Source organism: Oharaeibacter diazotrophicus (genome assembly GCF_004362745.1).
Taxonomy (GTDB): Bacteria; Pseudomonadota; Alphaproteobacteria; order Rhizobiales; family Pleomorphomonadaceae; genus Oharaeibacter; species Oharaeibacter diazotrophicus.
The window spans coordinates 563,603-619,869 of record NZ_SNXY01000007.1 but is presented as its reverse complement, the minus strand read 5'-3'; the positions used below and the strand labels follow the sequence as shown (position 1 = coordinate 619,869).

Sequence of the window (56,267 nt, the reverse complement as noted above, 5' to 3'; positions counted from 1 at the left end):
CCACCATCATGTTCGTCTGGGCCTGCAACCAGTATGTCTGGCCGCTGATCGTGGTCACCGACCAGCAGACGATGGCGACGGCGACGATGCAGTTGCAGAAGCTGGTGCCGAGCCCGCTGTTCGGCCAGCCGCCGGTCTGGAACGTCGCCATGGCGGCGACGCTGATCGTCATGATCCCCCCGCTCGTGGTCACGATCCTGCTGCAGCGCTGGTTCGTCCGCGGCCTCGTCTCCAGCGAAAAGTGAGGGCCGCCATGGCCGAGATCCGTCTTTCCGCGGTCCGCAAGTCCTACGGCCGGGTCGAGGTGGTGCGCGGCGTCGACCTCGACGTCGCCGCCGGCGAATTCCTGGTGATCCTCGGCCCCTCCGGCTGCGGCAAGTCCACGCTGCTCAGGATGATCGCGGGCCTCGAGACGATCACCGCGGGCGAGATCGCCATCGCGGGCGACGTGGTCAACCGCAAGGAGCCGCGCGAGCGCGGCTGCGCCATGGTGTTCCAGAACTACGCGCTCTATCCGCACATGACGGTGGCCGACAACATCGGCTACGCCCTGAAGGTCGCCGGCGTGAAACGGGCGGAGCGGCAGGCGCGCGTCGCCGCCGTCGCCGACGCGCTCGGGCTCGGCGAGTTCCTGGCCCGCAAGCCCGGCCAGCTCTCCGGCGGCCAACGCCAGCGCGTCGCCATGGGCCGGGCGATGATCCGCCAGCCGCGCGTCTTCCTCTACGACGAGCCGCTGTCGAACCTCGACGCCCGGCTCCGGGTGGCGATGCGCATGGAGATCCGCCGGCTGCACCAGCGGCTCGGCACCACCTCGCTGTTCGTCACCCACGACCAGGTCGAGGCGATGACGCTGGCCGACCGCATCGTGGTGATGAACAAGGGCGTCGTCGAGCAGGTCGGCACGCCGACCGAGGTCTACGGCCGGCCGGCCTCGACCTACGTCGCCGCCTTCGTCGGCTCGCCCGGCCTCAATCTCCTGCACGGCGTCGCCGATCCCGCCGCCGGCGTGATCCGGCTCGACGGCGGCCCGGTGCTGGCCTACCGGCGCGAGCGCTGGCCGGACGTCGCCGCCGGCCCGGTGACCGCGGGTTTCCGCGCCGAGGACGCGGCCCCCGCCGACGGCGTCGGCGTTCCCTTCGCGGTCGACTTCGTCGAGGAACTCGGCGCCGGCCGCCACGCCCACGGCCACATCGCCGGCCAGCCGGCGATCGTCCACGTCGGCCCCGGCCGGCCGGTGGCGCCGCGCACGCAGATGGCGCTGACGATCCCGGCCGACGCCGTCCAACTGTTCGCCGCCGAGGACGGGCGGCGGCTGCGCGAGGTGGCACCGGTGGCGGTGCCCGAGTTGGCGTGAGCGACCGTCTCGCAAGGCCCCGACTCGTCGGGACCTTGCGAGGTTTCGGCCTCGCGGCCGGCGGCGGGCCCTCGCTCGGCCTCACGCGTCGGACGGTGACCAGGCGCCGAGGGCGCGCAGCATTGGCGTCTTCTTGTGGACGTGGCCGGCCATGCGCACCAGCAGGTGGTCGAGCACGTCGACGGCGGTGCCGACGTGCGGGCCCTTGTTGAGCATGACGCACTCGGCGCGCGCGCCCATCGCCGCGTCGGTCATCTCGCCGCGCGACGGCAGCCCGTCCCGGACCAGGGATTCCAGCACCTGGGTCGCCCAGATCACCGGCACCGAGGCCGCCTCGCACAGCCACAGGATCTCCTCCTGCATCTCGGCGAGACGCTCGAAGCCGATCTCGGCGGCGAGGTCGCCGCGGGCGATCATGACGGCGAACGGCCGGCGCCCGGCGACGCGCGCCATCAGCGCCGGCAGGTTGGCGACCGCCTCCGGCCGCTCGATCTTGGCGACCAGCCCGAGCGACGGCGGCACCAGTCCGGTGTCGGCGAGTACGGTCTCGAGCAGGTCGATGTCCTCGGGGCGGCTGACGAAGCTGTAGCCGATCATGTCGGCGGTGCGGACCACCGCGGCGAGGTCCTGGATGTCCTTGGCGGTCAGCGGGGAGAGGCCGAGCGCGGTGTCGGGCAGGTTGAGGCCCTTCTCCGGCTTGAGCTTGACGCCGCCGGCCCGGACGCGGGTGACGCGCAGGAGCGCGCTCGCGCCGTCGGCGGCCTCGACCCGGGCCTCCATCTTGCCGTCGTTGTAGAGCACGCGGTCGCCGACGCCGATCCGCGTCACGATCTCCGGCAGCGAGACGCTGGCGGCGGCGACGGCGTCGCCGACGATCTCGGGCGTGCCGCCCGCGACGAGGCTGAACGTGTCGCCGACGACGATCCGCCGCGCCTTGTCGGCGGCGACGACCGCCTCGGTGCGGATCTTCGGGCCGGCGATGTCCATCAGCACCCGGATCGGGCGGCCGACGATCTCGCCGGCGGTGCGCACCGCGCGCGCCATCGCCTCCCAGGCGACGATGCCGTCGTGGGCGCAGTTGATGCGGGCGATGTCCATGCCGCGGCGGGCGAGATCGAGCACCAGACCGGGGTCGCCGGCCGCCTCGGACGGCAGCGTCACCATGATGCGGGTGTCGCGCCCGGCCGGGCGCGGCCCGAGCGCGGCGTCGGCGTTCGCGGCGAGGAGGCGCTCGCCGGCGAAGAAGGCGTCGTCGCCGGGCGCCTCGACCGGGGCCGGTCGTCCGGCGAGGGCCGCCAGCGCGACGGCGACGGCGTCGAGCGTCGGCAGCACGCGGCTCTCGGCGCGGCCGAGCGAGGACAGGCCGCGCGCCATCAGCGCCCGCTGCAGCGGGCGGATGTCGTGGCGGCGCAGCGCGAGATAGTCGGCGAGATTGGCGATGCCGGGCCCGATCGGACCGTGGGCGGCGGCGAAGGCCGCGCGCCGCGCCTCGCCGTCGGCGACGACGGCGTCCCGCAGGGCGGCGAGATCGGCGGCCAGCCCCGTACGGTCGTCGCCCGTCGGCACCACGGCGTGGGCGTACGATACGGTGTCGGTCATGGCGCCGAGATCCCTCGCCCCGTGGTCGCGTCCATCCGTGCGGATCGGCCGGGCGGCACCGTCCGAACGGTCGGCGCACTTGAACCCCGCGTCGATGACGGTGGATTGACGGCCGGAACGGCCGGGATGTCGAGCCCCGGGAAAACCCGGTCGAGGCCGGGTTTTCCCGGATCACCGGGTTCGCACTCGCGGCAGGTGTCGTTCAGACCCGCTCGAGCGCGACGGCAATGCCCTGGCCGACGCCGATGCACATGGTCGACAGCGAGCGCCGGCGGCCGCCGAGCGACAGCTCCAGCGCCGCGGTGCCGGTGATGCGCGCACCCGACATGCCGAGCGGGTGGCCGAGGGCGATCGCGCCGCCGTTCGGGTTCACGCGGGGGTCGTCGTCGGCGACGCCGAGCATGCGCAGCGTGGCGACGCCCTGGGCCGCGAAGGCCTCGTTGAGCTCGATCACGTCGAAGTCGGCGATCGCGAGCCCGAGGCGAGCCATGAGCTTCCGGCTCGCCGGCGCCGGGCCGATCCCCATCACCCGCGGCGGAACGCCGGCAGTGGCACCGCCGAGCACACGAGCGATCGGCGTCAGGCCGTGGCGGCGGGCAGCCTCGGCGGAGGCGACGATCAGGGCGGCGGCGCCGTCGTTGACGCCGGACGAATTGCCGGCCGTGACCGAGCCGTTCGGGAACAGCGGCTTCAGGGCGGCGAGCGCCTCCGCCGTGGTGGCGCGCGGGTGCTCGTCGCGGTCGACGACCACCGGATCGCCCTTCCGGCGCGGGATCGTCACCGGCACGATCTCGCGGGCGAGCCGGCCGTTCGCCTGGGCGGCGGCGGCCCGCGCCTGCGAGGCGAGCGCCATGGCGTCCTGCGCTTCACGGGAGATGCCGTGGTCGTCGGCGACGTTCTGGCCGGTCTGCGGCATCGAATCGGTGCCGTAGGCGGCGTGCATCGCCGGGTTGACGAAGCGCCAGCCGATCGTGGTGTCGAAGATCTCGGCCTGCCGCGAGAAGGCCGTGTCGGCCTTCGGCATCACGAAGGGCGCGCGCGACATGCTCTCGACGCCGCCGGCGACCATCAGGTCGGCCTCGCCGGCGGCGACGGCGCGGGCGGCGGCGAGCACCGCGTCCATGCCCGAGCCGCAGAGCCGGTTGATCGTGGTGCCGGTGACGCCGACCGGCAGGCCGGCGAGCAGCACCGCCATGCGGGCGACGTTGCGGTTGTCCTCGCCGGCCTGGTTGGCGCAGCCGAGCACGACGTCGTCGACCGCCTCCCAGTCGACGCCGGGATTGCGGGCGACGAGGGCGCGGAGCGGGACGGCCGCGAGGTCGTCGGGCCGGACGGCGGCGAGCGCACCGCCGTAGCGGCCGATCGGGGTGCGGACGTAGTCGCAGATGAAGGCGTCGGTCATGGCGTCAGAGCTCCGGCACGACGAGGTCCGCGACGGGACCGGGAACGTGGAGGTCGGCGCCGGTGAGCGCCTGGAGGTCGGAAAGGCCGAGCGCCGGCAGCTTCTCGCGCAGCACGAAGCGGCCGCCCTCGACGTCGATCACCGCGAGGCTGGTGTAGATCCGGGTGACGCAGCCGACGCCGGTCAGCGGCAGGCTGCAGCGCTTCACCAGCTTCGGCTTGCCGTCCTTGGTGACGTGCTCGGTGATGACGGCGACGCGCTTCGCCCCATGGACGAGGTCCATGGCGCCGCCGACCGCCGGCACGCCCTTGGGGCCGGTCGACCAGTTGGCGAGGTCGCCGGTCTCCGCGACCTCGTAGGCGCCAAGGATGGCGACGTCGAGATGGCCGCCGCGCACCATGGCGAAGCTGTCGGCGTGGTGGAAGAAGGCCGTGCCGGGCTTCAGCGTCACCGCCTTCTTGCCGGCATTGATGAGGTCCCAGTCCTCCTCGCCCGGCGGCGGCGCCTCGCCGAAGCCGAGGATGCCGTTCTCGGTGTGGAAGATCGCCTGCCGGCCCGGCGGCTGGAACCGCGCCACCATCTCCGGGAAGCCGATGCCGAGGTTGACGTAGGCGCCGTCGGCGATGTCCTGGGCGGCGCGCCAGGCGATCTGGGTCGCGTTCAGCTTTGCCGTCATGCCGCTTTCTCCGGGTAGACCGCGCCGGCGCGGTTGAGATCCTCTTCCTGGGCCGGGTTCGGCACCGCGACGACGCCGGCGACGAAGATGCCGGGCGTCACCACCGCCTCCGGGTCGATGCCGCCCGGCGCGACGATGCGCGTGACCTGGACGTAGGCGCGCGCCGCCGCCATGCACATCAGCGGATTGAAGTTCCGCGCCGCCATCCGGTAGGTCAGGTTGCCGAGGGTGTCGCCGACGTCGGCCTTGACCAGCGCGATGTCGGCTTTCAGCCAGCGCTCCTGCACGTAGCAGCGGCCGTCGAACTCGGCGACCGGCTTGCCCTTTGCGAGGTCGGTGCCGAAGGACGTCGGGGTGTAGAAGGCCGGGATGCCCGCGCCGCCGGCGCGGATGCGCTCGGCGAGCGTGCCCTGCGGCACCAACTCGAGTTCGATCTTGCCGGCGAGATAGAGCTCGGTGAACACCACCGGATCGGCCGAGCGCGGGAACGAGCAGATCAGCTTGCGCACCATGCCCTGCTCGATCAGGGCGGCGAGGCCGACGTGGCCGTTGCCGGCGTTGTTGTTGATCACCGTCAGGTTCTTCGGGGCGCCGGTGGCGCGGAAGCGGTCGATCAGCGCGTGGATCAGCTCGATCGGCGCGCCGGACCCGCCGAAGCCGCCGATCATCACGGTCATGCCGTCTTCGATCCCCGCCACCGCGGCGGCGAGGTCCGGAAGGGTCTTGTCCATGGGATGTCTCCAGCCGGATCCCGCCCGGCCGGACGACAAATAGCGAGCGGCGGACGGTTCCGTCCAGACCATGTGTGCGGTATGGTGCTTTTGTTCTCATATCGCACGGACCACCGCCATGACCATCGAGAAGCGCGACACCATGGGCGGCCTCGCCAAGGGGCTGGCGGTGATCGAGACCTTCGCCGCCGACCGACCGCGACAGTCGATCGCCGAGGTCGCGGCGGCGGCGGGCCTCGACCGCGCGACGGCGCGGCGCTGCCTGCTGACGCTGGCGCAGCTCGGCTACGCCGACTGGGACGGCAAGTACTTCACGCTGACGCCGCGGGTGCTCCGGCTCGGCACCGCTTGCCTCGCCACCATGCCGCTGCCGCAGATCGTGCAGCCGCTGCTCGACGAGCTCTCCGACCGGATCGGCGAGAGCAGTTCGGTCTCGATCCTCGACGGGCCGGAGATCGTCTACGTCGCCCGCGCGGCGCAGCGGCGGGTGATGACGATCGCGCTGATGCCGGGCTCGCGGCTGCCGGCCTACTGCACCTCGATGGGGCGGGCGATGCTGGCCGCCCTCCCCGAGGACGCCGCCCGCCGTCTGCTCGAGGCCGCGCCGCGGCCGTCGCGTACGCCCCGTACCCTGACCGACGTCGACGCCATCCTCGCGGCGATCGCGGAGGTGCGCCGGCTCGGCTACGCGGTGAACGACCAGGAGGTCGAGATCGGCCTGCGCTCGATCGCGGTGCCGCTGGTCGACGCCCGCGGCCGGGTGGTGGCGGCGATGAACATCGGCCTCGCCGTCGCGGCCGGGACGGACGACCTCGCAGCGCGCTACCTGCCCGAACTCCTGCGCGCCCGCGACGCGCTGCGCCGCCTGCTGCCGTGAGCGCGGCTCAGCGCCCCCACACCACCGCGTTCTCGTGGCGCTTGATGATGTGCTTCAGGTCCTCGAAGGCGGTGGCGACATAGGCGGCGAAGCGTTCGGCCGCCGGCGAGCGCGGCCCGACCGTGCGGCGCAGGATGCCGAGCGAGCGGTTCGGCTGCGGGATCTCGTAGGGCAGCACCGTGACGCGGTTCTCCTTGCGCTGGGCGAACACCACCGAGAAGGGCAGCACGGCGAGCGCGTCGGTCTCGGCGAGATAGTTGATGACGCTCATCAGGGAGCCGCCGGAGTAGCGGATGTTGAGGTCGGACATGCCGATGCTCATCAGGATCATCTGCAGGTCCGACATCAGCGGCGAGCCCGGCAGCGGCGCGACCCAGGGGAAGTTCGTCAATTCGTGCGCCTGGAGCCGACGCTTGCGCAGCAGCGGGTGGTCCGGACGGCAGGCGACGACATTGCGGCCGGGCAGGATCTCGGTGAACTCGAAGCCGGGGCCGAGGTCGAGCACGCCGATCGGCACGATGCCGAGGTCGATCTGCTTGGCCTCGAGGGCGCCGACCATCTCCGGCAGGTTCAGGTAGCTCTGCTGGACGGTGACCTCCGGCTCGAGCGTCTGGAACTCGCCGATCATGCGGCTGATCATCGCGTCCATGAAGAAGGGCACGCCGCCGACGCGGACGAGGCCGCTGGTGCCGCGCACGAAGCCCTGCACCGCGTCCGACGCCTTGCGCGAGGCGGCGATGATGACGCGGCCCTGCGCCGCCAGCTGCGCGCCGAGCGGCGTCGGCTGCAACGGCCGGCGGCCCTTGAGGAACAACGGTTCGCCGACGCGGGCCTCCAGCATGGCGAGCGACCGGCTGACGGCGGGTTGGGTCAGCCCCAACATCGCCGCGCCCTCGGAAACGCCGCCGGCGTCGAGCACCGCGGCCAGCTGCATGAGGTGTCGCTCGTTCAGCTTCATAGCAGAGTGCTATATTATCGGACGGACAAATCATCAAGGGCCGTTCCGGGACGTGCTATCCCGTTAAAAAACAGGGGAAGGGAGGCCCCTCGCATGGACGGCCACGACACTGGCTCGCGCCGGACCGACGGTTCGGCGGAGGGGGCGGAGCTTACCCTGGAGTTCGCGCGGCGGCTGTCCGAGGCCGGCCCGTCGCGGCTCGGCGAGGCGGCGCAGGCGACCGTCGAGCGGCTGCACGCGCTGGTGACGGCGCTGCGGCCGACCAGCGACGAGTTCCGCATCGCGATCGACTTCCTGACCGAGGTCGGCCACTACGCCGACGCCCGGCGCCAGGAATGGGTGCTGCTCGCCGACGTGCTCGGCGTGTCCTCGCTGGTCGAGGACCTCAACACCAGGCGCCCGGCCGGCGCGACGCCCAACACGGTGGCCGGACCCTTCTACCGCTCCGACGTGCCGGAGACGGCGCAGGGTGCCAGCATCTCCCGTGACGGCAAGGGCGAACCGCTCGCCGTCACCGGCCGGATCGTCGACCTCGACGGCCAGGGAGTCGCCGGTGCGACGGTCGAGGTCTGGCACGCCAACGCCGACGGCCGCTACGAGAACCAGGAGCCGGACCGCCAGCCCGAGTTCAACCTGCGCGGCCGTTTCCGCACCGACCTCCAGGGCCGGTTCCGCTTCGCCACCATCAAGCCGCGCGGCTACGCGCTGCCGTCCGACGGCCCGGTCGGACGGCTGGTGACGACGCTCGGCCTCCGGCTGGAGCGGCCCGCCCACATCCATTTCCGCGTCTCGGCCGACGGCTTCGAGACGCTGACCACCCACGTCTACGACGAGGCGGATCCCGCCATCGGCCGGGACGCCATCTTCGGGGTCAAACCCGAACTGATGGGTCGTTACCGCGTGCTGCCGCCGGACGGAGGACCGCGCCGGCACGCGCTCGATCTCACGCTCGTGCTCTGTCCGCCGCCGGCGGAGAGGGCCAGGATCCAAGGGAGGCTTTGAACCATGGCCATGGTCAGCGGCTACCACCACCTGACGATGTCGACCGACGGTGCGCAGGAGGACTTCGACTTCTATACGAAGACGCTCGGTCTGCACTCGGTGAAGCGGACCGTCCTCTTCGACGGCGTCATTCCGGTCTACCATCTCTACTACGGCTCGCCGAACGGCGACGCCTCGACGATCATCACGACCTTCCCGTTCCGCAAGCCCGGCGTCTACGGCCGGCGCGGCACCAACCAGTCGCGCTCGATCATGCAGTCGATCCCGAAGGGCGCCGCGTCCTTCTGGGAGGACCGGTTGAACGGCCTCGGCGTCGACGCGACCAAGACCACGCGCTTCGGCGCCGACCGGGTGATCTTCGCCCACCCCTGTGGCATCCAGCACGAGCTGGTCGAGAGCGACGGCGACGGCCGCGAGCCGATCGTCAACGCGAGCCAGGGCATCGGCCGCGAACACGGCATCAAGGGCATCTACGGCGGCGCCGTCGCGGTCACCGACCGCACCGCCATGGACGACTTCCTCACCATCGCGCTGCCGCTCGAGAAGGAGGCCGACACCGACGAGGGCCTCGTCTACCGCGTGCCGGACGCGAACGGCGTCGTCCAGCGCGTCGAGGTGCTGGTCGACCGCGACAGCCCGCAGGGCACCTGGACGCTCGCCGGCGGCACCATCCACCACCTCGCCCTCAACACCGGCGACGAGGAGAGCCAGATGAAGCTGCGCGCCCACATCGAGGGCCTCGGCTTCACCGACATCTCCGAGCAGAAGGACCGCAACTACTTCAAGTCCTGCTACGTCCGCTCGCCGGGCGGGGCGCTGTTCGAACTCGCCTGGACGACGCCGGAGGGTTGGGCCAAGGACGAGCCGCCGGGCCAGATCGGCAAGACGCTGGTGTTCCCGCCGTGGTTCAAGGACCGCGAGGCGGAGCTGCGCGCCGGCCTCGAGGAGGCGTCGTTCCAATGACGTCCGGCGGCGGCCCGCTCCGCCTCGGCCCGCGCGGCCCGGAGGCGAAGGCGCTCTGCGTCTTCGTCCACGGCCGCGGCCAGAGCCCCGAGGAGATGCAGTCCCACGTGCTGGCGCGGCTCGACGCGCCGTCCGTGGCCTTCGTGCTGCCGCGCGCCCCGACCGGCGCGTGGTACGCCGCGCGGGCCGTCGATCCCCTGACCGCGGTGGCGCGGGCCGAACTCGCCGACGCGATCGACCACCTCGCCGCCGCGGTGGCCGCGGCGCGCTCGGCCTATGCCGGGCTGCCGCTGCTGCTCGCCGGCTTCTCGCAGGGCGCCTGCCTCGCGATCGAATACGTCTGCCGCGGCCTGCCGCCGCCGGACGCGCTCGCCGCCTTCACCGGCTGCCGCGTCGGTGTCCGGGACGACGACCGACCGGAGCGCGCCGCCGCCGGCCTGCCGATCTACCTCACCGGCGCCGACGCCGACCCCTGGATCCCGGTCGACGCCTTCGCCGACGCCGCGGCGTCGCTGGGGCGGACCGGCGCGCGCCTCAGGGCCGATCTCTTCCCCGGCCGCGCCCACGCCGTCTCGGACCCCGAGGTGGCGATGCTGGACGCGATCCTCGCCGACCTTTCCGCCGGACGGGCGCCGACCATGGGAGCCGCACGATGATGGAGAGCTTCGTCTTCCCGGGCCTTGCCACCCGCGTCGTGTTCGGCAGCGGCACCATCGCCCGCGTCGGCGACGAGGTCCGCCGGCTCGGCCACGGGCGGGCGCTGGTGCTGTCGACGCCGCATCAGCACGGCGAGGCCGAGGCGCTCGCCGCCTCGCTCGGCGATCTCGCAGCGGGCGTCTTCGCCGGCGCGGCGATGCACACCCCCGTCGAGGTGACGGAACGGGCGGTCGCGGCCTACCGCGAGAGCGGCGCGACCGCCGTCGTCTCCCTAGGCGGCGGCTCGACCACCGGGCTCGGCAAGGCGATCGCGCTGCGCACCGGCGCCGACCAGGTGGTGGTGCCGACCACCTACGCCGGTTCGGAGATGACCGACATCCTCGGCGAAACGAAGGACGGCGAGAAGACCACGAAGCGTTCGCCGGAGATCCGGCCCGAGACCGTCGTCTACGACGTCGACCTCACGCTCACCCTGCCTGTCGGCCTCACAGTGACGTCGGCGATGAACGCCCTCGCCCACGCCATGGAGGCGTTCTACGCGCCGGATCGCAGCCCGGTGATCACGCTGATGGCCCGCGACGCGCTCGTCGCGTTCCGCGACGGCATCCCGGCGCTGATCGCCGACCCGCGCGACAAGGCGGCGCGGGCCCGCGCGCTCTACGGCGCGTGGTGCTGCTCGACCGCCCTCGGCTACGTGCAGATGGCGCTGCACCACAAGCTCGCCCACGTGTTCGGCGGCTCCTTCGACACGCCGCACGCCGAGACCCACACGGTGCTTCTGCCCTACACCACCGCCTACAACGAGGCGGTCGCGGGCGCGGAACTTCGGCCCATCGCCGACGCCTTCGGCGCCGACACCGCCGCCGGCGCGCTCTGGGACTTCGCGACGGCGGTCGGCGCGCCGATCGGCCTTTCGGCGATCGGGATCGCCGAGGCCGACCTCGACCGCGCCGCCGAGATCGCCGTGAAGAACGCCTACGCCAACCCGCGGCCGATCGACCGGGCGTCGATCCGCGCGCTGCTCCAGGCCGCCTTCGAGGGGCGGCGGCCGGAGGTCTGAGACGAAGGGGGATCGGCGGGGCACGGCGTTGGAGGACGCCGTCCGCTCGGGATCCGAAAACGAGGAGGGGAGGAAAGCCATGTTCACCAGACGGTCGTTCCTGAAGACCACCGCCGCGTCCGGCCTCGCGCTGTCGGCTCCGGGGCTCGCCATGCCGGCGATCGCGCAGGGCGCGAAGATCAAACTCGGCTACGTCTCGCCGCAGACCGGCCCGCTCGCGGGCTTCGCCGAGAGCGACGCATACACCATCGCGGCCTTCCTCGCCTCGGACGCGGGGAAGAACTTCGAGGTGATCGTCAAGGACAGCCAGTCCAACCCGAACCGCGCCGCCGAGGTCGCCAAGGAGCTGATCGTCGAGGACGAGATCGACCTGATGCTGGTCGGCTCGACGCCGGAGAACACCAACCCGGTCGCCACCACCTGCGAGGCCGAGGGCGTGCCGGTGGTCTCGACGACGGCGCCCTGGCAGCCCTGGTTCATCGGCCAGCAGGGCAACCCGGGCGACCCCGGCTCGTGGAAGGGCTTCGACTTCGCCTTCCACTATTTCTGGGGCCTCGAGGACATCATCGCCGTCTACACCGGCATGTGGAAGCAGCTCGGCACCAACGGCACCGTGGCCGGCCTCTTCCCCAACGACGCCGACGGCAACGCCTGGGGCGACCCGCAGAACGGCTTGAAGCCCGGCCTCGCCGCCGCCGGCTTCTCGCTGACCGACCCCGGCCGCTACCAGAACCTCTCCGACGACTTCTCGGCCCAGATCAACGCCTTCAAGGCGGCCGGCGCGGAGATCGTCACCGGCGTGGTCATCCCGCCCGACTTCACCACCTTCTGGAATCAGGCCCGCCAGCAGGGCTTCCGGCCGAAGGCGGCGACGGTCGCCAAGGCGATCCTGTTCCCGCAGTCGGTGGAGACGCTGGGCGAGGCCGGCCACAACCTCTCGTCCGAGGTGTGGTGGTCGGCGTCCCATCCGTTCAAGTCGACCGTGACCGGCCAGTCCTCGGCCGAACTCGCCGCCGACTTCACCGCCAAGAGCGGCCGCCCCTGGACCCAGCCGATCGGCTTCTCCCACTCGCTGTTCGAGGTCGCCGCCAACGTCATGGGCCGCGTCTCCGACCCGACCGACACCGAGGCGGTGGCCGCGGCGATCGCGGCGACGGACATGGACACCGTCGTCGGCAAGGTCGCCTGGAACGGTGCCGGCGTGCCGCCCTTCGCGGCGAAGAACGTCTGCAAGACACCGCTGGTCGGCGGCCAGTGGCGGCGCAAGGAGAGCGGCGGCTTCGATCTCGTGATCGTCGAGAACGGCACGGCGCCGCAGATCCCGACCGCCGGAAAGATGGAAGCCCTCGCCTGACGCCCGCGGCCGGCCCGCCCCGCCACCCCGATCGCCGCCCGGAAGGTTCCGCGATGATCCTCAGGCTCGACGACGTCTCCAAGTCCTTCGGCGCCCTCAAGGTGACCGACGGCGTCAGCGTGGAGGTTCCGCGCGGCGAGGCGCTGGGCGTGATCGGCCCGAACGGGGCGGGCAAGTCGACGCTGTTCAACCTGATCACCGGCAACATGCTGGCGAACGGGGGCCGCATCGAGTTCCTCGGCCGCGACGTCACCCGCGTCGCGGCCATGGAGCGGGTGCGCATGGGCGTCGGCCGCAGCTTCCAGATCCCGCAGCCGTTCGAGGGGCTGACGGTGTTCGAGAACCTCCTGACCGCCGCCGCCTTCGGCCGGGGCGTCGGCGAGGCCGACGTCGTCGAAGACTGCGCCCGCATCCTCGAGGAGACCGAACTGCTCGGGAAGGCGAACGTCGTCGCCGGCACGCTCGGTCTGCTCGACCGCAAGCGGCTCGAGCTCGCCCGCGCCATGGCGACCGATCCGAAGCTGTTGCTGCTCGACGAGATCGCCGGCGGCCTCACCGACGGCGAGTGCAAGGCCCTGGTCGCCACGATCCGGCGGATCCACGCCCGCGGCACCACCATCATCTGGATCGAGCACGTGCTGCATGCCCTGACCTCGGTGGTGGAGCGGCTCATGGTCCTCAATTTCGGCAAGGTGATCGGCCTCGGCGCCCCCGACGCGATCATGGCCTCGCGCGAGGTGCGCGAGATCTACCTGGGGCTCGAGGTCTGATGCTGCTCGAAACCCGCGCCCTCACCGCCGACTACGGCCAGTTCCGCGCCCTGTTCGGCGTCGACGTCACGGTCGCCGCCGGCGAGTGCGTCGCCGTCATCGGCGCCAACGGCGCCGGCAAGTCGACGCTGATGCGTTCGATCGCCGGCGTGCTCGCCAACGCGCCGGGCATGGTCCTGCACCGCGGCGAGCCGATCGGCGCGCTGTCCTCGGCGGCCGTGATGAAGCGCGGCATCGCGATGGTGCCCGAGGGCCGGCGCCTGTTCCCCTCGCTCACCGTCGAGGAGAACCTCCTGATCGGCGGCGAGGCGCGCAAGGTCGCCGGCCCCTGGTCGCTCGCGAGCGTCTACGCGCTGTTCCCCGTGCTGAAGGAGCGCCGCCACCACCCCGGCACCGCCCTCTCCGGCGGCCAGCAGCAGATGGTCGCGATCGGCCGGGCGCTGATGTCGAACCCCGAACTGCTGCTCTGCGACGAGATCAGCCTCGGCCTCGCGCCGGTGGTGATCCGCGACGTCTACGCGGCGCTGCCGAAGATCCGCGCCGCCGGTGCCGCGGTCGTCGTCGTCGAGCAGGACATCGGCAAGGCGCTCTCGGTCGCCGACCGGGTCTACTGCATGATGGAGGGCCGCGTGACCCTGTCGGCACGGGCGTCCGAAGTGACGCGCGAAGCGGTGCACGCCGCCTATTTCGGAGCGGCGGCATGATGCGGGCGCCCTCCCTCATCCTCACCGTCCGGACCCCGGAGGTGCGGCCGTGATCTGGCTCGACACCCTCGTCCAAGGGATCCTACTCGGCGGGCTCTACGCCCTGTTCGCCGCCGGGCTCAGCCTCGTGTTCGGCATCATGCGGCTGGTCAACCTCGCCCACGGCGACCTGATCGTCTTCGCCGCCTACCTGGTGCTGACCGGCGTGACGCTGCTCGGCCTGTCGCCGCTCACCGCGGCGCTGGTGGCGGCGCCGGTGATGTTCGCGCTCGGCTGGCTGCTGCAGTCGCTGGTGCTGAACCGGGTGCTCGGGCGGGACATCCTGCCGCCGCTGCTCGTCACCTTCGGCCTCTCGGTCGCGCTCCAGAACGGCCTGCTCGAGGGATTCTCGGCCGACAGCCGGCGCATTCCGGCCGGTGCGCTCGAGGGCGCGTCGCTGAACCTCGGCGTCGTCACCGTCGGGCTGATGCCGCTCGTCACCTTCGCCGCCGCGGTGCTGGTCATCCTGGCGCTCAGCGCCCTGTTCTTCCGCACCGCGCTCGGCCGTGCCTTCCGCGCCACCTCCGACGACGCGGTCACAGCCGGCCTGATGGGCATCGAGCCGAAGCGCGTCTTCGCCATGGCGACCGGCCTCGCCATGGTGGTGGTGACGATCGCCGCGCTGTTCCTCGGCATGCGCGCCAACTTCGACCCGTCGATCGGGCCGGCCCGGCTGGTCTACGCCTTCGAGGCGGTGATCATCGGCGGGCTCGGCAGCCTGTGGGGCACGCTCGCCGGCGGCATCGTCATCGGACTCGCCCAGACGATCGGCGCGACCGTGAACCCGGAGTGGCAGATCCTCGCCGGCCACCTCGCCTTTCTCGCCGTCCTCCTCCTCAAGCCGCGGGGCCTGTTCCCCCGCGCCGTCGACTGAAGGGCGCGCGATGTACCGGCTCACCACATCCACGCGCGCGGGACGGATCACCGGGGCGGCGGCCGTCGTGCTGGCGCTCGCGCTGGTCGCGCTGCCCGCGGTCGCCCCGCGCGCCTTGATCCAGGACCTCTTCACGATCCTGACGCTGCTGACCCTGGCGCAGCTGTGGAACCTCCTCGCCGGCTACGGCGGCCTCGTCTCGGTGGGCCAGCAGGCCTTCGTCGGCATCGGCGCCTACGCGCTCTTCGCCGGCGTGATCCTCCTCGGCTGGAACCCGGTGGCGGCGATCCTGCTCGGCGGTCTCGCCGCGCTGGTGCTCGCTGTGCCGACCGCCTTCTTCGCCTTCCGCCTGCAGGGCGCCTATTTCGCCATCGGCACCTGGGTGATCGCGGAGGTGACGCGCCTCCTCGTCGCCCAGTGGAAGACGCTCGGCGGCGGCACCGGCACCTCGCTGCCGCGCGAGGCGACGTCGGCGATCCTCGGCACCGACCTCGTGCGCGCCCTCTTCGGCGTGCGCGAGGCGGCCGCGCGCGACATCGTCGCCTACTGGCTGGCGCTCGCCCTCGCGGTCGCGGTGATCGCCGGGATCTACTGGCTGCTGCGCAACCGTCTCGGTCTCGCGCTCGCCGCCGTGCGCGACAACCCGGAGGCCGCCGGCGCGGTCGGCGTCGACGTCCGCCGCCTGAAGTGGGCGGTTTTCCTGATCGCCTCGGCCGCGACCGGGCTCGTCGGCGCGCTGGTCTTCATGCAGACGGCCCGGATCTCGCCCAACGCCGCCTTCGCGGTCACCGACTGGACCGCCTACGTCATCTTCATCGTGGTGATCGGCGGCATCGGCACCGTGGAGGGGCCGATCCTCGGGGTGATCGTCTTCTACGTCCTGCGCTCGGCGCTGGCCGACTACGGCACCTGGTACCTGATGACGCTCGGCGTCGTCGCCATCGCCGTCATGCTGTTCGCACCGAAGGGGCTGTGGGGGTCGATCTCGGCCCGCGGCAACCTTCACCTGTTCCCGATCCGCCGCAGGCTGGTCGGGCCGAAGATCGAGGGAGGCATCTGATGGGGGACATCCAGACCGACGTGCTGATCATCGGCACCGGACCGGCGGGCTCGGCGACGGCCGCGCTGTTGTCGAGCTACGGCGTCGCCAACATGGTGGTGAACCGCTACCGCTGGCTCGCCAACACGCCGCGCGCGCACATCACCAACCAGCGCGCCATGGAAGTGCTGCGCGACCTCGGGCCCGAGGTCGAGGCCGAGGCGATGATGCACGCCTCGCCGCAGGAGATCATGGGCGAGAACGTCTTCTGCGAGAGCCTCGCCGGCGAGGAGATCGGCCGCATGAAAAGCTGGGGCACGCACCCGCTCTCCAAGGCCGAGCACCTGATGTCCTCCCCCTGCTTCATGAACGACCTGCCGCAGACCTTCATGGAGCCGATCCTGTTCAAGACCGCCTGCGCCCGCGGCACGCAGGCGCGGATGAGCACGGAGTACCTCTCCCACGTCCAGGACGACGACGGCGTCACCACAACCTGTCGCGACCGGCTGTCGGGGAAGGAATTCACGGTCCGCTCCAAGTATCTCGTCGGCGCCGACGGCGGCAACTCGCTGGTCGCCGAGCATCTCGGACTCCCGTACGAGGGCCGCATGGGCGTCGGCGGCTCGATGAACATCCTGTTCCGGGCCGACCTCTCCAAATACGTCGCCCACCGTCCGAGCGTGCTCTACTGGGTGATGCAGCCCGGCGCCGACGTCGGCGGCATCGGCATGGGCCTCGTGCGCATGGTCCGGCCGTGGAACGAGTGGCTGATCGTCTGGGGCTATGACATCAACCAGCCGCCGCCGGACGTGACGCCCGAATTCGCCACCGGCGTCGCCCGCCAGTTGATCGGCGACCCCGACCTCGAGATCGAGTTGCTCGGCGCCAACACCTGGACCGTCAACAACTGCTTCGCGACCAATCTGCAGAAGGGCCGCGTCTTCGTGATGGGCGACGCCGCGCACCGGCATCCGCCCTCCAACGGCCTCGGCTCCAACACGTCGATCCAGGACGGCTTCAACCTCGCCTGGAAGCTCGCCATGGTGGTCAAGGGCGAAGCCGGTCCGGGCCTGCTCGACAGCTACACCGCCGAGCGCGCGCCGATCGCGCGCCAGATCGTGACCCGCGCCAACCAGTCGATCGGCGAGTTCGGGCCGATCTTCGAGGCGCTCGGCATGGACGGCGGGGTCGACCACGACAAGATCCGGCGCAACATGGACGCCCGCGCCGACGCGACGCCGGCGGCGGAGGCCCAGCGCGAGGCGCTGCGGCAGGCGATCGCCTTCAAGAAATACGAGTTCGACGCCCACGGCGTCGAGATGAACCAGCGCTACCGTTCGTCGGCCGCCGTCACCGACGGCGAGCCGGAGCCGGCCTTCCCGGCCGATCGGGAACTGCACTACGCGCCGACCACGTGGCCGGGCGCGCGGCTGCCGCACGTCTGGGTGTTCGACCGGGCGGGTCGCAAGGTCTCGACGCTCGACCTCTGCGGCCGCGGCGCGTTCACGCTGCTCACCGGCGTCGGCGGCGAAGCCTGGGTGGCGGCGGCGGAAGCGGTCGGCGCGGAACTGGGGCTCACCATCCGCACCCACGTGATCGGCCCGCGCCGCCCGCTCGAGGACCATCTCGGCGACTGGGCCCGCGCAAGCGAGGTCCGCGACGGCGGTTGCGTGCTGGTGCGCCCCGACCACCACGTGGCGTGGCGCTCGAAGGCGCTCGCGGCCGCGCCGGCGGCGGAGCTCCGCCGCGTCCTCGTCTCCATCCTCGCGCGCTGAGGGACCACCGATGACCGCGACCCACGAATACGGCTACTTCACCGAGGAGAACTCCGCCGAGGTCGTCACCGCCCGCAACGCGAAGGCCGGGGACGCCCGATTGCGGCAGGTGATGGACGTGATCACCCGCAAGCTGCACGAGGCGGTCAAGGAGATCGAGCCGACCGAAGAGGAGTGGTTCGAGGCGATCCTGTTCCTCACCCGGACCGGCCAGATCTGCAACGAGTGGCGGCAGGAGTACATCCTGCTGTCCGACGTGCTCGGCGTGTCGATGCTGGTCGACGCCATCAACAACCGCAAGCCGTCGGGCGCCTCGGAATCGACCGTGCTCGGCCCGTTCCACGTCGCCGACGCGCCGGAACTGCCGATGGGCGCCGACATCTGCCTCGATGCGAAGGGCGAGCCGATGTTCGTGCACGGCCGCATCCTCGACACCGAGGGCAATCCGGTCGCGGGCGCCAAGATCGACGTCTGGCAGGCCAACGACGAGGGCTTCTACGACGTCCAGCAGAAGGGCATCCAGCCCGACTTCAACCTGCGCGGCGTGTTCCGCACCGGCGCCGACGGCCGCTACTGGTTCCGCGGCGTGAAGCCCAAATACTACCCGATCCCGGACGACGGCCCGGTCGGCAAGCTGCTCGGCGCCCTCGGCCGCCATCCCTACCGGCCGGCGCACCTGCACTACATCGTCGAGGCCGAGGGCTTCGACAAGCTGACGACGCACATCTTCGACCCGGACGATCCCTACATCGATTCCGACGCGGTGTTCGGCGTGAAGAAGAGCCTGCTCGCCGAGTTCAAGCCGGTGTCGGATTCCGAGGCGGCCGCCCGCGCCGGCGTTTCGGCCCCCTTCTACGACGTGGAGTTCGACTTCGTGCTGTCGCGCGGCAAGGCGCGCTGACGGCGGGCCGGTCCCGCGCGGGGAGGCGCGGGGGCGGCGGGACCAGCGGAACGGCGAAGGAGGAAAGCCATGGCCGCATTGCAGACGATGTTCGACGTCCGCGGCCTCTCGGTGATCGTCACCGGGGGCGCCAGCGGGATCGGCAAGGCCTACGCCGAAGTGATGGCGGAGCACGGGGCGCGGGTCGCGATCCTCGACCTCGACCCGGTCGGCCTCGAGAAGACCGTGGCGGCGATCCGCGCCGCCGGCGGCGACGTCTCGGGCGAGGTGGTGGACGTCGGCGACCGGCCGGGCATGGCCGCCGCCTTCGACCGCGTCGCCGAGCGCTACGGCAAGATCGACGTGGTGTTCGCCAACGCCGGCATCGACCCCGGCCCCGGCTTCAACACGCCGGACGGCACGCGCAACCCGGACGGCGCCATCGAGAACATCCCCGACGAGCAGTGGGATCGCGGCATCGAGATCAACCTGACCTCGGTCTACACGACGGTTAAGCTCGCGGTGAAGCACATGAAGCCGCGCGGCTTCGGGCGGATCGTCGTGACGTCCTCGATCGCCGCGCTGATCAACGAGGCGATCGTCGGCACGTCCTACATGCCGGCCAAGGCCGCGGTGAACCACTTCGTCCGCCACATGGCGATGGAGCTCGGCGCCTTCGGCATCCACGTCAACGCCATCCTGCCGGGGCCGTTCATCACCAACATCGCGGGCGGGCGCCTGCGCAACAAGGCCGACCGTGAGGCCTTCGAGCGGCAGTCGCTGATCGGGCGCATCGGCGACCCCGAGGAGATCAAGGGCCTCGCGCTCTACCTCGCCTCGCCGGCCGCGTCCTACGTCACCGGCTCGCTGATCGTGATCGACGGAGGCGCCCTGCTGCGGATCACCTGAGACTTGCACGAGGGAGAGGGTGCCGTCCGCGGAGGAGAACGGACGCGCCCGGGCAAACCAGAGGAGGAGACGACCATGACCTACTACAACAGGCTGGTGCGGGCGAAGCTGCCGAGCCGCCGTTCGGTGCTGAAGGGGATCGGCGCCGGTGTCGCCGTGTCGGCGATCGGCATGCCGACTTATCTGCGCGCGCAGACCGCCGGCACCATCAAGATCGGCTACCTGACGCCCGCCACCGGCCCGCTCGCCCTGTTCGGCGAGACCGACGCCTACACCGTCGCCAAAATCCGCGACGTGCTCGGCGGCAAGCTCACCGCCAACAACGGCAACGTCTACGACCTCGAGATCATCGAGCGCGACAGCCAGTCGAACCCGAACAAGGCGGCGGAGATCACCGGCAACCTCATCCTCAACGAGGAGGTCCACCTGATGGCGCCGGCCTCGACCACCGACACCATCCTGCCGGCGGCCGAGCAGTCCGAGCTCTACGAGACGCCCTGCATCTCCTCCGGCGCGCCCTGGCAGGCGGTGGTGTTCCCGCGCGGCGGCGGCAAGCAGACCTTCGACTGGACCTACCACTTCTTCTGGGGCCTCGACGAGGCGCTGAACACCTTCGTCGGACTGTGGAAGGGTCTCGAGACCAACAAGAAGGTCGGGATGCTGTTCCCCCAGAACATCGACGGCGAGACCTGGGGCAACGACGAATACGGCCTGCCGGTGCCGACCCGCGCCGCCGGCTACGAGGTCGTCGTACCCGGCTACTTCCAGCCGCGCACCAACGACTTCTCGGCCCAGATCGCCGAGTTCAAGAGCAAGGGCTGCGAGATCGTCGGCGGCATCACCTATCCCGACGACCTCAAGACCTTCGTCACCCAGTGCAACCAGCAGGGCTTCAAGCCCAAGGCGGTCACCGTCGCCGCCGCGCTGCTGTTCCCGGGCGGCGTCGAGGCGATGGGCCCGCTCGGCGCCGGCATGTCGTCGGAGGTGTGGTGGACGCCGGCCTTCCCGTTCAAGTCCTCGCTCACCGGTCAGGTCAGCCGCGACCTCGCCGACCAGTGGGAGAAGGACCAGAACCGGCAGTGGACCCAGCCGCTCGGCTATTCCCACGCCCTCCTGGAAGTCGCCATCGACATCCTGAAGCGCTCGTCCGACCCGCTCGACCGCGCCGCCAACCGCGACGCCATGGCCGCCACCGATCTCCAGACCGTGGTCGGCAAGATCAAGTTCGACGGCGCCGCCCACAAGAACATCTGCAAGACCCCGATCTTCGGCGGCCAGTGGGTCAAGGGCGAGAAGTGGCCCTACGACCTGAAGATCGTCGACAACACGGTCAACCAGCTGTTCGAACCCGAGCAGAAGATCGCGCCGATCTCCTGGTGATGGCCGAACCCCTGGGAGGTCCGCCATGAACGATGCCATCCTCCTCGCCGGCCGCGGCGTGTCGAAGTCCTTCGGCTCGCTGCGCGTCCTGCACGAGGTCGACTTCGACGTGCGCCGCGGCGAGGTGCTGGGCGTGCTCGGCCCCAACGGGGCCGGCAAGACGACGCTGTTCAACATGATCAGCGGCGACCTGCGCACGTCGGGCGGCGAGATCCGCCTCGACGGCGTCGCGCTCGGCACCGAACCGCCGTTCCGGCGCTGCCGGATGGGCATCGGGCGGACCTACCAGATCCCACGCCCCTACGCGGGCATGACCACCTTCGAGAACCTGCTGGTCGCCGCCACCTTCGGCGGCGGCCGCTCGGAGGCGGCGAGCTACGCCTTCTGCGCCGACGTCCTGCGCGAGTGCGAGCTCTCGGCCAAGGCCAACGTATCGGCCGGCGCGCTGACGCTGCTCGACCGCAAGCGGCTCGAACTCGCCCGCGCGCTCGCCTCCGACCCCAAGCTGCTGCTCCTCGACGAGATCGCCGGGGGGCTCACCGACGAGGAGTCCGGGGCGCTGGTGGCGCTCGTCCGGCGCATCCGCGACCGCGGCGTCACCATCGTCTGGATCGAGCACGTGCTGCACGCCCTGCTCGCGGTCGCCGACCGGCTGATGGTGCTGAACTTCGGCGAGAAGATCGCCGAGGGCCTGCCGGCCGACGTGATCGCCCTGCCCGAGGTCAAGCGCGTCTACATGGGAATCGAGGCATGACGGCGGTCCTTTCCACCCACGGCCTCGTCGCCCGCTACGGCGACTTCCAGGCACTCTACGGCGTCGATACAGAGCTCCACGCCGGGGAGTCCGTCGCCCTGATCGGGGCCAACGGCGCCGGCAAGTCGACGTTCCTGCGCGCGATCATGGGGCTGCTGCCGGTCGGCCGCGACATGGTCCGCCTCGACGGCGCGCCGGTCGGCGGCACCCGGCCCAACGAGATGGTCGGCAAGGGTGTCGCCATCGTGCCGGAGGGGCGGCGGCTCTTCACCGGTATGTCGGTGGAGGACAACCTGCGCGTTGCCATCGACCGGGCCGGCCGCGCCGGCGCCCGCGGCGGCTGGACGCTCGCCCGCCTGCACCGGCTGTTCCCGATCCTCGCGGAGAAGACGAAGGTGCCGGTGCAGAGCCTCTCCGGCGGCCAGCAGCAGATGGTGGCGATCGGCCGGGCGCTGCTCTGCCAGCCCCGCGTCCTGCTCTGCGACGAGATCAGCCTCGGCCTCGCGCCCAAGGTGATCCGCGAGATCTACGCCGCGCTGCCGGAGATCCGCGCCGAGGGCACCGCGATGATCGTGGTCGAGCAGGACGTCGGCCTCGCCCAATCCGCGTCCGACCGCCTCTACTGCATGCTGGAGGGGCGCGTGACGCTCACCGGCCGATCCGCCGAGATCACCCGCGAGGCGATCGGCGAAGCCTACTTCGGAGTGCGCCATGCAATGGCTTGACGCCCTCGTCCAGGGCATCCTTCTCGGCGGCATGTACGCCCAATATGCGCTCGGCATGGCGCTGATGTTCGGCGTGATGCGCATCGTCAACATCAGCCACGGCGACCTCGTCATCCTGTTGTCGCTGATCGGCATCTCGCTCGCCGGCGCTTACGGTCTCGGCCCGCTGCCGGTGCTGGTGGCGCTGGTGCCGCTGGCGGTGGCGATGGGTTGGGTGCTGCAGAAGCTCGTGCTCAATCGCGTGGTCGGCAACGACCCGCTGCCCTCGCTGATCGCCACCTTCGGCCTCTCGATCGCGCTGCAGAACCTGATGCTGCAGATCTGGTCGGCCAACAGCCGGTCGCTGCCGGGCGAAGGGCTCGAGAGCCGGTCGATCGAGATCGGCGGCATCTACATCGGCCTGCTGCCGGTGATCGTGCTGGCGGTGGCGACCGGCCTCACCTTCGGGCTCGATCGCCTCCTGAAGCGCACCCGCTTCGGCCGGGCGCTGCGCGCCGCCTCCGCCGACGTCGAGGCCGCCGCCATGACCGGCATCGACCCGAAGGCGGTCTACGCGCTCGCCACCGCAACCGCGGTCGGCATCCTCGGCTTCGCCGCGGTGTTCCAGGCGCTGCGCTCGACCGTGGCGCCGGCCGACGGCCCGGCCCAGCTGATCTACGCCTTCGAGGCGGTGATCATCGGCGGCATGGGCTCGGTCTGGGGTGCCTTCGCCGGTTCGATGGTGCTCGGCATCTCCCAGGCGATCGGCTTCCGCATCGACCCCGGCTTCGGTGTCCTCGCCGGCCACGTCGTCTTCCTCCTCGTGCTGGCGACCCGCCCGCAGGGTCTGTTCGGAAGGGCCTGAGCCATGACCGCCGTCCCCTTCGCCGACACCGCCGCGCCCGAGGTCATGGTCCGCCGCCAGACCCCCTCCGGCCGGATCGCCACGGCGGTCGCCGTCGCGGCGCTGGTCGCGCTCGTCGCGATGCCGTGGTGGGCCTCGACCGGCACCATCCGCATGGTGCTGGAGCTCTGCTGCTACGTCGCGGTGGCGCAGATGTGGAACCTGCTCGCCGGCTACGCCGGCCTCGTCTCGGTCGGCCAGCAGGCCTTCATGGGCGCCGCCGGCTACGCGCTGTTCGTGCTCGCCCAGACCTTCGGCATGAACCCGTTCCTGGCGATCTTCGTCGGCCTCTTGGTACCCGCGATCCTGGCGGTGCCGACCTATCTGCTGCTGCACCGGCTCGACGGACCCTATTTCTCGATCGGCACCTGGGTGGTCGCCGAGGTGTTCCGCCTCGTCTCGACCAACCTGCCGCTGGTGAATTCCGGGGCCGGCATGTCGCTGCGCGTGATGAAGGACTACTCGGCCTTCGAGCGCAACGTCGCCATGGCGCTGCTCTGCGCCGTCATGCTGCTGGTCACCGTCGGTGGCAGCTACTGGCTGTTGCGCTCGCGCTACGGCCTCGCCCTCGTCGCCATGCGCGACAACATGGTGGCCGCGGCGAGCCAGGGCGTCGACGTCGGCCGACTGCGCTTCCTGGTCTACGTCGCCGCCGCGGTCGGCTGCGGCCTCGTCGGCGCGGTCTACTTCATGGCGCAGCTGCGGATCACCCCGGGCTCGGCCTTCGACCCGATGTGGGCCAACGTCGCGATCTTCATCGTGATGATCGGCGGCATCGGCTCGATCGAGGGCGTGCTGATCGGCGCCCTGATCTTCTTCGTCGCCGACCGCTGGTTCGGCGAATACGGCGCCGCCTATTTCGTCGTCCTCGGCCTGATGACCCTCGCCGTCGCGCTGTTCGCGCCGAAGGGCATCTGGGGCCTGATCTCCCGCCGCTTCGACGCGCCGTGGTTCCCGATCGGCCGCCGCCTCGTCATCCCAGAACGCCGAAACGGAGACCAAGTCCCATGAGAGCGGCCATCTTCGACACCGTCGGGCGCCCCTTGCGGATCGGCGACGTGCCGGAACCGCGCCCCGGCGCGGACGAGGTGGTGCTGCGCGTTTCGGCCTGCGGCATCTGCGGCAGCGACCTGCACATCACCGAGGATCCCGCACCCTTCGGCATCGGCGCGGGCTTCGTGCTCGGCCACGAGTTCGCCGGCGAGATCGTCGAGACCGGCACGGACGTCGGCGACCTCGCCGTCGGCGATCGCGTCGCCGTGGTGCCGATGCGCGGCTGCGGCCGCTGCGCGGCGTGCCGGCGTGGCGATCCCGGCCGCTGCCCCGAGATGACGCTGATCGGCGGCGGCTATGCGGAACACGTCGCCGTCGCCGCCCGCCAGTGCGTGCGCCTGCCGGACGGCGTCGACACCGCCGACGGCGCGCTCGCCGAGCCGCTCGCCGTGGCGCTCCACTGCATCGTCCGCTCCGGTATGAAGCCCGGCGACCGCGTCGCGATCCTCGGCGCCGGGCCGATCGGCCTGCTGGTCGCCTTCTGGGCGCGCCGGATGGGCGCGGCGGCGGTCGTCGTCGCCGACCTCCACGATCACCAGTGCGACCGCGCGCTGGCGCTCGGCGCCACCGCCTTCGCGATCTCCGACGGACGGCTCGCCGAACGGCTCGCGGACGCCTGCGGCGGCGCCCCGGACATCGTGTTCGAGTGCGTCGGCAAGCGCGGCCTGATCGCGGCGGCGGTCGGCGCGGTGCGGCTGCAGGGCACCGTGGTCGGCGTCGGCCTCTGCATCGGCGGCGACGAGTGGGATCCCTTCGTCGCGCTGTCGAAGGAGGTGAACCTGCTGTTCTCCGTGTTCTTCCACCAGGGCAACGAATTCGCCGTGGCGCTCGACGCGCTCGCCGCCACGCCGTTCCGGCCGCAGGCGCTCGTCACCGACACCATCGGCCTCGGCCAGGTGCCGCAGGTCTTCGAGGGCCTCAGGCGCCGCACCACCCAGTGCAAGGTTCTGATCCGACCCGATCTCGATCGAGGAGACGCGACGACATGACTGCATCCTTCGAAACGCTCGAATACGACGTCGGCGGCGTCCGCACCGTCGTCAAGGCGATCGGCCGGGGCCGGCCGGTGCTCTACCTGCACGGCGCGGCGACGATAGAGGGCTTCGACTTCGCCGAAGGCCTCGCCGACCGCTTCCGCGTGCTCTGCCCGAGCCATCCCGGCTTCGGCTTCTCCGGCCCCGCCCCGCACGTCGCCGGCATGGCCGACATGGTGCTGCACTACCTGAACCTCGTCGACATCCTCGCTTTGCCCGAGAAGCCCCACCTGATGGGCTTCTCCATGGGCGGCTGGATGGCGAGCGAACTCGCCGGCCTCGCCGGCGAACGCTTCGGCAAGGTGGTGCTGGTGGCCCCGGCCGGCCTGAACGATCCGGCGCATCCGGCCGCGGCCCTCGGTTCGATCCAGCCGCAGGATTTCCCCGGCTATCTCACCCACGACGTCTCCGTCGCGCTGCGCTACTTCCCCGACGGTACCGACCCGGCCTTCGCCGAGGCTTTCGGCGCCGACCGCGCCCGCGAGGGAGAGACGCTCGGCCGCGTGCTCGCGCCCTTCGGCATGGGGCACCCGAACCTCCGGCGCTTCCTCGCCCGCATCGCCAATCCTGCGCTCGTCGTCTGGGGCACCGAGGACCGGCTGCTGCCGGCCTCCCAGGCGCCGCTCTGGGTCGAGGCCCTGCCAAACGCCCGGCTGCTCCGCGTGGAGGACGCGGGTCACCTGGTCCTGCAGGAGAAGCCGGACGTGCTCCGGCCGATCGGCGACTTCCTCGCCGACTGACACCGAACCGGCCGAACGGCCGAACCCGCGGGAGGTCCCGACGAGGCGGGACCCTCCGGAACTGGAAAGACACCCGATAGGAGGAGGAGAGCCATGAACAAGCCGCTCAGGCACGGATACTGGGGGTCCGGCGTCGACCATCGCGATCTCCTGGCGAAGATCGCCGAGATCGGGCCGACGCTCGAGGCCAACGCCCCCGCCGACGAGGACCGCGGCGAACTCACGCCCGACAGCTTCGCCGCGCTGAAGCAGCTCAGGATGTCGCACGCCCTCGCCACCGAGGCGCTCGGCGGCATGCAGCTGCCGCCGACCCAGGTGCTGGAACTCCTCGAGGCGATCACCTGGTGGTCGGGCTCGGCCGGCTGGGTCTCGATGGTGCACTGCTGCATCGGCGCGATGTCGGCCGCCTTCCTGCCGGACAGCGCGGTCGAGCGGCTGTTCGCGCCGGGCACCGACAACCGCTTCTCCGGCCAGGGCGCCCCGCTCGGCATGCTGAAGAAGGTCGACGGCGGCTACCGCCTGACCGGCCGGTGGAGCTACGGCAGCGGCTTCAGCCACGCCACCTATTCCCACAGCGCCGCCTTCGTCGACGACGGCACCGGCAAGCCGGCCAAGGACGACGCCGGCAACGTCGTCGTCATGTGCGCCCACGCGCCGATCGAGGAACACGTCCAGCTCGGCAACTGGGACGTGCTCGGCCTCGGCGGCACCGGCAGCATCGACTATGCCGCCGACGACGTCTTCGTGCCCGACGATCTCGTCTTTCCGATCCTGACCGCCCCGCCGCAGCGGCTGAAGGAGCTGTTCAGTCTCGGCGTCGTCGGTCTCGCCGCGATCGGCCACACCGGCTGGGCGCTCGGCCAGGGCCGGCGCATGCTCGACGAGATCGCCAAGTTCGCCCGCTCCAAGTCGGGCCGCGCCGGCATGCTCGGCGAGAGCGAGAAGTTCTGGCACGACTACGGCCGCGCCGAGGCCCGCTACCGCGCCGCCCGCGCCTTCGTGTTCGAGGTCTGGCGCGACATCGAGGCGACAGTGGAGACCGGCACGGCCGTCACCACCCGTCAGATCAGCCTCGTTCACCTCGCCAAGTCGGAGATCCACGAGGCCGGCGTCGAGGTCTGCAACTTCGCCTACCGCGCCGGCGGCGGAGCGTCGCTGCGCGCCGGCGTGATCCAGCGCACCTTCCGCGAGATGATGGTGGCGGCCAACCACTTCACCATCGCCCCGTCGGTCGTCACCCAAGCCGGCCGCAACATCGGCGGCTCGTGGACCGACCGCGTCTGGCAGTTCTACGACCTCGTCGAGAAGAAGTGAGTCCGTGCCCCGCGGCGCGTCGGCCTCCACGTCGCCGCGCCGCGGGTAGAGCCTGCGCCGCGCCCCCGATCGGGCGGTCGCGCCGCCCGATCGCTCCCCCTCCGATTCGCTTCCCCTGCCGCGCCGCCAACCCGGAGAGTACCCGCGGATGACCGTTCCGAACCCCATGACCGACGCCTTCCGCGAGGCCTTCCGCCGCCACCCCGCGGGCGTCGCGGTGATCACGGCCGATCCCGGCGAACGCCCGGTGGCAATGACCGTCTCGTCGCTGATCTCGGTCGCCGCGGCACCGCCGGTGGTCGCCTTCTCGCTCTCCACCCGCTCCGGCTCGTCGGAGCCGCTGCTGCGGGCCGAGACGATGGTGATCCACCTGCTGCGCTTTTCCGACATCGACCTCGCGCAGCTCTGCGCCACCCCCGGCGCGGAGCGCTTCGGCACCGCCGCGCCCTGGGAGCGCCTGCCGACCGGCGAGCCGCGCTACACCGCCGTCGCCACCTGGTTCCGTGCCCGCCGCCTCGGCACGCTGCCGATCGACGGCGCGACGCTGGTCGCGGCCGAACTCCTCGACGGCGAGGTCCGCCCCGGCGACGACCCGCCCGAGGCCCATTCGCTCGTCTACCTCGACCGCCGCTGGCACCGCCTCCACAAGGAACTCGAAGGCGCGATCTCGCTGTTCGACCACTCGCATTTCGTTTGACGCCCGCCCGCTTGGAATGCGCGCGCCGGTAGAATAGGCTGCCCTTCGGGATCGTCGATCGCACCTGGGGGCTCGGGCATGGCGGACGCGGGGAGCGGGTGGCGCCGGCGGCGCCGATCCTTCGGCGCGGACGCGCCCAGACGCCGGTCGCGGCGGAAGGGCCCGTGGGTGCACGGGGTGGCGTCGCGCCCGCCTGCGGAGATCGGCGTCGCCTTCTACCGGGCGACGCTGTTCTGGCCGCTGGCCCTCGACCTTCCACCCGGCACCGACGCGACGTTCTGGAACTCGCACCGGACAGCGCGCGCTCTCGACATCGGCGCCGAGATCGAAGGCGAGATGGCCAAGTTGCTGGCCGGCGGCAAGTGGGAGCACGTCCCCGACACGCTCGACCACGTACCGCCGCCCTGCCCGACCGACCCGGAGGCCGTGCGGGCGCACGAGAAGGCGTCCTACGAGGAGTACACCTTCTTCCACGACACGGTGCAGCACTTCCTGTTCAACAAGCAGGGCTTCACGCTGCGTGCGACGCGGCGCGGCGAGGGCGAGCCCGTGTTGGAGGCGGTCTACGCCGAGGGACGCGAGGCGACGGGGCGGGTCGAGCCGTTCTATCTGTTGCGCCGCACCGATATCGCGACGGCGACCTTCGAACTCGCCGACGAGTACGATGTGACGTCCACGGACGAGACCGGCCACGTGCGCAAGAAGACGGTCGAGAAGATCCGCGTCTTCGCGGCGAAGGTCGACCGGCTGAACCTCTACGTCTTCCGCTCCGGCCTCGCGATCCTGGCGCTCGAGCTGTCCGGCGACGGCAAGGAGCCGTTGACGGAGCGCGACGAGGCAGGGTTCGCCGCGGCGCGCGCCCTCACGCTCGCGGACGCGATGGATCTCGGCGATCGCCTGCGCCGTGCCCACGCGCCCTACATCGACATCCGGGAGAACCATCCCGATCGCGTGCCGTTGGCCATAGCGCCGCGGGAGGTGACCTACGTCGACGGCAACGGCGAGACGCTGCTGCGCTGGCGACCCGACACCGACCTCCGCGACCCCGACGGCAGCCGAGCACCGACAGGCGCGCGGGTGCCGCTGCGTCGCAAGCTGCGCGAGATGCCCGACGGCGAGCGCAAGGTACCGCCGTTCCGGCACTGGTCGTTCCTGCTCGGCGACGAGTCTTTCCGGCGCGGCGATGGCGGACGGCTGGCCTGGAAGATCGCGCCGGCGCGCGCACAGGGACTGACGTGGCGGCATTTCAGCGACGACAGGTTGCCGCTGCTCGCCACCATCGAGCTGGCCGATCCCGCGGACCATCATCTCGAACGCGGATTGAGACCGCCCTGTATAAAGGAGCCCCCTTGGCCATAATGCTCGTCCGGGTTCCGCTCGAACGCGGCTTGAGACTCTTCGCGGGTCAGGATCAGTGGGCATTCTAATGCTCGTCCGGGTTCCGCTCGAACGCGGATTGAGACGCTTCGAGGACCATCTCGCCCACTTCGGTGATATGCTCGTCCGGGTTCCGCTCGAACGCGGATTGAGACTTGTTGCCGGCCGCCAGGATGTAGGTGGCCATATACTCGTCCGGGTTCCGCTCGAACGCGGATTGAGACGTCGAGGCTCTGCGCCGCGATGCCACTCTGGGGATGCTCGTCCGGGTTCCGCTCGAACGCGGATTGAGACTATCCGAACCTCTCCATGAGACTCTTGACCAGAATGCTCGTCCGGGTTCCGCTTGAACGCAGATTGAGACACGGGCATTCGTCAGATCGAAATGCATGATGTATGCTCGTCCGTGTTCCGCTCGAACGCGGATTGAGACGGCACCGGCGGCACATAGCCGGGCAGGGCCTCATGCTCGTCCGTGTGCTGCTCGAACGCGGATTGAGACGCCACGCCTTGGCGATACCGGGGAAGTCGACATGCTCGTCCGTATTCCGATCGAACGCGGATTGAGACCCCGTGGCGAGCGGAGCAGCCGTCTGCGCCACATTCCATGCTCGACCCAACTCCACGCGAACCTGAGAGACCGACCCTCGCCCCTTCGGCTCGTCGGCACTTCGCAAGACCTTTGCCGATGGAGTGCTTTCGAGGGATTCCGACGGCCGCGCCCCGGTCGGCTCGATCGGGCTCGGCTCTCCCGAGTTCCGCCGTAGGCGGAGAATCGGGCCGGCAGGCGCCGCGGCCGCCCCGTGCCGCGCACGGCCGCCGGAACGGGGCCGTCGGGTGGACGGCCTGCCCGCGTCGCGTCCGCGCCCGGCCGCCGCGGCGACATCACGGGCTCGGGACCGGCGTGACCGCGGACCACGGCTAGGCGGCGCACACAACTCCTGCTAACATCACGGACAATCGACACGCGAGCATATCGACCCATGGCTCAGCCGGCCCGACGCGCTCGGGCCGGGCGGGGGGGGGGGGTCGGACCTGGAACCGGACACGCCATCGATGGACGCGGACGACGTCGGCTCCGCTTTCGCGGCCCTGACCTCGGACGGCGCGGACGCGGCCGGACCGGCCCGGATGCCCTATCCCTGGCAGATCCGGCTCTACGAGCGGTTCCTCGCGGGCCGCCTCCCCGATCGCCTGGACATACCGACCGGTCTCGGCAAGTCGTCGGTGATGGCGCTCTGGCTCATCGCCCGCGCCCGCGGCGCGCCGGTGCCGCGCCGGCTCGTCTACGTGGTCGACCGGCGCGCGATCGTCGATCAGGCGACCGAGCTGGCGACGCGCATCGCCCTGGCGCTCGGGTCCGAATCGACGATCGCCGCCGGCTTGCGCGCCGGCCTCGGGCTCGGCCCCGGCGCGACCCTCGCCGTCTCGACCCTGCGCGGCCGCTTCGCCGACAACAGGCTCTGGCTGGAGGATCCCACCCGGCCCGCGATCGTCGTCGGCACGGTCGACATGATCGGCTCGCGGCTGCTGTTCCAGGGCTACGGCGTCGGACAGCGGGCGCGGTCGGTGCACGCGGGGCTGATCGCGCAGGACACGCTCGTCGTGCTCGACGAGGCCCATCTCTCCCCGGCCTTCGCCCGCCTGCTCGCCGCGGCGGCGGATCTCGGACCGGTCGCCGGCGCCACCCTGCCGCCTCGGCTGACGGTGATGGCGCTGTCCGCGACCGCCGCGACGACGGGAGGGGCTCCCTTCGCGCTCGACGCGACCGACCGGGCCGACGACCGTGTCCGCCGGCGCCTCGCCGCTCCGAAGCCGATCACGCTTCTCGCGGACGACGGTCTCGGCGCACTCGACGCGGAACTGGCCTCGCGCGCGTGGGACGCGGCGGACGAAGGACGCGCCGCCGTCCGCGTCGTCGTCTACTGCGATCGTCGCGACGCCGCCCGCAAGGTGCACGCGGCGCTCGAGAAACGGATCGCCGCGCTGAAGAAGGCGGGCGGGGCGGCGGATCTCGTGCTGATGACCGGCGAGCGGCGCGTGAAGGAACGCGAGGCGTTGGCGGACCATCCGGCGATGCGCCGGTTCCGCGACGGCATCCGGACGGACGGCGCCGCCGGCCCGGCCTTCCTGGTCGCGACCTCGGCCGGCGAGGTCGGTGTCGACCTCGATGCCGACGCCATGGTCTCCGACCTCGTCGCCCACGAGCGGATGATCCAGCGCCTCGGCCGGGTCAACCGGCGTGGCGAGGCGGCGTCGGCGCCGGTCGTCGTGGTCGCGCCGCCGGGCGAGGCGAAGAGCCCGGACGACGTGGAGACGAGGCGCCGCCGCCTCGCCGCCCTCCTGGCGCTGCCCGCGCTGCCCGACGGCACGCTCGACGGCAGCATCGAGGGCGTCCGACTGCTCGCCGAGCGCGCCGAGGCCGATCCGGCCGTCGCGGCGGTCATCGCGGCGGCGACCACGCCGGACCCGCTCGCGCCGCCGTTGACCACGGCGCTCCTGGAGGCGTGGTCGCTCACCGGCTTGAAACGGCACACCGGCCGGCCGGACGCGATCGATCCCTGGCTGCGCGGCTGGGTCGACGACGAACCGCAGATGCGCGTCGCCTGGAGGCGCCATCTGCCGTGGCCGGCGGAGAGCGCGGACGCCGACGCGGCGCTGCTCGATCGGGCGACGGACTTCTTCGAGGCCGCCCCGATCCATCCGTCCGAGACGCTCGAGGCGCCGGTCCTTCGGGTGGTGCAGACCCTCCAGAAGCGCCTCGTCGGCGGTTTCCAACGGCCGCGGACGGCCGGGGACGCCGACGCCGCACCGACGGGGCGAGGGCTCCGTCCCGGGGTCCTGTTCGTGCTCGCCGACGACGGCGAGGCGGTCGACGGCCGGCGGGCCGACGAACTCGCCCGGGCTCTCGCCACCCCGCGCGAGCTCGAGAAGTTGAAGCGGGCGTGGGTCGGCCGGACGCTCGTCCTCGACGCGGCGCTCGGCGGTCTCGACGGCGCCGGCCTGCTGACGGAAGCCGCCCCCGACGCTCCGGTCCCGACGATCGACGGCGACCTGCCGCGGGACGACGACGCATCCGGCTGGACGGCGGCCGAGCGCGCCGACGTCGGCTTCACGGTGGCGGTGCGCCCGGCCGCGGCCGAGACAGCGCGCGCGACGGCTTTCCGCCTCCTGCTCGGCGACGAGGACGCGACGGACCGCGAGGCGCTCGTCGTCGAATTGCGTCCGGCGGATCTCGCCGCGCGAGCCGACGCCGCCTTGGCGAGCCGGGCCCAGAGCCTCGTCGACCACACCGCCATGATCGTCGAGGAGGCCGAACGCCTGTCGAGCGTGCTCGACCTCGACGAGCCCCATCGACGGATGCTCGCCGCCGCCGCGCGCCTGCACGACCGCGGCAAGGACGTCGACGCGTGGCAGGACGCCATGGGCGCGCCGAAGGCCGGCCGGCCCTTCGCCAAGACGGTGAACCCGCGCTTCCTCGGCGACCTCGGCGGCTATCGCCACGAATTCGGCTCGCTGGTGGAAGCCCTCGACGACGACGAACTCGCGGCCCTGCAGGACGATCTGCGCGATCTAGCCCTGCACCTCGTCGCCGCGCACCACGGCCACGCCCGGCCGACGATCCGCGCCGTGCTGCCGTCGCCGCGCCGGGCCGGCCCCGGAAAGCCGGCGCGCCGGTCGCTGCCGCCGTCGATGCTGCAGCCGGTCGCGATGGAGGCGGCGCTCCGCTTCGCCCGGCTGCAACGGCGCTGGGGCCCCTGGGGTCTCGCGTGGTGGGAGGCGGTGTTTCGGGCCGCCGACTGGGCCGCTTCGCGCCGCAACGAACGGCGCGGCACCGACGGGGAGACGGCGTGATGGCGCGGGCCTCGATCCCGGTCGACCTCGGCAACCCCGGCCAGGTGTTCGCCTGCCTCGGCCTCATGGAGGCGGCCGAGATCCTGCTCGGCGGCGCGGAGGGCGGCTTCGACTGGTCCGGCGCCGACACGCGGTTCCACCTGTCGGCCGCGGGCGAGCGGAACCCGGTGGCGGCGGTGCTGGAGTTCCTGGCGGAGGCGCGGGCGGAGGCCGATGCGCCGTCCGGCTCCGATCTGGCCGCGAAGGAGGCCGGGGTTCCGACGTCCGAGATGCCGCAGGGCCTCTTCCCCTGCCCGCTGCCGAACACGCCGAGTGCGCTGCCCTGCCGTCTTCTCTCGCCGGACGGCACGCGGGCCGTTCCGATCACCCATTGGGTCGACCGGTCCGTCGTCGGGCTCGACAGCGTCAAGTTCTGGGCCGGCATGGCGGGCTATTCCGGGACGGCCCTCGTCCGCGACATGCTCGACCAGATCCGCCCCCTCGACGGCAACCGGCTCGCCGCGGCCGTCGCCGATCCGTTCGGCACGAAGGACCCGCTGCCGGTGTCCGCGCCGCAGACGAGCAACCTCCGGCTCGACTATCGCGGCGGCAACATCCCGTTCGATGCCGGCTTCGCCCCCAACGCCCACTCGGGCTACGTCATGACCGGCTTCCCGCTGGTCGAAGTGCTGGCCGCGATCGGACTCGAGAACGCGCGCCCGGAGCGGCCGGACCCGCGCGACAAGCTGGTCTACCGATATGCGGCCTGGGGCCGCTCGGTGCCGCCGTCGCTCGCCCGTCCACTGCTCGGGGCGGCCGATCTCGGTATCCCGACACGCATTTTCCGCATGTGTCTCGACTGGCCGGGCCAGGAGAACCAGGCGCGCGCCATCACGTCCGTCCGCGAGGAACCCGTCCGATGACCGAAACGCTCACCGATACGCTGATCGCATCCATGACCGAGGATCCGCGCGGCCCCGTCGCGCTGGTGCTGCGCCGCAGGCTCCTGCCGGTGGAGGGCGAGAGCGGCGTGATCTTCCCGCCGACCTACGCCGACATCGGCTACTCGATCGACGAGCTCGCGGACGGAACCAAGGTCGCGACCATCGACAGCGTCGGCGCCCAGGCGAACCGGATGGAGCCGCTGTTCAAGAAGGCGCGGCCCGGCCGGCCGGAGAATCCGCTGTCGGCTCTCGTCCCGCATGTCGAAATCGTCGTCGGCAACGACAAGGTGGTTGACCTGCTCGACGTCGGCCACCGCCTCGGCGACGCGCTGGTGCGCTGCACCGAGCTCGCCGACGAAGCGCGGGCGGCCTTCGCGGCGCTGCTGCGCGACGGCGACGCGACCGCGATCGCCAAGCTGGCGCCGACGTCGCTGCTGTTCGGCGCCTGGGACAGCCGCGAAACCCAGGCGAAGCTGCCGCGCATCGTGCAAGCGGTGATCCGCGCCTGGGACGTCGACATCCTGCACCGCGCAGCGCAGTACAATCCGCCGATAGACTACGTCGCCGAAGGGGCGCTGGCGGAGACGTCCGACAAGGCCCAGAACGACACTCGCTCGGCCCAGGGCTTCCGGCACGCCCCGGCGGTCTGGCGCGACGATGCCCGCAAGGAACAGGTCCTCGGCGGCGTCCACGTCCGCGGCGAAATCCGCCGCGACGTCACGATCAACCTCGTCGCCCTCCGCCAAATCGGCGGCGACAGGGGGCCGGACCTGCGGGCGTACGTGCTCGGCCTCGCCCTCGTCGCCGCCGCCGACCCGGGCGAGTCCTTCCTGCGCCAGGGCTGCCTGCTGACGCCCGATCCCGCCGTGCCGCCGGTGTGGGACCTGGTCGGGCGCGACGGCACGCGGCGGCCGATCCGGCTCAACCCCGACGAGGCGTTCCGCATCGCCGCGGCGGCCGCCGCCGCATACGGCGTCGTCCCGGGAACCCGCACGGTCACTTTCGACAAGGCCCGGGCGCAGGGTGCCCTCGACGCCAAGAAGGACGCCAAGGCCGCCAAGAAGGCGAAGGCGGCCGGATGACCCCTGTACCGTCCAGATCCACCCCCGGTCGCGCGGGCACGGCGCCATGACCGAGCTCGCTCTGTACCTCGAGATCCGCCTCGTCACCGGCCGCTTCCACGGCCTCGGGGACTGGCCGCCCTCGCCGTTCCGCCTGTTCTCGGCGCTGGTCGCGGGGGCGTTCGCCGGGCAATGGGGTGCCGAGGATCCGGCGCCCAAGCAGGCCGTGTTCCGCTGGTTGGAGCGTCTGCCCCCGCCGACGATCGCGGCGCCGTTCACGACGGTGGCCCGTTCGACCACGATCTACGTGCCGAACAACGACCTCGACGCCGTCGACGGCGACCCGGACCGCGTCGCCGAGATCCGCGGCTCGACCAAGACCTTCCGCCCGCGCCTGTTCGATCCGGACGTGCCGTTGCTCTACGTCTGGCGCCTCGCCGGCGACGGCGCCCCCGCCGCCGACCTGCTCGGGCTCGCCGAGCGGCTGCACACCCTCGGCCGGGGCATCGACCCGGCCTTCGCACGCGGCGAGATCCTCGAGGCCGCCGAAGCGGAGCGCCGGCTGACGGACCACGGCGGACCGGTGTTCCGGCCCGGCGGTGCGGGCGTGTCGAGCCTCCCCTGCCCGGGGGCGGGCAGCTTCGACCAGCTCGCCGCGCGCCACGCCGCGACGCTGAAGCGGTTCGAGGCCCGGGCCGACGGCCGCAGCCGGCGAACGGTCTTCACCCAGGCGCCGAGGCCGACGCCGTTGCTGGTTCCCTACGACGCCCCTGACCAGGTCCTGCTCTACGATCTCGTCCGGCCGACCGGCGAGCGCGTCGTCCGCGACGGCCGGACCGCGCTCCGCCTCGCCGAAACCGTACGCGACCGTCTCGCCGAGCGCCTGATCGCGGCGATGCCGGGCCGCGAGGCCGAGATCCGCCGCATCGTCCGCGGCGAAGGCGCCGGCGACGCGGACAAGCGGCGCCGGCTCGCCTTCCTGCCGCTGCCCTCGATCGGACACGCGCAGTCCGACTTCGGCATTCGCCGGGTCGCCGTGCGCGTGCCGGCGGAATGTCCCCTGCTCCCGGACGATCTGCGCTGGGGCCTCTCCGGCCTCGACCTCGGCGACGTCGATCCGAAGACTGGCGAAGCGCCGGACGACGACGGCCCCATCCTGATGGAAGCGGAAGAGCGCGGCATGCTCGGCCACTACGCGGGCTCACCGTCCCGGCGCTGGCGGAGCGTCACGCCGGTCGCGCTGCCGCGAACGCCCCACCGTGGCGGTGGCGGCGCGGAGCGGCTCCGCTCCGAGGCCGATGCGGCCAAGGCCCTGCTGCAGGCGCTGCGCCATGCCGGTCTGGACTCCACGGCGGCGGCGGTGCGGATCCAGCGCGAGCCCTTCGACGCCCACGGCACCCGGGCGGACACGCTCGACGCGGGCCGGTTCGATCCCGGCCGTCTCGTCCACGCCGAACTGGACTTCCCGCGGCCGATCGCCGGCCCGGTCGTCGTCGGTGACGGCCGTTTCCTCGGCCTCGGCCTGTTCCGGCCATCGCGGACGGCGCCCGCCATCGTCGCCTTCGCGCTCGCCGAACCGGTGGCCGAGGCCGCCGGTCCGGCGCTGGTCGCCGCCTTCCGCCGGGCCCTGATGGCACGGGTCGGTTCCCACCTCGGGCAACGCGACGGTCTGCCGGCGTTCTTCTCGGGCCACGAGGCCGACGGGAGCCCCTGCGCCGCCGAACCGCACGCCCACCTTTTCGTAGCCCTGGACCCCGGGCCGGCGCCGCGCCTCCTCGCCATCGCCCCGCACCGGGTCGACCGCCGCCCCCGCGGCCGCGACCTGCCCTACGAACGCGAGTGCCGCCGGTTGGACGAGGCGCTCGCCGGTCTCGTCGACCTCAGGGCCGGCACCGCCGGGCGCTTCACGCTCGCCCCGCTGCGCGAGCCTGGCGACGGCGACCCGCTGATCGGCCCATTCCGGAGCTTCGTCTCGGCGACGCCCTACTGCCCGTGCCGCCATCCCGGCCGCCGCGCCGATCCCGCCGCCTTCGTCGCCGACGACGCCGCCTCGGCCTGCCGCACATTCGGGCTGCCGTCGCCGGTGGTCACCGTTCTGGACCTCGCCCGCGGCCGCCGCGGCGGCCTCGCCGCCCGCCTGCGGCTCGACTTCGCCGTGGCCGTCGAGGGGCCCATCCTCCTCGGCCGCGACGCGCACACGGGCGGCGGCCTGTTCCGCGGGGTGGAGGGGCGTTGAGGGCGAGGTCCGGGCGCGGAACCACATCCGAAGTCGCCGCTCGACCGTGGGCAGCGCCGTGCAGGTCCATGCGCGGAGCGAGACGCGGCGCGCCTCGCGGCCGGCCACGCAGCTGGAGACGCGGGCGCCTTCACGACCGCGTCCGCTGACCGATTCACCCGGCACAATCGGCATCGGGCAACGCTGCGACGCCGCGCCGGTAACGTCGCGACCGGGACGGGTCCCGGCTCGCCGATGCGAACAGGGAGCCCACCGCCGCCCCCACGGCCGCCGCTCCGACGAGGAGATCGGCGGCGGCGGTCGCGGCTCGTCCAGGCCGGAGCTGCTCCCGGCACGCATGATTGCCGCCGGACACGACCGGCCCGTTTCATGCACCCTGTCCGTGCAGGAGATCCGCCATGTCTCCTTCCGATACGAAATCGACCACGCCGCCCCCTGCCGCCACGCCCACGTCGTCGCGCCAGGGCGAACTGCCGCTGTTCGCGCCGAGCGCCGGCATCGACGAGATCCTCGTTCCCGCGCGCATGGTCAACGAGTGGGGCTGTTGCCCGCGCCTCGCCGTGCTCGAATGGGGGCGCGGGGAATGGGCGGGCAGCGTCGACGCCGCCGCCGCCGGCCACCCCCGCCCTGCCGCTCTACGTGCAGACGCCGGGGGCGCGCATCACCAAGAAGGACTTCACGCTGGTGATCCAGGTGGAGGGCGAGGCCGACCGCACCGTGCCGCTCGACGAGGTCTCCGACGTCGTCCTCGCCGGCCCGGTGTCGCTGACGACGCCGGCGGTGCACGAACTCCTGCGCCGCGACGTCTCCGTCACCTGGATGTCCTCCGGCTTCTGGTATCTCGGCTCGACCGGCCGCGAGGGCCCGAAGAGCGCCGTCAACCGCACTGCGCAATACACCTTCGCCGCCGACGACGCCCGCCGCCTCGCCTTCGCCCGCGAACTGGTCGCGGCGAAGATCCGCAACGGCCGCACCATGCTGCGCCGCAACTGGCGCGGCGAGACCGGCGAGCGCGGCCCCGTGCTCGACCGTCTCGCCCTCCTCGCCGACCGTACGGCCCGCGCAGAGACCCGCGACGGCCTGCTCGGCCTCGAGGGCGAGGCGGCCGCGCTCTACTTCCGCGCCCTGCCGAAACTGTTCGCCGAGCCCGTCGCCACCATGCCGGCCTTCGCGTTCGAGCGGCGCAACCGCCGCCCGCCGGCCGATCCGGTCAACGCCTGCCTGTCGCTGGCCTACGCCCTCCTCACGCGCACCTTCGCCTCGGCCACCTCGGCGGTGGGCCTCGACCCGTGGAAGGGCGTCTACCACGTCGAACGCCCCGGCCGTCCGGCACTGGCGCTGGACCTGATCGAGCCGTTCCGCCCGCTGCTCGCCGACAGCGCCGTGCTGATGGCGCTGAACAACGGCGAACTCGGATCGGACGACTTCGTCTTCGCCGCCGGCGGCTGCAACCTGACGCCGAGGTCCCGTCGCACCCTCGTCGCCGCCTACGAACGCCGGCTCGACCAGGAAACCACCCATCCCGCCTTCGGCTACCAGATCTCCATGCGCCGGCTGATCCAGGTGCAGGCGCGCCTGTTCGCCCGCTTCTGCGCCGGCGAGATCCCGCGCTATCCGCACTACGTCCCGCGCTGACGGAACCGCCACAATGCCCGCCACGCCCGCGCCGGCCCGCCGCTCCAACGCCGAACACGCCTATGTCGTCACCTACGACATCGCCGATCCGAAGCGCTGGCGGCGCGTCTTCAAGATCATGAAGGGCTACGGCCGCTGGCTGCAGCTCTCCGTCTTCCATTGCCGGCTCGACGGCGGCCGCCGCATCGAGATGGCCGCCGCCCTGGAAGCGTCGATCGACCACGGCAGCGACCACGTCCTCATCCTGGACCTCGGCCCGGCCGACGACGTCGACCTGCAGGTCGAGAGCCTCGGCAAGAGCTTCGCGCCAATCGTGCGCGAGGCGGTGGTGATCTGACGGTCGGCGAGGTCGGGCCGAAATCGGCGGCTGCACCCGCGACCACCGCCTCGCGCTGCGCTACACTCCCGCGAGCGGTCCGTCGCAACCCGAACCGGCGCCAGCGCTCGCACCCGGCCAAACCGTCGAGGTGGATCACGTTCTTTGATATCGTCCAGCTCTGTCGGGCCTCGTCGTACGAACCGGCGACGGCCCTGCCGGCGACCCCTCGCATCTGCACTCGCGAGCCCTTCGTCCCGCAGGGAAAATGCAAGGGGGCCTACTTCCCGGCCCAACGGCCGGGACCTCATTGAAGCAAGGAAGAGCAGCGCCGCGTGTCCAACGCAGTGTCCGGCCTACTTCCCGGCCCAACGGCCGGGACCTCATTGAAGCGACCCAGAGGCCGGCGTGGAACTCGTGCACGATGATCTACTTCCCGGCCCAACGGCCGGGACCTCATTGAAGCGCGATCCGCCGAGCGTGGTGGTGCGACTGGATGCCGCTACTTCCCGGCCCAACGGCCGGGACCTCATTGAAGCGCCGTCGCCCATCCCGCCAGCTTCGCCACTCCGGCGTCTACTTCCCGGCCCAACGGCCGGGACCTCATTGAAGCGACGCCGAATGCCGGGCGCTTTTCCCCGGAACCGAAACCCTACTTCCCGGCCCAACGGCCGGGACCTCATTGAAGCGGCCTGCTCTACAGGGTCGTCCGGGTCCAAGTTCCGTCTACTTCCCGGCCCAACGGCCGGGACCTCATTGAAGCGGCGAGGCGACCGACGTCGAGATCGAGACCCACCGGCCTACTTCCCGGCCCAACGGCCGGGACCTCATTGAAGCCACGTCGCGTCGCACCAGGAGATCGCGGTCGTCTCGGCTACTTCCCGGCCCAACGGCCGGGACCTCATTGAAGCGCCGAGGTGACGCCGCCGCCGGAGCCGCCGCCGCCGCCTACTTCCCGGCCCAACGGCCGGGACCTCATTGAAGCACGTGCACGATCGTCGTCGTCCGGGACATGTAGGCGACTACTTCCCGGCCCAGCGGCCGGGACCTCATTGAAGCCGCGACACGCTGGTGACGCTCGACCGGATGCGCGCCCTACTTCCCGGCCCAACGGCCGGGACCTCATTGAAGCGTGCCGATCGTCCGCACGAAGGCCCCCGGGTAGAGATCCTACTTCCCCGCCCAACGGCCGGGACCTCATTGAAGCGCTTTCTCGGTGGTGATGCAGCCGGCCAGCATCAGGCAGCTACTTCCCGGCCCAACGGCCGGGACCTCATTGAAGCGCCACGTGGCACACCTGCACCTGCCCCGGTCCCGATCGTGTGCCCTACTTCCCGGCCCAACGGCCGGGACCTCATTGAAGCACTTCCGCGCCGTCACGGGCGAGCTTGATGAACTCGCTACTTCCCGGCCCAACGGCCGGGACCTCATTGAAGCGAGGAGACCCACACCGACGAGGGCGGCCAGCCGCTGCGGCTACTTCCCGGCCCAACGGCCGGGACCTCATTGAAGCAGCCCGGCCCTGCGCGAATTCATCGCCGGCCGCACGCCTACTTCCCGGCCCAACGGCCGGGAACTCATTGAAGCTGTTCGGCGACGTAGCTCAGCGCCTGGAAAGCCTCGACTACTTCCCGGCCCAACGGCCGGGACCTCATTGAAGCCGCGTCCTGTCGGCGCCCGGGGCCTCGACCTACTACCTACTTCCCGGCCAACGGCCGGGACCTCATTGAAGCATGTTCTCCTGCCGGCGCTGGTTGAACGCACCGGAGCTACTTCCCGGCCCAACGGCCGGGACCTCATTGAAGCCAGTCACGCCCATCAGGTGCGAAATCAACGGAAACCCTACTTCCCGGCCCAACGGCCGGGACCTCATTGAAGCCGACAACGACGCCTCGGAAAGCGAGGTCGCACCGCACCACTACTTCCCGGCCCAACGGCCGGGACCTCATTGCAGCATATTTTCCCGGATTTCCGCGGCGTCGGCCCGCGTCCTACTTCCCGGCCCAACGGCCGGGACCTCATTGAAGCACTTGATCGGCGGTAAGGTCTTGTGCGTCGCCCGTCGCTACTTCCCGGCCCAACGGCCGGGACCTCATTGAAGCGACCAGTCCTCGCGCGCGGCGTCGCAGAGGTCCGGCGAGCTACTTCCCGGCCCAACGGCCGGGATCTCATTGAAGCGACTACGGCCGGGGCTACGCCGTCGGCGACTTCACCGACTACTTCCCGGCCCAACGGCCGGGACCTCATTGAAGCGCGTACTCGCGGCCCGCGGCCTCGTCGAACGCCTTGTCCACTTCCCGGCCCAACGGCCGGGACCTCATTCAAGCGTCGCGAAGCGCAGGCGGGTGACGCCTTCCGGCAGCACCACTTCCCGGCCCGACGGCCGGGCCTCGTCGAAGCGTCTCGGCCGGGGCTGACGGCATGACGTCGCGGTCGAGCGGGATCGGGCCCCGGCCCGACGGCTCGAGACGTCCAGGCGACGGGGGGGCCGCGACGATCTGCGGCGGTTCGGTGGTCCGTGCGACCGTACGGGGGCCGAGGCGGGCGGCCGGAAGGGCCGTGTCGAACCGCCGTCGTCGCCGACCCGATCGTCGTTTTGCAGAGGGAGAGGGGTGGTACAGCTGGCTGGGCTTGAACCAGCGACCTTCGGAGCCACAATCCGCAATTTCGATCATATTATCAGATAGTTGAAAAAGCAGCCTGCGTCAAACCAGCTACTGACCATCAATGACTTACGGGCGATTTGTCAAACCCGCCGACGGATCGCACGGCAATTGCTCGGGCTTCCTCCAGACACTCGAGCACATCGAATCGACTATCACCAAGCATGCATTGGCAGCACTCATCCTCAAGGGGAAAATTTCACTCTTGCGTATATTGTCATTTAATCGCAAAGCAGAATCGGCGCCTCAGGCGTCCTGTCCAAATCTCGCAATCAGACCTCCTCGGAAGTCTCTTACGGGATGGAAATAATCCATAAGTAGCCTCAACATATTCTTTCTAGCTTTATCTCTTGCACCCCCCGCAAAATTCGAGAGGGCCATAAACACGTCTGCGTGAGAACGTCGATTTACCATAGCAGTATCATAAACACCATAGACTCTGGTTAGCTTTTTGTTCGCATCCATGCGCCTAAACAAGGCTACTGGTGCCTCAAAGGCCCCCACTAGATACCTTCTAGAACCAGAATTTTTTGTAGCGCGCGCCAGTACTTCCTCTGCCGTCTCAATAATATCTACCTCCGTTGCATAGCGCGAACGAAGAGTAGAAAGACCAAAACTCTCCGCCGAAGAGAGCGCTGAAGAAATTATCCGATCTTCGGTTGGATGAATATCTGCCGGAGAAACCACCAGTCTAATTATCATCTCCTCATCCATAACGACGCCAGGAGAATAGCGCGACACTGAACATTGATCGCATGCGCAATTCATCGCCTCTGCGTCAATAATTGCAGCTCGCCCAATAGGGCTGCCCTGAAACAGCCTTGAGCAAAATGCACACTCCGCATTCAGATCGACAGCGCTGCACAAAGTTCCACAAGCTCACTAGGAATCGTAGAGCCTCTTGCGTACTTGTCTTCTCCCCAGGCGTCAATATCCTTACCATCTGCCGCCCAAGCGATACTATCATTACTAAAGGTGATTTCGATGGATCCGTGCTCTGAAAAAAGCGCGATCACGGCGCGACCATCTGCATGCAAGTCGGCAAAGACCTTAGATGACGACTTTAAATTCAAGTTTGACAGAAAATAACCTGCAAGCAACAGAGCGCCCTGCTGCGGCCTCTCCGCCATGTAACCATCCCAGCCGGCATCGTAAGACGCAAAGCGTGTTAGTGCATCCAGCGCTATATCAATGTATGAGACTGGCGACAGCAGGTGGATTGAGTCATATCCCTTCGCGCCTAACGTGGGCGGAGGAATATTGTCAGCATCTTCCCGCGTCGAACCAGTCAGAGAACCCCACCGCCTAGGAAACGGCGGATCAGAAAATACAACAGTTGATAAACTCCCAATAGTGGAAGAGACAGGATACTCCTCCTCTACTGAGGAGCTTAGCTTACTCATAGGGGGAGCGACCGTCCTAGCGGAAGCCAGGAACGCGAAAACGAGCGCCTCCGCGGGAGATGCCGGAACCATAATTTTGCCGTCAGACCAAGCCAACGCGAGTGCGGTACTCTGGGGTTATAGTCTGGGCAAAAAGATTCTTCAAGGTTGTATGGAGGTCGTCGAGTCGCTCTCGAATGTACGCGGGCTTCAGCACCCCTGAGGGCGCGCCGCTGTATCCATCAGAAGGCAGAAGCCTGTCCTCGCCAAAAGTTCGAATAAGGATGGTTCGAACAACCCCAGAAGGTCGATTTGCGTCAACACACTCCACATTCACGTTGATCAGACGCTGAAGGCCATCGCTCGTTTTTACGAACTGACCGAAATGTGAATGCCACATTTGACCTGTAGCAGAAGCCGTAAGCGCATGAGGCGCGGCCCAGGGTCCAGAAAAATCCAAAAGCTCCGCTACCGGAGCCTTCTTTGCATCACCAGAAAATAGAAATCTATCAAAGTACTCAAGGCGAATAACCGCCACACCGACGAAACCTAACAACTGCGTCAGCATTGCATCATTTACAAGCCTCTGAAAATCGGCGATGAATTCAGCCCATCGTTCGTACTTTTCAATAGCAAATGCAATGCTATTTCGATCTACTTTTATTTCCGCAACAACCCTTCCACCATCAATCTTCTGGAATGCACGCCCCACAACACCAGCACTTGCGGTCGGTACTTGTGGAGCTTGAGGTCCCCTCGCTCCCATAGCTACATTGAGTTCCATCACATCTACTTGTGTAGCCAACCCCATGGCGGCAGCTTCATTCCCCACCTCTGGAAGAATGTAGTTCACAAGCGTTAGTTGCGGCAACATCTCAACAAAGTTGATACTGGCAATCACCCGCTCGATCGAGTGGTGCGGGCGGAGAGGTTGCCAAGCGCTCATAGTGAGAAGTGTCCTCAAATTGGCCTTACGTCGTGGCCGTTGGGCCCGCCGCTTTCGTTTACAGACCAGATAGGCACGAGTCCATAAGGTGCGCTCCCGAGCAATCTAGCACGGTGGCCATGCAAACTCTCGCTCGGTTTAGCTCCTCTCTAGGTCGCCATTTTTTGAGGTCGTTGAATTCTGGCATCTAGCGATGCGCCATCGCCACCCACTTGAACACCGTCGGCAGGTAGCTCGCGAGCGCCCCGCCGATGCCGATCACCGCGACGATCGCCCACCGTGCGCCGCGGGCCTGCGTCAGCAGATCCCGCAGTTCCCCGACTGCCTCCCTGAGCTCCCGCAGCTCCTCCGCTTGCCGGCCGCCAGCCTCCCCCATGTAGCGGACCTCGGTTTCCAGGGCCGCGATCCGCTCGCGGAGTGCGTCATCCGTCACGGCAGCACCTCGGGTCTCGACAATCTCGGTGATGGTGGACGATCGTCATCGCCCGAGCGGCTTGCGCGCAGCCAGCGCCCCCAGAGCGCGAAGAGGCCGCCGAGCACGGCGGCCGCGGCCGTCGCGAGATCCGTCAGCACCACTACACTGTCGACGATCTGGCGCTGGTCCTCGGCGGTCACCGTGTTTCCAGGATGCCGGCCAGTCCGGCGGCGACCGCGACGAGCGAGCCCAGCGTCACCGGCGAGCGCTACCACGGCTCGCGGTTGGCGAGGTAGTCGAGCGTCGGCGCGAGCGCCGTGGTGACCGCCGTGGTGGCCGGGTCCACGTCGGCCGGCTGCATCGCGGTCGACGGCGACGCCGCCACCGCGCCGAGGGCGCGCGCCACCCCGGCGGCGATACGGGGATCGTCCGACATGCTCGTCTCTCCTTGTTCAGGGTTTCACCAGTCGAAGTCCGGCGCCTTGGCTGTCCGCGGCCCCACGACGCCGTCGACCGCCAAGCCGAGCTCGCGCTGCGCAGCCCGCACGGCCTGTTCGGTAGCGTTGCCGTACCAGCCGTCGGGCGCGCCCGCGGCACAGCCCCGACCAGCGAGGCGCATCCGCAGCACCCACACCGCCTCGCCCTTTTCCCCGCGGCGCAGCACGCCTCGGCCGGCGGAAAGGGGGGCCGCGGCGCAGGCCATCGGCCGTTCGCGAGGCGGCCCCACGAGGATAATCCACGCCTTGACCGACGGAACCGGCCGGCCGCTCGCCTTCGTGCTGAGCCCCGGCAACGTGGCCGACATCACCGTCGCGCCTGATCTGCTGCGCCTTGCTCCCCCGTCCCGGATCTTCTTGGGCGATCAGGGATACGACGCCCGCTTCCTCCGGGAGCTGGCGGCAAGCAGGGGCGCGCGCGTCGTCATTCCCAACCATCCGACGCGCCGCAACCCGCACCCTTTCGACCCAGAGGCCTACAAGGCCCGCAACGCAATCGAACCCATGTTCTGCCGCATCAAGGACTTCCGCAGAATCGCCACACGCTACGACCGACTCGCTCGAAACTTCGCTTCTGCCGTCGCTCTCGTCGCCGCAATCACGTGGTGGACGTGATTGAGTCTGGACCCTAGGGCGACAGCGCATGCCGGACCGATTGTGCGACTTTCGCCTGAAACCGCTGCGCTGGTGGCCGTCGCCCAGCGCGCCTTCGCGATCGAGCCGGAGCGTGATCAGATCGCGCGCCTCGTCTGCACCGAGAGCCGCACGTGTGATCGCCCCTGCACGCGATGTGTCGGACGCGCCAACCTGATTCAGCGCCTCTATAGGGGAGAAAACGGCTCGTTCGATGATCTGCCCGACCCCGGTGCCGGCGCACCGCGTCGGACGCCACCTTGGCGATCGTCAACAAAGCCTGATCCGCGGACAGTCGTAACGGCTAGAGCCCTGCGAGTGTTCAGCTGGCTTCGATAGCGGTAATTTTTCCGTTTTTTCCGGAAAAAGGCTTGTCGTCGCCGCAAAACCGCGTATCATGGTTCACGCCGTTAACCACGGCTCGTAACTCTTAGCCTCAGCGACACTCAGAACAACGGGAGCAACAAGCATGTCTGAGCTAGTTACATACACAGGGCGCCTAGCCCTGGTTGTCTTAATCCGCACCTCGCTTGAAAGGCTGGGAACCCTAATCTTTCATGGAGTACTAGTAACTATGGTTACTAATCTTATTTACGATTTTGATAAGATCACAAAACAAATATCTCGTTCTTCAAAGCGCGGAAATTCTAGTCTATATAGATTGGTTCATTACTTGTCTTCTCGTATCACCGATGAAAATAATGGAACTGGTGATGATAAAGATTTTCGAATGAACGCTCCGCAAGCAGAGGTTCTCTACACATCACTAATTTTAGAACATCAGGGAAATGAAAAATTTACGGTTGCTGACCTCGTTCTTGTTATAAGTCTACGTGACAAGCGGGCAGCTTCTTTTAGTCGGATCTACGATGCTATCGGGGGACTAGTGAGATCTGGATATATTGTTGGGCTTGCACAATTCGCCGAAAGCAATCGCGGGCGTCCCAGCCGTCAATACCAACTCACTGAGCACGGGCGAGCCGCCGCTACTGCGCTCGCCTATCTAGCCTGTGCCGACCACGCAGCCTCACGGCGGCAGCAGAGCATCGCCCATGCGGCCCTCGAAGAGCAGCAGGGCGACGATGGCGGGTGCGCCTCCGCCTGAATGAGGAAGGAGAACGGCGACAATGGAGGCTCTTATGCTTGGAATATTCAACGTTGAACTACGTGGAGAAGATCATCATGAAAGAAGAGGACGGTATCCGCCCGAACCTGCTTTTGGGCTCAAACCTTCAGCTTTCGGAGCTGGAGAACATCGTCGGCCCGATTCCGGCGGACAAACGCAATGCAGCGCGCGCTACCGCGTACGAACTCTACGAACGGTATCGCTCATGCGGACTGTCGCACGAGGACACCGTCGACCTCTTGCGGTCGCATTTTGGGGAGGAGGCTCAATCCGTCCGGACAAAAAACCTCATGATACGCGTATTCGAGACTATCCGCGTAGGCGGGAACTTGGCACGCATCCTCGACTACTTTGACGGCGGCGGGCCTTGGCATCTCTGACGCCAAGGCCTTAGTCATTCCGATATACTCTAGCCTGACCACCCTTCGCGCCAACGGAGGGTGGTTCTTTTTTTAGCTGGGAACCTTTAACAAAAAATAAATTTTTGAGCAACCGTTTGGTTCCGCCCCCTTTGAGATACGCGCCTCAAAAACTCTTGAGTTCCTCGTGAGTGAAAGCGCCCCGCCCCCCCTGGGGTCGAGTGATGAACGAATGCTCCAACAGGTTTAGCAGCGCAACATTTCCCTATTTCACGGCCCGCCGGGCGGCAGACCGCCGCCGCGGATCGCCATCCACACCAGCCCGAGCATGCCGACCGTGAGCAGCCCGACCGCGCTCACGATGCCCTGTCGCTTGACCGCCGCCACGCTGAGCCGCCAGTCGCGCAGGTGCTGCATGTCCGCCTGCACCTCGCGCGGGTCGGCCGCGTCGATCCCGAGCGCGATGAGCGTCTCGCGGACCGCCTCCTTGGCCGCCTCGCGGGCGATGGTGCGGACCCTTTCGTCGTCGATCTCCATGCCTCGCCCTCTCACCCGCCGCCACGCCGTCGATTCGATCTCCGTCAGCCCCGCGCCGCCTGGACGTTGAGCTTGTCCGCGATGATCCCGGCGAGTTTGCCCGGGGTCGCCCCCGTCTGCCGCAGGAGATCCGGCAGGCGCTCCTGCGAAGCGTTGATGGCGCGGGCGGCGGCGCGCGAGCGGACGTCGAGGGAGAGATCCGCCTTCCCGACCTCCGCCTGCGCGGTCGCGAGCGCGCCGGCGACGATGCGATCGAGCGCCGTGTGCAGGAGCGCGTTGGCACGCGAGGCCTCCTCGATCTTGAGCCACCGGCGCAGGCGGTCGGCGGCGGCGGCGGCGAGAATGCCGAGCAGCGCCACGATCACCTGGATCGCAAGCGAGGTGATCGGCGTGAGGTCGACCACTGTCGAAGATGGGGCCGGCGGCGCATCGGCCGCCATCGCCGTCACGATCAGAAACCCGATGATGGCGCAGGCGGCATAGATGCCGAGGCCGAGGGCGAGCGCGGCGATCACCCATCGGCCGGACCCGGCGGCGGGTCTCAGTGGGGCAAGCGGGCGTGCGCGAGGGATCATGCGAGGCATGTCGTCGTCTCCTTGTGTGTCGAGGGGATGAGGCGGGACGTCAGCCCGCCGGCCAGAAGTTGAGCCCGAGGGCGGCGGCGGTCTTGTGTCCGACCTTGCCGTCCACGACGAGCCGCTGCTCGCCCTGGAAAGCCCGCACCGCCTGCTCGGTGATGCGGCCGAACCACCCGTCCGCGGCGCCGGCGGCGTAGCCCCGATCGCCAAGTCGCATCTGCATTGCCCGCACCAGCTCGCCCTTGTCGCCGAGCCGCAGCACGCCATCACCGAGCGCCGCCTCCGGCTGCGGAGGGCGCTGCTCGAGAGCCGCGGCATGGGCCCTGGCGAGACGCCCGTCGTAGTCGTGCCGCCGATACGCAGGTCCGTTGTAGCCGCGGGCGAAGCGCGCCCAGTCATGGGCCTGCAGCGGCACGTCGAGCCGCCGGGCACGGATGAAGGCGAGCATCGTCCCGACCTGCTCGGCCTCGCTCCGCATGGCGCATTCCACCATCTCGACCACCGACGCGTGGCCGCAGAGGCGCCAATTCTCCCCGAGGGTCTGGCCGATCCCCCAGCTGCACGACATCAGTGCCGCCACCGGGTCGATTGCGCAGGCCGCGACGAGGTCGGCATAGCGCTGGTCGGCGCTCGCCGGGTAATGCCCCGGCCGCCACACCGGCCACGCGAGGCCGGCATCCTGCGCTTGCCGGCGCTTTGCCACGTCGAGGCAGCGGAAGAACACGTGCGGTTCCCTGAGCATCGTCGGCCGCCCGGACCGATCGAATCCGGTCCCCGCCGCCTCGACCTGGAGAACGGCGGCGAGCACGGCCGGGTCCAGACCGGCCGCGCGCGCCATCACCGCCACATCGTCGCGCCCGAGCGGCTCCGCTCGCCCGCGGAAACCCGCGGCGATCATCTCGTCGATCGTCATGATCCCTCGCTTCAGTGGATGGGGACGCAGGTGATCGGATAGGTCCCGCTGCGGTCGGCCGCCCGCGAGAGCACGATCGTGCCGGGTGACCCGGCGGTGCGGCCGGCGATCGTCGTCGGCTGGTCGGAAATGAACCAGTCCTCGCCGTAGATCGACCCGCGCAAGGCGTCGCCGACGAAGATCGAATCGGTCATCTGGCCCGCGAAGCCGTCACCGCGGCCCGCGTTTGTGAGCGTCGCCGATCCGGCTGTCGCCGTGGCGACGTAGACCTCCTCGGTCAGCACCAAGTCGGGCTGCACGATGATCAGGTATCCCGACAGCGCGAGATCCGAGAGATAGTTGATCTGCGTCGCCCCGGTCGTCACGTCGAGGCGCAGGTTGTTCTCCTGCTTGATCGTGACGAGCCTGTTCCCGCTGCCGTCGGGAGCACCGACGGACGTCACGACGAAGATGGTGGCGGTCGCCGTGTGGTAGAGCCCCCAGCCGACCGCCAGCCTGTAGCCGGAACCCCAACCCCACACCGCCGACTTCAGGGTGAAGCGCGCCGTGTCGATCCCGGTCCAGGTCAGGTCCTCGAGGGTGTAGGTGGAGTCCATCGCCAACAGGGCGTCGGTCACCTGCCGCAGCGTCCACAGGCGGCCGGAGCGCGCCCGGAAGCGCTTGACCGCCTGATCCTTCGGCATCCGCGCGCGACGTCCGGCGGAGGTGAAGAAGTAGAGCTCGTCGCCCATCCGCCTCGTCGAGAGAGCCCCGTCCGCGTACTCGGCGAACGGTACCGTCGTCTGCCCCTCCCAGCGCGACCGGTCGACACCGTTCGTGTTGAAGCGGCTCGATCCGGTCAACCACCCGCCGCAGTAGCGCAGCATGGGCAACGTCTCGGCCGCCGGCGGCCCGAACTCTGCGCCGCGCAGGATGCAGTCGCGCACGGTGAGGTCCGGATTGCCTCCCTGGGTTATCGCGATGATCCGCGGCGGTCCGACGATCGCGCAACGGTCGAGGACCACCGACTGGCGCTCGCCGGTCTCGATCATCGCCGCCGGCACTTCTCCGGTCAGGTCCGTCCCGGTCAGGAACTCGCAACCGACCAGCGCGAGGGGATAATTGTATCCGGCCGACCCGACGAACCGGCCGAGCCGGCCCATGATCTCGATGTAGATCCGGTGGAACTCGACGACGCCGGAGAAGGCGGACACGTCGAAATCGAACAACTCGTAGACCAGCGACCCGGACAGATTGTCGAACACCCCGTTGCACTTGCCGGAGCCGTCGCCGTAGAGGCTTCCGGAGACCGCGGTCTTCACGCCGTTGAGAAGATTGTGGCCGCGGGTCTGGTTGCGCGCCTGCGTGTTGTAGACCCCGGACGCGATCACGCATGCACCGATGAAGCACTCGGTGGCCCGCTCGAAGTCCCCCTGGTTGGGAGAGTTCGGCCCGGTGATGGTCCCGATCGCGAAACCCATGATCTGACAGCGATCCATCACCGGCTCGCTGGTCAGCGGCATGCCGTAGGCCGTCGGGACGCCCGCCGGCAGCACGCGTCCATACGGCGCGACGGGCGCGATGCCGGCGTAGGGATCCACCGCGATACCGGCGAGCGGCGAGCGGCGGTTGAGGCCGCCCGGCACCGTGCCACCCCAGGGCAAAGTCGGCGGCAGCCAATCCAGCGTGTCCGGCGCCAGTTCGTTCACGTCGAGGAGAGCCTGGATGTAATTGTAGATCGGCCCGTAGAGCGCCGCCGCCACGATCCCCGACCGCCGTCCGCCGGTGATCGACACGCCGGGCCGATCGGTCGCGGTGAAGACGTAGGCCGCACCGCCGATGGCGGCGGCGAATTGCGCCTTGTGCGGGCCGTGCAGACGGATCTCCCGGAAGCCGAGCCCGTCGCCGATCTGAATGCCCGTCGGGTAGTGATAGATGCCGGGCCGCTGCGGCAGGTCCGCATCGGACCGGCCGGTTGCGATCATGCCCGCCACCATGACGTCGATGCTCGCCGAATTGTCCGTGCCGCCGACGGTGGCCGGGTTGATCTTGCGCCAGCAGTTGAGGCGATGGACGCCGGCCGGGATCGTCCGGCTCATCCGCACGGACGTCGCCGACAGGATCTCGGCGATGGTGGTCGGCGTCGCGATGGCGGTCGAGGGCTGCGAATGCCATCGCACCGAGCACACCTCCATCCCTTCGGCGAGGCCGTCGGTGCTCGCGACGGTGACGACCGCCGTGCCGGTCGACGTCGCGGTGACCATCTTGCCACCGAGCGGGAGCGTGGCGTCGCCCACGGCGCCGAACTGCTCCTGCCGCCAGCGCCCGGTCAGGATCCACGCCGCCGACCCGTCCCCGCCGGTCGGGACGATGATCCATCCCGCATTGTCGACATAGGTGCCAGGCGCGCCGATCTCGGCGACGTAGAGCCCGTCGCCGCGGTCGCCGGCGGCGTAGTAACCGGCGGTGCGCACACGCATGCCGGCGCGCGGCGCGATCGTCCGCAGTACCGCGACGGTGGTGGCGGTCACCTCGACGCCGCCGGCATCGGCGAGCGCCGTCGCCTCGGCGGCGTGCGTCCCGTAGAGCGTCCAGGCGCCGGCGCCGCCCTGGGCGAGCGCGTCGTAGTGCAGGATGTAGCGCAGCCCGGTGATCATCTCGCCCGACCGCACCCGCCGCTCGCCGCTCGGCGTGCGCACCACGATCGGTTTCGCCGGCTTCCCGTTCACCGCGAGCGTGGCATTGGCGACGGCGTCGGCGTGCATCCTGACCGCGAAGGCGAGACCGTCGGCATAGGCGCTGAAGGCCTGTCCGCTCGCCAGCGTCAGGGCAGCCGAGGTGCCGCTCGTCGTCAGCCCCCCGCCGAGTTCGGGATAGGCGGCGAGTGGCGGCACGGTGCCGCTCGCCGACGACGCGTTGAGGCGGGTGGCATAGGACGCCAGCAGTCCCATTTCGGATTCTCCGTCAGAGCGCGCCGGCCACGAGGGCCAGCATGGTGGTGTCCTCGACCCGGATCGTCTCGACCTGCGTCCGATGCGTGCCGCCGAAGGTGCGGACGTACACGGCCGCGTAGACCACGCCCGCCGGCCAGACGACGTCGATGTCGGTGCCCGCCTCGCCTGCGACGGTCGCCGACAAGAGCACCCGGCCGTCGATGGCGAAGAGGTTCTCGGATCGCACCAGAACCACCGGCGCGATCGGCATCAGCGCCTTCGCGCTGGTCAGCGCGACGAGACCGAGTTCCACGGCGTCGATCGCCGGGTCGACCGGATCGACCGCACGGCGGACGGCGGCGGTGACCGTGAACACGCGTCCCGGTTCGAGACGCCAGACGCGGCGCGGGGAAACCGTCGCCTCGCCCTGGAGCTCGACGACGAGACCGTCGGCGCTCTCGCGCACCAGCGCGCCGTCGAGCGGGACCTTGTCGTCGAAGGCGCCGGCGAGGTCGGCGGAGAAGCACCACGGTGCGTCGCCCGGGCGCTCGTCGAGCCCGCTTGCGGCGGCCGTCGCCGCCCGCCACAGCGCCGCCGCCGCCTCGACCGCGGCGACCCGCGCCTCGACGGCATCGGCGCGGGCGTCGAGGCTCGCCTCTCCGCCACGCGCCGCCGAGATCTCCGCGGCGGCGGCGGCGGTCGCCGCTTCGACCCCGAGGAGGCGCGTCTCGGCACCGGAGAGACGCAGGAAGGCGGAACCATTCGCCGCCTCCACGCTGGAAAGTCGCGCCTCGGCGACGCTCGCCCGCCCGTCGAGGTCGGCGACCTCGGCGGAAAGATCGGCATCGCCTGCGATCCGCGCCGCCGTCTCGGCGTCGAGCGCGGTCGCCGCCGCCTTCTGGGCGAGGCCGGTCGGGGCGATCCACTGATAGCCGAAGCCACCGCCGACCTTCGGGGCGGACGCGTAGAAGCCCGCGTTCGCCACGGTCAGGCCGGTCACCGGATCGACGTGCGTGCCGGTGTCGGTGTCGGGGATCTGAGCGCCGAGGTTCGCGGCGCCGGGCGTCTGCGCCGCCAGCGCCAATGCACCGGAACCCGCCCAGGTCGCGTAGACCTTGGGCGCGGTTCGGTCGATCGCGATCGCCTCGGCGACCTGGGCGGAGAGGTCCGCGGTGGTGATCCTGACCGTGGTGGCGACGCCGCCGACCACGTGGTGACCCATGACCTCGTCGACGAGCGAAGCCCTCGGGAGATTCGGCGAACCGACCCCGGCACCGGTGTTGCTCATGATGTCTTCCTGTTCGTGGGCGGCGTCAGACCGTCGACGGGGCCGTCAGCGCATCGATCTGGGCGGTCAGGATGGCTACCTGCCGCGCGAGGCCGGTCGCCTCCGCTGCCTTCGTCGCGAGCTCCGCCCGCAGCGCCGCGAGTTCGGCGTCGCGCGCCGCGAGGTCCTCGGCCATCCGGCTCGCCGAGGCCAGCGTCGCCGCTTCGGCCTCGCTCATCACCGCGGCGAGCGAGGGCGTGCCGTCGGCACCGAGCACCAGCGGGGCGATCTTGTCGTCGCGATAGACGGTACCGGCGACGAGATGTTGGAGGGAGCGCTCGATCACCGCGCCGGCCATCGCACCGTCGTCGGCGAGGGTGATCACGATACGGTGGTGCACCACCCGGGTCGTCAGGTCGGCCATGTCAGCTCCTGTAGGTGATCGCGTGCGCCGAGACAGACGTCATCGCGCGGTTGCCGGTGCCGCTGCTGGCGATCGCGGCGTAGACGCCGAGCTCGGACGACCACGCCAGCGAGCGATAGGCCAGCACCGCCGGCGACGTCCCGGAGGTCCAGACGACCCCGTCCGGCGACGTCATGACGGTGCCGTCGGAGGAGACGGCGGCCCACAGGCCGATTTCGGGTGCCCATGCGAGCCCGTACCAGGTGTTGTCCGCCGCCGTGGTCCGGAGCGTCCACGTGACGCCGTCGGGCGAAGTCATCGCGCGCGTGCCCGTCCCGGAGGCTGCCACCGCGAGGAAGATCCCGAGCTCGGCCGACCAGCGCACCCGCGTCCACGACCTCGACGCCGGCACCGAGCGCAACGACCACGTGGTTCCGTCCGGCGAGGTCATCACCTGGTTCGTGCCACCATCGACCGAGACCGCGACGAACAGGCCGAGCTCGGCAGACCAGTCCACCGAGAACCACTGGTTCGCGCTCGGCGACGTGCGGGTCGTCCAGGTGATCCCGTCCGGCGAGGTCATGATCTGGGTCGAGACCGTGCCGTAGCCGACCGCCACGAACAGGGCGAGCTGCGGCGACCAGCACACCGCGTACCAGCCACCGTCGGCGGCCGAGGCGCGGGCCGTCCAGGTGATCCCGTCCGGCGAGGTCATCACCCGGTTCCCGCTGCCGCTGTCGCCGACGGCGACCAACAGGCCGAGGTCGGGCGACCAGCAGACCGCGCGCCAGTTGTTGTCGGCGGCGCTCGTTCGCGCCGTCCAGGTGACCCCGTCCGGCGAGGTCATCACCCGGTTGCCGGTACCGGAGGCACCGACGGCCACGAACAGGCCGAGTTCGGCCGCCCAGCACACCGCCCGCCAGTCGTTGTCGGCAGCGCTCGTCGACGACAGCCACGCCGATCCGGTCAACCGGCGCCGCTTGGGCACGTTCGGCACCGCGAGCCCGAGCGCGCGGCGCGCACTTGCCGGCGTGCGGGAACCGGTGCCGCCCTCGCCGACCAGGATCGGCGCTCCCGCGAACTTGCCGCGGAGATAGCCGAACAGCGTCGAGAGCGTGAGCTTCCGCCCACCCGACGCAGCCGCCTGGCGCACCACCAGCGCATCCGCGTCGGCCATCACCGTCGCGGCCGTCATGTCCACGATCTTGCGGATCGTCGTCATCTCGCCCTCACCCTCCCGAGATCCACGCGCCGTCGTCGTCGGCGAGCACCTCGCCGTCGTCGAGCCCGACGATCTCGTCGGCGCTCGCCGTGCCGGAGACCTGCACCAGGAGCGCCGTCCCGAGGCGGCCGTCGCTCGCCACCGCCGCGGCGCCGAATGTGTAGATGCCGCCGTCGCTCGGCGGCTCCGCCGTCACCCAGGGCGACGTCGTCACCGGGCTCGCCAGCGCCGAGAGATCGTCGAAGGAGGTCCACGTCCCACCGCGCGCCCTGACGGCGACGCCCTCGATCTCGGCGAGGTCCTCGCCGGCCTCGACCGACCAGACGAGCGACCACGCGTCGGTGATACGGTTGACCGAGAGGCTCGTCACCGCCGGCAGCGGGTCGCCGTCTGCGCCGATCACCACCGACACGGTCGCCGACCACGGGCCCGGGATCGCGTAGATGCTGACCGCGCGCACCCGCAGCTCGACCGCATCGCCGGCGAGGTATCCGGGCACCGAGGCGCTGCCGCTCGCCGCCGCGATGGTGCGCACCAGCCAGTCAGTCGCACCGGCGAGGCGGTGCTGGAGCTCGAACGACCCGACGATCGCGGCGCTCCCGATCCCCGGCGCCACCTCGACGTCGAGCCCGTTCGGGTCGTCGGTGCCGGCGAGGCCGGTCGCGACCGTCCGGAACACCGCCGCTGCTGGCACAGCCGTGACCGATCCGATCGGACTGCCGACCCGGCCGGTCCATTCCGGCGGCACCTCGGCGTCCGTCGCCGCGTCGATCTCCGGCGCCGCGTCGACGAGATGGAGGATCACGCC

At 70.2% G+C, this 56,267-nt stretch carries 55 protein-coding genes and 2 CRISPR repeat arrays (2 of these 57 running past the window's edge); of the genes, 34 read left to right on the top strand and 21 right to left on the bottom strand.

From position 1 onward, the window contains the following. Positions 1 to 245, top strand: partial view of an ABC transporter permease subunit gene (locus tag EDD54_RS11450; protein WP_126541295.1) — the 3' end only. Its footprint begins 652 nt before the window's first position; only the last 245 of its 897 coding nucleotides appear in the window; its start codon lies off the left edge, out of view; it ends in the stop codon at positions 243 to 245. A gap of 8 nt (positions 246 to 253) precedes the next feature. Next, entirely contained in the window at positions 254 to 1,354 is a 1,101-nt protein-coding gene (gene ugpC, locus EDD54_RS11445) for a sn-glycerol-3-phosphate ABC transporter ATP-binding protein UgpC (protein ID WP_126541294.1), read from the top strand. 81 nt (positions 1,355 to 1,435) lie between these two features. On the opposite strand, the gene EDD54_RS11440 is transcribed toward ugpC, so the two are convergent. The 4 genes from EDD54_RS11440 to EDD54_RS11425 form a co-directional block, all read right to left on the bottom strand. Continuing rightward, on the bottom strand, positions 1,436 to 2,953 hold the full coding sequence (locus tag EDD54_RS11440; protein ID WP_126541293.1) for a pyruvate kinase: 1,518 nt from the start codon (positions 2,951 to 2,953) through the stop codon (positions 1,436 to 1,438). Between the two features lie 202 nt (positions 2,954 to 3,155). After that, on the bottom strand, positions 3,156 to 4,355 hold the full coding sequence (gene pcaF / locus EDD54_RS11435) for a 3-oxoadipyl-CoA thiolase (RefSeq protein ID WP_126541292.1): 1,200 nt from the start codon (positions 4,353 to 4,355) through the stop codon (positions 3,156 to 3,158). Between the two features lie 4 nt (positions 4,356 to 4,359). Beyond that, the gene (locus tag EDD54_RS11430; RefSeq protein WP_126541291.1) at positions 4,360 to 5,031 is read right to left on the bottom strand and encodes a 3-oxoacid CoA-transferase subunit B; all 672 of its coding nucleotides are present in this window, start codon (positions 5,029 to 5,031) and stop codon (positions 4,360 to 4,362) included. Continuing rightward, positions 5,028 to 5,762, bottom strand: a complete 735-nt coding sequence (locus tag EDD54_RS11425; RefSeq protein WP_126541290.1) for a 3-oxoacid CoA-transferase subunit A — start codon at positions 5,760 to 5,762, stop codon at positions 5,028 to 5,030. The genes EDD54_RS11430 and EDD54_RS11425 overlap by 4 nt, the downstream gene beginning before the upstream one ends. Positions 5,763 to 5,880: 118 nt before the next feature. Between EDD54_RS11425 and EDD54_RS11420 the strand changes: the two genes are divergently transcribed. Continuing rightward, positions 5,881 to 6,639: an IclR family transcriptional regulator domain-containing protein gene (locus EDD54_RS11420; protein WP_126541289.1), complete on the top strand. Its 759-nt coding sequence runs from the start codon at positions 5,881 to 5,883 to the stop codon at positions 6,637 to 6,639. Positions 6,640 to 6,646: 7 nt separating this feature from the next. Here the strand turns inward: EDD54_RS11420 and EDD54_RS11415 are convergent, their stop codons facing one another. Continuing rightward, complete coding sequence (locus EDD54_RS11415) at positions 6,647 to 7,597, bottom strand: LysR family transcriptional regulator (protein ID WP_126541288.1); 951 nt, start codon at positions 7,595 to 7,597, stop codon at positions 6,647 to 6,649. Between the two features lie 93 nt (positions 7,598 to 7,690). Between EDD54_RS11415 and EDD54_RS11410 the strand changes: the two genes are divergently transcribed. From EDD54_RS11410 to csb2, 26 genes are all read left to right on the top strand, one after another. Beyond that, positions 7,691 to 8,599: a dioxygenase family protein gene (locus EDD54_RS11410; RefSeq protein ID WP_126541287.1), complete on the top strand. Its 909-nt coding sequence runs from the start codon at positions 7,691 to 7,693 to the stop codon at positions 8,597 to 8,599. Positions 8,600 to 8,602: 3 nt separating this feature from the next. Further along, a complete protein-coding gene (locus EDD54_RS11405; RefSeq protein WP_126541286.1) occupies positions 8,603 to 9,562 on the top strand; it encodes a VOC family protein in 960 nt (319 codons plus the stop codon). After that, entirely contained in the window at positions 9,559 to 10,218 is a 660-nt protein-coding gene (locus tag EDD54_RS11400; protein WP_126541285.1) for an alpha/beta hydrolase, read from the top strand. The genes EDD54_RS11405 and EDD54_RS11400 overlap by 4 nt, the downstream gene beginning before the upstream one ends. Beyond that, on the top strand, positions 10,218 to 11,279 hold the full coding sequence (locus EDD54_RS11395) for a maleylacetate reductase (protein ID WP_165644455.1): 1,062 nt from the start codon (positions 10,218 to 10,220) through the stop codon (positions 11,277 to 11,279). Before EDD54_RS11400 ends, EDD54_RS11395 begins: the two co-directional genes overlap by 1 nt. 79 nt (positions 11,280 to 11,358) lie before the next feature. Then, positions 11,359 to 12,633: an ABC transporter substrate-binding protein gene (locus EDD54_RS11390; RefSeq protein ID WP_126541283.1), complete on the top strand. Its 1,275-nt coding sequence runs from the start codon at positions 11,359 to 11,361 to the stop codon at positions 12,631 to 12,633. Positions 12,634 to 12,686: 53 nt separating this feature from the next. Further along, positions 12,687 to 13,403, top strand: coding sequence for an ABC transporter ATP-binding protein (locus EDD54_RS11385; protein ID WP_126541282.1), 717 nt, complete (start codon positions 12,687 to 12,689; stop codon positions 13,401 to 13,403). After that, positions 13,403 to 14,107, top strand: coding sequence for an ABC transporter ATP-binding protein (locus EDD54_RS11380; protein ID WP_425374990.1), 705 nt, complete (start codon positions 13,403 to 13,405; stop codon positions 14,105 to 14,107). The genes EDD54_RS11385 and EDD54_RS11380 overlap by 1 nt, the downstream gene beginning before the upstream one ends. 49 nt (positions 14,108 to 14,156) lie before the next feature. After that, the gene (locus EDD54_RS11375) at positions 14,157 to 15,020 is read left to right on the top strand and encodes a branched-chain amino acid ABC transporter permease (RefSeq protein ID WP_126541281.1); all 864 of its coding nucleotides are present in this window, start codon (positions 14,157 to 14,159) and stop codon (positions 15,018 to 15,020) included. Between the two features lie 10 nt (positions 15,021 to 15,030). Then, positions 15,031 to 16,080 (top strand): branched-chain amino acid ABC transporter permease, encoded by a 1,050-nt coding sequence (locus tag EDD54_RS11370; RefSeq protein WP_126541280.1) that lies wholly within the window; start codon positions 15,031 to 15,033, stop codon positions 16,078 to 16,080. Beyond that, positions 16,080 to 17,834 (top strand): FAD-dependent oxidoreductase, encoded by a 1,755-nt coding sequence (locus EDD54_RS11365; protein ID WP_126541279.1) that lies wholly within the window; start codon positions 16,080 to 16,082, stop codon positions 17,832 to 17,834. The genes EDD54_RS11370 and EDD54_RS11365 overlap by 1 nt, the downstream gene beginning before the upstream one ends. A gap of 10 nt (positions 17,835 to 17,844) precedes the next feature. After that, entirely contained in the window at positions 17,845 to 18,735 is an 891-nt protein-coding gene (locus tag EDD54_RS11360; RefSeq protein ID WP_126541278.1) for an intradiol ring-cleavage dioxygenase, read from the top strand. Between the two features lie 69 nt (positions 18,736 to 18,804). Continuing rightward, on the top strand, positions 18,805 to 19,623 hold the full coding sequence (locus EDD54_RS11355) for an SDR family NAD(P)-dependent oxidoreductase (RefSeq protein WP_126541277.1): 819 nt from the start codon (positions 18,805 to 18,807) through the stop codon (positions 19,621 to 19,623). Positions 19,624 to 19,698: 75 nt separating this feature from the next. Continuing rightward, complete coding sequence (locus EDD54_RS11350) at positions 19,699 to 21,003, top strand: ABC transporter substrate-binding protein (protein ID WP_126541276.1); 1,305 nt, start codon at positions 19,699 to 19,701, stop codon at positions 21,001 to 21,003. Positions 21,004 to 21,028: 25 nt separating this feature from the next. Further along, entirely contained in the window at positions 21,029 to 21,757 is a 729-nt protein-coding gene (locus tag EDD54_RS11345; RefSeq protein WP_126541275.1) for an ABC transporter ATP-binding protein, read from the top strand. After that, entirely contained in the window at positions 21,754 to 22,482 is a 729-nt protein-coding gene (locus EDD54_RS11340) for an ABC transporter ATP-binding protein (protein WP_126541274.1), read from the top strand. Before EDD54_RS11345 ends, EDD54_RS11340 begins: the two co-directional genes overlap by 4 nt. Then, positions 22,469 to 23,326, top strand: a complete 858-nt coding sequence (locus EDD54_RS11335) for a branched-chain amino acid ABC transporter permease (RefSeq protein WP_126541273.1) — start codon at positions 22,469 to 22,471, stop codon at positions 23,324 to 23,326. The genes EDD54_RS11340 and EDD54_RS11335 overlap by 14 nt, the downstream gene beginning before the upstream one ends. A gap of 3 nt (positions 23,327 to 23,329) precedes the next feature. Then, positions 23,330 to 24,376 carry a branched-chain amino acid ABC transporter permease gene (locus EDD54_RS11330; protein ID WP_126541272.1) on the top strand — a complete coding sequence of 349 codons (1,047 nt, stop codon included), beginning with the start codon at positions 23,330 to 23,332 and terminating at the stop codon, positions 24,374 to 24,376. Next, entirely contained in the window at positions 24,373 to 25,407 is a 1,035-nt protein-coding gene (locus tag EDD54_RS11325; protein WP_126541271.1) for a zinc-dependent alcohol dehydrogenase, read from the top strand. The genes EDD54_RS11330 and EDD54_RS11325 overlap by 4 nt, the downstream gene beginning before the upstream one ends. Continuing rightward, positions 25,404 to 26,192, top strand: a complete 789-nt coding sequence (locus EDD54_RS11320) for an alpha/beta fold hydrolase (protein ID WP_126541270.1) — start codon at positions 25,404 to 25,406, stop codon at positions 26,190 to 26,192. Before EDD54_RS11325 ends, EDD54_RS11320 begins: the two co-directional genes overlap by 4 nt. Before the next feature lie 93 nt (positions 26,193 to 26,285). After that, on the top strand, positions 26,286 to 27,506 hold the full coding sequence (locus tag EDD54_RS11315; protein ID WP_126541269.1) for an acyl-CoA dehydrogenase family protein: 1,221 nt from the start codon (positions 26,286 to 26,288) through the stop codon (positions 27,504 to 27,506). Between the two features lie 148 nt (positions 27,507 to 27,654). After that, entirely contained in the window at positions 27,655 to 28,203 is a 549-nt protein-coding gene (locus tag EDD54_RS11310) for a flavin reductase family protein (protein WP_126541268.1), read from the top strand. Between the two features lie 177 nt (positions 28,204 to 28,380). Continuing rightward, on the top strand, positions 28,381 to 29,562 hold the full coding sequence (locus tag EDD54_RS11305; protein WP_133673998.1) for a hypothetical protein: 1,182 nt from the start codon (positions 28,381 to 28,383) through the stop codon (positions 29,560 to 29,562). A gap of 2 nt (positions 29,563 to 29,564) precedes the next feature. Further along, positions 29,565 to 30,150: direct repeats of the CRISPR family, unit length 34 nt; unit sequence CTCGTCCGGGTTCCGCTCGAACGCGGATTGAGAC. A gap of 486 nt (positions 30,151 to 30,636) precedes the next feature. Beyond that, a complete protein-coding gene (gene cas3g, locus EDD54_RS11300) occupies positions 30,637 to 33,435 on the top strand; it encodes a type I-G CRISPR-associated helicase/endonuclease Cas3g (RefSeq protein WP_133673996.1) in 2,799 nt (932 codons plus the stop codon). Continuing rightward, positions 33,435 to 34,337, top strand: coding sequence for a type I-G CRISPR-associated protein Cas8g2 (gene cas8g2 / locus EDD54_RS11295; protein ID WP_207620267.1), 903 nt, complete (start codon positions 33,435 to 33,437; stop codon positions 34,335 to 34,337). Before cas3g ends, cas8g2 begins: the two co-directional genes overlap by 1 nt. Next, entirely contained in the window at positions 34,334 to 35,440 is a 1,107-nt protein-coding gene (gene cas7g, locus EDD54_RS11290) for a type I-G CRISPR-associated RAMP protein Csb1/Cas7g (protein ID WP_126541265.1), read from the top strand. The genes cas8g2 and cas7g overlap by 4 nt, the downstream gene beginning before the upstream one ends. 46 nt (positions 35,441 to 35,486) lie before the next feature. Further along, entirely contained in the window at positions 35,487 to 37,655 is a 2,169-nt protein-coding gene (gene csb2, locus EDD54_RS11285; RefSeq protein WP_126541264.1) for a type I-G CRISPR-associated protein Csb2, read from the top strand. A 367-nt stretch (positions 37,656 to 38,022) separates the two neighbouring features. On the opposite strand, the gene EDD54_RS23645 is transcribed toward csb2, so the two are convergent. Then, entirely contained in the window at positions 38,023 to 38,154 is a 132-nt protein-coding gene (locus EDD54_RS23645; RefSeq protein ID WP_281009952.1) for a hypothetical protein, read from the bottom strand. Positions 38,155 to 38,294: 140 nt separating this feature from the next. On the opposite strand from EDD54_RS23645, the gene cas1 reads away from it, so the two are divergent. Next, positions 38,295 to 39,290, top strand: coding sequence for a CRISPR-associated endonuclease Cas1 (cas1, locus tag EDD54_RS11280; RefSeq protein ID WP_245515728.1), 996 nt, complete (start codon positions 38,295 to 38,297; stop codon positions 39,288 to 39,290). 13 nt (positions 39,291 to 39,303) lie between these two features. Beyond that, positions 39,304 to 39,627 carry a CRISPR-associated endonuclease Cas2 gene (gene cas2 / locus EDD54_RS11275; RefSeq protein ID WP_126541262.1) on the top strand — a complete coding sequence of 108 codons (324 nt, stop codon included), beginning with the start codon at positions 39,304 to 39,306 and terminating at the stop codon, positions 39,625 to 39,627. A gap of 259 nt (positions 39,628 to 39,886) precedes the next feature. Beyond that, positions 39,887 to 41,933: direct repeats of the CRISPR family, unit length 37 nt; unit sequence CTACTTCCCGGCCCAACGGCCGGGACCTCATTGAAGC. A 582-nt stretch (positions 41,934 to 42,515) separates the two neighbouring features. Here cas2 and EDD54_RS11270 read toward each other — a convergent pair. The 7 genes from EDD54_RS11270 to EDD54_RS11245 form a co-directional block, all read right to left on the bottom strand. After that, the gene (locus EDD54_RS11270) at positions 42,516 to 43,010 is read right to left on the bottom strand and encodes a hypothetical protein (RefSeq protein WP_126541261.1); all 495 of its coding nucleotides are present in this window, start codon (positions 43,008 to 43,010) and stop codon (positions 42,516 to 42,518) included. Between the two features lie 104 nt (positions 43,011 to 43,114). Then, a complete protein-coding gene (locus EDD54_RS11265; protein ID WP_126541260.1) occupies positions 43,115 to 43,399 on the bottom strand; it encodes a hypothetical protein in 285 nt (94 codons plus the stop codon). 355 nt (positions 43,400 to 43,754) lie between these two features. Next, on the bottom strand, positions 43,755 to 44,552 hold the full coding sequence (locus EDD54_RS11260; RefSeq protein WP_165644357.1) for a TIGR04255 family protein: 798 nt from the start codon (positions 44,550 to 44,552) through the stop codon (positions 43,755 to 43,757). A 232-nt stretch (positions 44,553 to 44,784) separates the two neighbouring features. After that, entirely contained in the window at positions 44,785 to 45,030 is a 246-nt protein-coding gene (locus EDD54_RS11255; RefSeq protein ID WP_126541258.1) for a hypothetical protein, read from the bottom strand. Further along, the gene (locus EDD54_RS11250; protein WP_126541257.1) at positions 45,027 to 45,212 is read right to left on the bottom strand and encodes a hypothetical protein; all 186 of its coding nucleotides are present in this window, start codon (positions 45,210 to 45,212) and stop codon (positions 45,027 to 45,029) included. The genes EDD54_RS11255 and EDD54_RS11250 overlap by 4 nt, the downstream gene beginning before the upstream one ends. A gap of 68 nt (positions 45,213 to 45,280) precedes the next feature. Then, a complete protein-coding gene (locus EDD54_RS22975; protein ID WP_165644358.1) occupies positions 45,281 to 45,448 on the bottom strand; it encodes a hypothetical protein in 168 nt (55 codons plus the stop codon). A 24-nt stretch (positions 45,449 to 45,472) separates the two neighbouring features. Further along, a complete protein-coding gene (locus EDD54_RS11245; protein ID WP_126541256.1) occupies positions 45,473 to 45,715 on the bottom strand; it encodes a peptidoglycan-binding domain-containing protein in 243 nt (80 codons plus the stop codon). Here EDD54_RS11245 and EDD54_RS11240 point away from each other — a divergent pair. The 3 genes from EDD54_RS11240 (at position 45,630) to EDD54_RS11230 (ending at position 47,648) form a co-directional block, all read left to right on the top strand. Next, positions 45,630 to 46,124 carry an IS5 family transposase gene (locus tag EDD54_RS11240; protein WP_245515746.1) on the top strand — a complete coding sequence of 165 codons (495 nt, stop codon included), beginning with the start codon at positions 45,630 to 45,632 and terminating at the stop codon, positions 46,122 to 46,124. The genes EDD54_RS11245 and EDD54_RS11240 overlap by 86 nt on opposite strands. A 487-nt stretch (positions 46,125 to 46,611) precedes the next feature. Further along, complete coding sequence (locus tag EDD54_RS11235; protein WP_126541254.1) at positions 46,612 to 47,247, top strand: hypothetical protein; 636 nt, start codon at positions 46,612 to 46,614, stop codon at positions 47,245 to 47,247. A 62-nt stretch (positions 47,248 to 47,309) separates the two neighbouring features. Beyond that, positions 47,310 to 47,648 carry a hypothetical protein gene (locus EDD54_RS11230; protein ID WP_208112179.1) on the top strand — a complete coding sequence of 113 codons (339 nt, stop codon included), beginning with the start codon at positions 47,310 to 47,312 and terminating at the stop codon, positions 47,646 to 47,648. A gap of 249 nt (positions 47,649 to 47,897) precedes the next feature. Here EDD54_RS11230 and EDD54_RS11225 read toward each other — a convergent pair whose 3' ends face one another. The 8 genes from EDD54_RS11225 to EDD54_RS11190 all read right to left on the bottom strand — a co-directional run. Then, positions 47,898 to 48,164 (bottom strand): hypothetical protein, encoded by a 267-nt coding sequence (locus EDD54_RS11225; RefSeq protein WP_126541252.1) that lies wholly within the window; start codon positions 48,162 to 48,164, stop codon positions 47,898 to 47,900. Positions 48,165 to 48,208: 44 nt separating this feature from the next. Next, positions 48,209 to 48,679 carry a hypothetical protein gene (locus EDD54_RS11220; RefSeq protein WP_126541251.1) on the bottom strand — a complete coding sequence of 157 codons (471 nt, stop codon included), beginning with the start codon at positions 48,677 to 48,679 and terminating at the stop codon, positions 48,209 to 48,211. Between the two features lie 109 nt (positions 48,680 to 48,788). After that, positions 48,789 to 49,655: an N-acetylmuramidase domain-containing protein gene (locus tag EDD54_RS11215; RefSeq protein ID WP_126541250.1), complete on the bottom strand. Its 867-nt coding sequence runs from the start codon at positions 49,653 to 49,655 to the stop codon at positions 48,789 to 48,791. Between the two features lie 11 nt (positions 49,656 to 49,666). Next, positions 49,667 to 52,585: a hypothetical protein gene (locus EDD54_RS11210; protein ID WP_126541249.1), complete on the bottom strand. Its 2,919-nt coding sequence runs from the start codon at positions 52,583 to 52,585 to the stop codon at positions 49,667 to 49,669. 13 nt (positions 52,586 to 52,598) lie between these two features. Next, positions 52,599 to 53,855 (bottom strand): hypothetical protein, encoded by a 1,257-nt coding sequence (locus EDD54_RS11205; protein WP_126541248.1) that lies wholly within the window; start codon positions 53,853 to 53,855, stop codon positions 52,599 to 52,601. Between the two features lie 25 nt (positions 53,856 to 53,880). Next, complete coding sequence (locus tag EDD54_RS11200) at positions 53,881 to 54,258, bottom strand: hypothetical protein (RefSeq protein WP_126541247.1); 378 nt, start codon at positions 54,256 to 54,258, stop codon at positions 53,881 to 53,883. Position 54,259: 1 nt separating this feature from the next. Continuing rightward, positions 54,260 to 55,459 carry a beta propeller repeat protein gene (locus EDD54_RS11195; RefSeq protein ID WP_126541246.1) on the bottom strand — a complete coding sequence of 400 codons (1,200 nt, stop codon included), beginning with the start codon at positions 55,457 to 55,459 and terminating at the stop codon, positions 54,260 to 54,262. 7 nt (positions 55,460 to 55,466) lie between these two features. Continuing rightward, positions 55,467 to 56,267, bottom strand: the 3' portion of a protein-coding gene (locus EDD54_RS11190; protein ID WP_126541245.1) for a TipJ family phage tail tip protein. 2,238 nt of this gene lie beyond the right edge of the window; the window shows 801 of its 3,039 coding nt (coding positions 2,239-3,039); its start codon lies beyond the right edge, outside the window; the stop codon is at positions 55,467 to 55,469.

Bases quoted from the DNA above. Each gene is read 5' to 3' on its own strand.
- ugpC (WP_126541294.1), top strand. From the start codon at position 254: ATGGCCGAGATCCGTCTTTCCGCGGTCCGCAAGTCCTACGGCCGGGTC.
- EDD54_RS11440 (WP_126541293.1), bottom strand. From the start codon at position 2,953: ATGACCGACACCGTATCGTACGCCCACGCCGTGGTGCCGACGGGCGAC.
- pcaF (WP_126541292.1), bottom strand. From the start codon at position 4,355: ATGACCGACGCCTTCATCTGCGACTACGTCCGCACCCCGATCGGCCGC.
- EDD54_RS11430 (WP_126541291.1), bottom strand. From the start codon at position 5,031: ATGACGGCAAAGCTGAACGCGACCCAGATCGCCTGGCGCGCCGCCCAG.
- EDD54_RS11425 (WP_126541290.1), bottom strand. From the start codon at position 5,762: ATGGACAAGACCCTTCCGGACCTCGCCGCCGCGGTGGCGGGGATCGAA.
- EDD54_RS11420 (WP_126541289.1), top strand. From the start codon at position 5,881: ATGACCATCGAGAAGCGCGACACCATGGGCGGCCTCGCCAAGGGGCTG.
- EDD54_RS11415 (WP_126541288.1), bottom strand. From the start codon at position 7,597: ATGAAGCTGAACGAGCGACACCTCATGCAGCTGGCCGCGGTGCTCGAC.
- EDD54_RS11410 (WP_126541287.1), top strand. From the start codon at position 7,691: ATGGACGGCCACGACACTGGCTCGCGCCGGACCGACGGTTCGGCGGAG.
- EDD54_RS11405 (WP_126541286.1), top strand. From the start codon at position 8,603: ATGGCCATGGTCAGCGGCTACCACCACCTGACGATGTCGACCGACGGT.
- EDD54_RS11400 (WP_126541285.1), top strand. From the start codon at position 9,559: ATGACGTCCGGCGGCGGCCCGCTCCGCCTCGGCCCGCGCGGCCCGGAG.
- EDD54_RS11395 (WP_165644455.1), top strand. From the start codon at position 10,218: ATGGAGAGCTTCGTCTTCCCGGGCCTTGCCACCCGCGTCGTGTTCGGC.
- EDD54_RS11390 (WP_126541283.1), top strand. From the start codon at position 11,359: ATGTTCACCAGACGGTCGTTCCTGAAGACCACCGCCGCGTCCGGCCTC.
- EDD54_RS11385 (WP_126541282.1), top strand. From the start codon at position 12,687: ATGATCCTCAGGCTCGACGACGTCTCCAAGTCCTTCGGCGCCCTCAAG.
- EDD54_RS11380 (WP_425374990.1), top strand. From the start codon at position 13,403: ATGCTGCTCGAAACCCGCGCCCTCACCGCCGACTACGGCCAGTTCCGC.
- EDD54_RS11370 (WP_126541280.1), top strand. From the start codon at position 15,031: ATGTACCGGCTCACCACATCCACGCGCGCGGGACGGATCACCGGGGCG.
- EDD54_RS11365 (WP_126541279.1), top strand. From the start codon at position 16,080: ATGGGGGACATCCAGACCGACGTGCTGATCATCGGCACCGGACCGGCG.
- EDD54_RS11360 (WP_126541278.1), top strand. From the start codon at position 17,845: ATGACCGCGACCCACGAATACGGCTACTTCACCGAGGAGAACTCCGCC.
- EDD54_RS11355 (WP_126541277.1), top strand. From the start codon at position 18,805: ATGGCCGCATTGCAGACGATGTTCGACGTCCGCGGCCTCTCGGTGATC.
- EDD54_RS11350 (WP_126541276.1), top strand. From the start codon at position 19,699: ATGACCTACTACAACAGGCTGGTGCGGGCGAAGCTGCCGAGCCGCCGT.
- EDD54_RS11345 (WP_126541275.1), top strand. From the start codon at position 21,029: ATGAACGATGCCATCCTCCTCGCCGGCCGCGGCGTGTCGAAGTCCTTC.
- EDD54_RS11340 (WP_126541274.1), top strand. From the start codon at position 21,754: ATGACGGCGGTCCTTTCCACCCACGGCCTCGTCGCCCGCTACGGCGAC.
- EDD54_RS11335 (WP_126541273.1), top strand. From the start codon at position 22,469: ATGCAATGGCTTGACGCCCTCGTCCAGGGCATCCTTCTCGGCGGCATG.
- EDD54_RS11330 (WP_126541272.1), top strand. From the start codon at position 23,330: ATGACCGCCGTCCCCTTCGCCGACACCGCCGCGCCCGAGGTCATGGTC.
- EDD54_RS11325 (WP_126541271.1), top strand. From the start codon at position 24,373: ATGAGAGCGGCCATCTTCGACACCGTCGGGCGCCCCTTGCGGATCGGC.
- EDD54_RS11320 (WP_126541270.1), top strand. From the start codon at position 25,404: ATGACTGCATCCTTCGAAACGCTCGAATACGACGTCGGCGGCGTCCGC.
- EDD54_RS11315 (WP_126541269.1), top strand. From the start codon at position 26,286: ATGAACAAGCCGCTCAGGCACGGATACTGGGGGTCCGGCGTCGACCAT.
- EDD54_RS11310 (WP_126541268.1), top strand. From the start codon at position 27,655: ATGACCGTTCCGAACCCCATGACCGACGCCTTCCGCGAGGCCTTCCGC.
- cas3g (WP_133673996.1), top strand. From the start codon at position 30,637: ATGGACGCGGACGACGTCGGCTCCGCTTTCGCGGCCCTGACCTCGGAC.
- cas8g2 (WP_207620267.1), top strand. From the start codon at position 33,435: ATGGCGCGGGCCTCGATCCCGGTCGACCTCGGCAACCCCGGCCAGGTG.
- cas7g (WP_126541265.1), top strand. From the start codon at position 34,334: ATGACCGAAACGCTCACCGATACGCTGATCGCATCCATGACCGAGGAT.
- csb2 (WP_126541264.1), top strand. From the start codon at position 35,487: ATGACCGAGCTCGCTCTGTACCTCGAGATCCGCCTCGTCACCGGCCGC.
- EDD54_RS23645 (WP_281009952.1), bottom strand. From the start codon at position 38,154: ATGCCGGCGCTCGGCGCGAACAGCGGCAGTTCGCCCTGGCGCGACGAC.
- cas2 (WP_126541262.1), top strand. From the start codon at position 39,304: ATGCCCGCCACGCCCGCGCCGGCCCGCCGCTCCAACGCCGAACACGCC.
- EDD54_RS11265 (WP_126541260.1), bottom strand. From the start codon at position 43,399: ATGGCGGAGAGGCCGCAGCAGGGCGCTCTGTTGCTTGCAGGTTATTTT.
- EDD54_RS22975 (WP_165644358.1), bottom strand. From the start codon at position 45,448: ATGTCGGACGATCCCCGTATCGCCGCCGGGGTGGCGCGCGCCCTCGGC.
- EDD54_RS11245 (WP_126541256.1), bottom strand. From the start codon at position 45,715: ATGGCCTGCGCCGCGGCCCCCCTTTCCGCCGGCCGAGGCGTGCTGCGC.
- EDD54_RS11235 (WP_126541254.1), top strand. From the start codon at position 46,612: ATGTCTGAGCTAGTTACATACACAGGGCGCCTAGCCCTGGTTGTCTTA.
- EDD54_RS11225 (WP_126541252.1), bottom strand. From the start codon at position 48,164: ATGGAGATCGACGACGAAAGGGTCCGCACCATCGCCCGCGAGGCGGCC.
- EDD54_RS11215 (WP_126541250.1), bottom strand. From the start codon at position 49,655: ATGACGATCGACGAGATGATCGCCGCGGGTTTCCGCGGGCGAGCGGAG.
- EDD54_RS11210 (WP_126541249.1), bottom strand. From the start codon at position 52,585: ATGGGACTGCTGGCGTCCTATGCCACCCGCCTCAACGCGTCGTCGGCG.
- EDD54_RS11205 (WP_126541248.1), bottom strand. From the start codon at position 53,855: ATGAGCAACACCGGTGCCGGGGTCGGTTCGCCGAATCTCCCGAGGGCT.
- EDD54_RS11200 (WP_126541247.1), bottom strand. From the start codon at position 54,258: ATGGCCGACCTGACGACCCGGGTGGTGCACCACCGTATCGTGATCACC.
- EDD54_RS11195 (WP_126541246.1), bottom strand. From the start codon at position 55,459: ATGACGACGATCCGCAAGATCGTGGACATGACGGCCGCGACGGTGATG.